This window comes from Amycolatopsis speibonae (assembly GCF_042647925.1).
Lineage (GTDB): Bacteria > Actinomycetota > Actinomycetes > Mycobacteriales > Pseudonocardiaceae > Amycolatopsis > Amycolatopsis speibonae.
This window is the reverse complement of record NZ_JBHRWK010000168.1, coordinates 57381-98924: the sequence shown is the minus strand read 5'-3', so window position 1 is coordinate 98924 and position 41544 is coordinate 57381. Positions and strand designations below refer to the sequence as shown.

Below are 41544 nucleotides of genomic sequence, written 5' to 3'. Positions count from 1 at the left end.
CACGAGGTTACATATACATAAGCTCTACTGGCTTAGTTCACTAGCACACTGTTGAGTTCTCAAGCAACACACCCCAGATCGCACCACAGTCACGCGGCCTTATCTGAAGCAGTTATTTCTTGGCTTTTGTTCGGAGCACACCCTAACACCTGCTCGAAACTGTCGTTTCAGCGGGGTAAAGTTACCTCTCCGGTTCGGGACCACCCACTCTACCACCATCCGGTGGGAGCTTGGTTCGTGTTCCCGGCGGCCGCTCGGTTTCCCTGGCGACGAAGAGAACATTACACGGCCCGAAACCGGCGTTTACAGGGGGGTCCCTTTTTTCGCGCCGACGCTCTGACCTGCGTCGATCTAGCTTTCAGCCGCCGCGTCACCCGAAGCGGCGCCTGGCGCCGGCTCGCCGTGGGTCGCGACCACCGTCAACACGACGAGGGCGGCGGCGAGCCCGGCGGTGAGGTGGATGGGCGCGGGCGTGAACGACGCGGCGAGCACGAGCACCGCGGTCACCGGGAAGCCGATCGCGATCGGACGGCATTCGTTGCTCGGCCCGATGTGCATCAGCCAGACGCTCAGCAGGTAGATCGCGACGGGCACGGTCGTCGCCATGGCGGCGGGCAGCGAGGCGACGTGCCCGGTGTGCGTGTCGTAGTCGACCGCGACTTCGAGGCCGGCGCCGAGCGCGGCCGCCGAGGCGAAGATCAGGTAGTGCCCGTAACCCCAGCTCGCGACGGTGAACAGGTTCTTCGCCTTCTCGAGCCGGATGTGGCCCGGCTGGTCGAAGTACAGCCACCACAGGGAGAAGAGCAGCACGAGCCCGGCGGCGGCGAGCGAGATCAGGCTGCCGGTGTGCTCGCCCTCGTCCAGCCCTTCCTTGACCGCGGTGGTCGCGCCGAGGATGGATTCACCCAGCACGATGATCGTGAACAGGCCGTAGCGCTCGGCGATGTGGTGCGGATGCCAGCCCGTCCAGCGCTTGCGTTCGGCGATCACCGGGACCGCGAGCTCGGCCACCAGGAGCACGAGGAACGACGGCAGCCCCAGCGATTCCGGCAGACCCAGGCGAACGATCCACAGGATCTGGACGATCGTGATGCCGACGGCGTACCGGAGCGCGGCCGGGCGGCACCGCGGATCGGTCCGCGCGGCGCGCAGCCACTGCACGACCATCGCCAGCCGCATCAGGACATAGCCGGCGACCATGATCCTGAAGTCGCCTTCGAAGGCCGACGAGACACCGGCGGCGACGGTCAGCCCGCCGGCGATCTGCACCAGCGTCACCAGCCGGTACAGCACGTCGTCGGTGTCGAACGACGACGCGAACCAGCTGAAGTTCAGCCAGCCCCACCAGATCGCGAAGAACACCATCCCGAAGCTGAGCACCCCGTGCCCGATGTGGTTCTCGGCGATCGCGTGGTGCAGACCGGCGGCGGCCTGCGCGACGGCGACCACGAAACACAGGTCGAACAACAGCTCCAACGGGGTCGCGACCCGGTGTCCCTCACCGGAGTCGCGCATCGTCATCGGCCGGTACCAGACCCGCAGCCGATTCCGCCGGACAGAACTCTCCGCCATCTCCGCTCCTCGCACTCTCGATCTGCGGAGATCTTCGCAGCCGGAGGCGGTTCACACACTCGGAGAAACGCGCGGCGGGTGGGTCCGGGCCGGGTGCACCTCCCCAGGCGACCCCGCGCGGACCCACCCGCGCGAATGCCTCACCGGGCCTCGGCTCGTCAGTGGTGGTGAGCCGGCTGCCGCCGAACGGTCCCCCGCGGACGCCGACGGCTGTCCACCGGCTCGTGACCGTAGGTGTCCATTCCTGAGAAACTCCGGACTCACCACGATCGCTTCGCCGATCGATCCATCCCCGATCGATCGACAGAAATACCACTGTCGGTAGCCAAGTCACAGCAGTGAAGGCTCCGTAAGGTCTACCTGGTTGCTCTGAGTAGCACCAGAGGATGACAGCCTCAGTCACTCGGATGGAGCATTGAGTCTTGCCGAACGTAGTCACCGGTACGCACGGATGACTCAGCCCCGTTGACTGTCGGCGGCAGCCCTGTCGGCTTCCTCCCGCTCAGTGAGCGAACGCCGGTTCCGGCGCGCGCGAAGCTCGATCACCGCGAGTAAGAGCGCCGAACTCGTCAAAACGGCGGCGCAGAGCATCGCCGCGGTCAGCGCCGACGGGTAGCCGCCGTTCGCGCCCAGTACCGCGTGGAAGACCGAGGCCAGCACGACCGTGCCGATCGCGGTGCCGATCCGCTGACCGGTCTGCAGCGCTCCCCCGGCCACGCCTGCCATCGACGTCGGCACGCATTCCAGGGTCAGCGTGGTGTTGGGCGAGATGACCATGCCGCCACCGACGCCGGCGACGAGCAACGGCACCGCGAACCACCAGCCCGCCGCGGCGCCGGGATCCTGACCGGCGAGGACGGCGACCGTGACCATCCCGGCGATCACCATGACCAGCCCGGTGACGGTGAGCTTTCGGCCCCATTTCGGCACCAGCCGTCCCGCGATCGCCGCCGACACGGCCGAGCCGAGGGCGAAGGAGGTGACGGCCAGTCCGGACTGCAGTGGCGTGTAACCGAGGCCTTCCTGGAAGAAGAGGGCGAAGACCAGCCACATGCCGGTGAACCCGCTGAAGTACAGCGTGCCGACGGCGGCACCCGTGGCGTAGCCGGGAGTGCCGGTGAACAGTCGCGTATCCAGCAGCGGCGGACGGCCGCGCCGCACCATCGAGCGCTCCCAGCGCACGAACGCGAAGCCGAAGACCACCGCGACGACGAACAGCCACCACAGGCTGCTCAGCCCGCCCTGCTCGGATTCGATCAACGGGAGCAGGACCCCGAGGACGGCCACACCCAGCAGCATGATGCCGACGAAGTCGATCTCGCCTCGCAAGCCTTTCGACGGTCTCTCCGCTTTCGGGAGCCATCTCAATGCCAGGGCGAACGCCAGGATGCCGATGGGCACGTTCACGTAGAAGACCCAGCGCCAGCCTTCCGGGTCGCCGAACACGGCGAGGATCACGCCGCCGAGCACCGGGCCGACGGCGGTCGAGATCCCGACGGTGGCACCGAACATCCCGAACGCGCGGCCACGTTCCGCGCCGCGGAACAGATCCTGGATCATGCCGCTGTTCTGCGGCGTCATCATGCCCGACGCGACGCCCTGCAGGAGCCGCGCGGCGATCAGCGTCGTCTCGTCGGGCGCGGCACCGGCGAACGCGCTGGTCAGCACGAACGCGGCGAGCGCGAACAGGAACATGCGGCGGCGGCCGAGCGCGTCACCGAGCCTGCCACCGGTCACCAGCACCAGCCCGAAGGCCAGCGCGTAACCCGAAACGACCCACTGGATCCCGCCGCTCGACGCGCCGAGATCCTGCTGGATCGAGGGCAGCGCCGTGTTGACGATGCTGACGTCGAGCAGGCCCATGAACCCGGCGGCGAGAGAGACGGCGAGCGCCTTCCAGCGCCGGGGGTCGGGTTCGTAGGTGCTCATCAGGTGCTGGCGGCGATCCCGGGGATGCCCTTGAGCTCACCGATCAGCATCGACGTCACTTTCACCGGATAGTCGTACAGCGCGAAGACCGTCTGGTTCTTGCCGACCAGTTTGAGGTGCACCGGGGTCTCGCCCTTGTGGGCCAGCAGTGTCTGCTTCAGTTCGCTGACCACCGACTGGTCGATCTTCTCCGCCGCGGCCAGCAGGACGAGAGGCAGATCCTCGTCACCGTTGCCGATCTCGGACAGGTCGAGCGGCACGAGCCCGCCGCCGAAGATGGACATCTTGTCCTCGCGCCAGTTCACCCGGCCCTTGACCAAGACCGCGTTGTCCTCGATGAGGTCGGCGGAGAACATCGCGTACGACTTCGGGAAGTACAGGACCTCCAGCGAGGCGTCCATGTCCTCGACGGTGCAGATCGCCCAGGGCTCGCCCTTCTTGTTGACCCGGCGCTCCAGCGAGGTGATCAGCCCGGAGATGATCAGCTCGCCTTCCTTGGGCGGGTCGGAGATGATCGCGGCGATCGGCCGCGGGGCGTGTTTGCGCAGGATGCGTTCGGCGCCGTCCAGCGGGTGCGCCGAGACGTAGAGGCCGAGCATCTCCCGTTCGTAGGCGAGGAGTTGCTTCCGCGGGTACTCCTCTTCACCGAACTTCAGGTGCGCGAGCGGCGAAGAGGACACGGCGGCTTCCGCGTCGTCGTCCCCGCCGAAACCGAAGAGGTCGAACTGGCCCATCGCCTCCTGGCGCTTGAGCGGGACCACGGCCTCGACCGCGTCCTCGTGCACCTGGATCATCGAAAGCCGGGAGTTGCCGAGCGAGTCGAACCCACCCGCCTTGATCAGCGATTCGATGACCCGCTTGTTGCAGGCCACCAGTTCGGACTTGTCGAGGAAGTCGGTGAAGGTGGAGTACTTCCCCTTCTCGCCGCGGGTCTTGATGATCGACTCGACGACGTTCGCGCCGACGTTGCGGACGGCACCCATGCCGAAGCGGATGTCGCCCCCGACGGCCGCGAACCTCAGCGCCGACTCGTTGACGTCCGGCGGGAGCACCTTGATCCCGAGACGGCGGCACTCCGAGAGGTAGACCGCGGACTTGTCCTTGTTGTCACCGACCGAGGTGAGCAGCGCGGCCATGTACTCCGGCGTGAAGTTCGCCTTGAGGTACGCGGTCCAGTAGGAGATCAGGCCGTACGCGGCCGCGTGGCTCTTGTTGAACGCGTAGCCGGCGAACGGGAGGATCGTGTCCCAGAGCGCCTTCACCGCTTCCGGCGAGAACCCGCCTTCGATCAGCGGGCTGGCCTTCATCCCGGCCTCGAAGCCCTCGTACTCGAGATCGAGGACTTCCTTCTTCTTCTTACCCATGGCCCGGCGGAGCACGTCCGCGCGGCCCATCGTGTACCCGGCCACCTTCTGGCCGATGTGCATGATCTGCTCCTGATAGACGATCAGGCCGTAGGTGTCGGCCAGGATCTCCTTCAGGGGCTCCTCGAGCTGCGGGTGGATCGGCTTGACCTTCTGCCGATTGTTCTTCCTGTCGGCGTAGTCGTTGTGCGCGTTCATGCCCATCGGGCCGGGGCGGTACAGCGCGCCCACCGCCACGATGTCGTCGAACACCGTCGGCTGCATCCGGCGCAGCAGATCCCGCATCGGCCCGCCGTCCAGCTGGAACACGCCGAGCGTGTCTCCCCTGGCGAGCAGCTTGTACGTCTCCGGGTCTTCGACGCCGAGGGTGTCGAGGTCGATGTCGACCCCGCGGTTGGTCTTGATGTTGTCGATCGCGTCACCGATGACGGTGAGGTTCCGCAGGCCCAGGAAGTCCATCTTGAGCAGGCCGATGTTCTCGCACGACGGGTAGTCCCAGCCGGTGATGATCGAGCCGTCGTCGCGCTGCCACAGCGGGATGGCGTCGGTCAGCGGGTCGCAGGACATGATGACCGCGCAGGCGTGGACGCCGGCGTTGCGGATCAGCCCTTCGAGGCCGCGGGCGGTCTCGAAGATCGTCTTGCACTCTTCGTCGGTCTCGACGAGCGCGCGGACCTCGGCGGCCTCGCCGTACCGCTCGTGCTTCGAGTCGACGATGCCCGAGAGCGGGATGTCCTTCGCCATGATCGGCGGCGGCAGTGCCTTCGAGATCCGGTCCGCGATCGCGTACCCCGGCTGGCCGAAGTGGACGCGGGCGGAGTCCTTGATGGCCGCCTTGGTCTTAATGGTGCCGAAGGTGATGACCTGCGCGACCTTGTCGACGCCGTACTTGTCGGTGGCGTAGCGGATCATCTCGCCGCGACGACGGTCGTCGAAGTCGATGTCGATATCGGGCATGGACACGCGCTCGGGGTTCAGGAACCGCTCGAACAGCAGCTTCTGCGGGATCGGGTCCAGGTTGGTGATACCGAGGACGTACGCGACCAGCGAACCGGCGGCGGAACCACGGCCGGGGCCGACGCGGATGCCGACCTTGCGGGCGTAGTTGATGAGGTCGGCGACGATGAGGAAGTAGGCGGGGAAGCCCTTCCCGATGATGACGTCGAGCTCGATCTCGATGCGCTCGTTGTAGTACTCGTCCGGGACGCCCTCGGGGTACCGCCACTTGAGGCCCCGCCCGACCTCTTCCCGCAGCCAGGTGCCCTGGTCGTAGCCGTCGGGCACCTCGAAGAACGGCAGCCTGTCCTTGTGCGTGTAGACGTCCTTGTAGGACTCGACGCGCTCGGCGATCAGCAGCGTCGAGTCGGCGGCGCCGGGGACTTCCTTGTCCCAGTACTCGCGCATGTCGGCGGCCGACTTCAGGTAGTAGCCGTCACCGTCGAACTTGAACCGGTTCGGGTCGTTCAGCGTCTTGCCCGCCTGCACGCACAGCAGCGCGGAGTGGGTGTCGGCCTGGTCCTTGGTGACGTAGTGCGAGTCGTTGGTGGCCAGCGGCCGGAGGTCGAGCAGCTTGCCGACCTCGAGCAGGCCCTCACGGACCGACCGCTCGATCGGCAGGCCGTGGTCCATCAGTTCGAGGAAGAAGTTGTCGGCGCCGAAGATGTCCTTGTAGTCGGACGCGGCCTGGATCGCTTCGGTGCGCTGCCCCAGCCGGAGCCTCGTCTGCACCTCGCCGGACGGGCAGCCGGTGGTCGCGATGATGCCTTGGTGGTTCTCCGCGATCAGCTCGCGGTCCATCCGGGGCTTGCGGTAGTAGCCCTGCATGCTCGCGAGCGAAGAGAGCTTGAACAGGTTCCGCAGGCCGGTGGAGTTCTCGGCGAGCATCGTCATGTGGGTGTACGAACCGCTACCGGAGACGTCACCGCCCTCACCGAACTCGTCCGAGCCACGCTGGTTGGCCTGCCCCCAGAAGACCGGCTTCTTGTGGAAGCGGCTCTCCGGCGCGACGTAGGCCTCGATGCCGATGATCGGCTTGAGCTCGTGCTTGACCGCCTGCTGGTAGAACTCGTCCGCGCCGTACATGTTGCCGTGGTCGGTCATGCCGACCGCGGGCATGCCCAGGCGCGCCGCCTCCTTGAACAAGGGGGCGATCTTCGCCGCACCATCGAGCATCGAGTACTCGGTGTGCACATGCAGGTGGACGAAGGAATCGTTCGACACCAGCGAAAACCTCCCCTAGGCAGACGGATCCCTGGCTGCTTGACGCGGGCCGGTCCTCCCACCTTATGCGCCGAGTCCAGACGGCACTTGGGCGGGATGGCGGGCCGCCGCGGCAAGCTTCCTCCCGTAATCGGCCAGTGCCAAATAGGCGCGCGGAGAGGCCTCGGTTACCCCCGAACGGGGTGCCGGGTCAGCCCAGCCGAGCCAGCCGCTCGTCGACCACCTCCTTGTCGAACCACTCCGGGTCGAACCCGTGGCCGCCGAGCTCTTCGAGCAGCCCCTCGTTCTCTTCGTCGTCCGGATCGCGCAGTGCCTCCAGCACCATCTCGTAGCTGCTCGGGCCTTCGCATTCCGACGGCGGCGCGGCGCGTTCGCCGTCGAGGCAACTCGGCGCTTCGGGGAGGGCGGCCAGCCGCTCGACGCGGATCCAGTGCCTCCAGCCTTCCGACTCGTAGACGAGCCTGTGGCCGGGCGAAGTGATGACCTGGCCGAGTGTCACCTCGTCGTCCAGTCGGTCGCCCTCGCCGCTCTGGGCATCGACGCTGAAGCCGCCGTACGCGGTCTCGAACCGGTGATACCGCCGCTCGTCGCTGTCGAACGCGGCCGCGAGGATCCGGTGCAGTCCGGCGAGGGTGCCGTCGGAGCGGACTTCGAGCCGTCGCCAGATCGCGTCGTCCGGCTCGGACAGGGCGACCGCCAACCGGAGTCCGGTGGCCGGCACGGGCGGGGGCAGGACGAGCGGCAGCTGATCGGCCGATGACACGCGGGGCAACGGTTCGTAGTCGGGAAGGCCGAGCCATCGGCGCAACTGGACGGCGCGCTCGGACAGATCGGGCCTCGGGTCGGTCCCCAGCTCCAGCAGCTCGGGGATCGTCTCCCGGATCCAGGCGTCCGAGTCCGCCCGGCCGATCAGGGCCGATTCGACCTGGCTCCGGAACTCCTCAGGGGTCAACGGTGCCTCGGTCACCCCGAAGCCGTCACGAAGAACCGCCAGGGAGTCCGAGGGATCGGGGTGGAGTTCGATCACGTCGACCTCGCGACCGTTGACCATCACCTCGACACCCACCGAACGTTTGCCGGCGGTCAGCGTGGCGGCCAGGACCACGAAGTCCTGATCCACCTGGCCTTGGACGACACAGTCCGACAGCTCGATCGGTCCGTGGAGCAACTTCGGCCAGCGCTCCACCCTGGTCACGTCCAAGGGCGGACGCGTCCGGTGGGAGCGCTGGTTCTTCGGTCTTTTGGCGGGCTTGCGGCCGCGGCTGACGGGGGACACTGGATCAGTATCGCCAGCGGCACCGACAGTTTCGCCAGCCGTGAGCAGCCATGATCCAAAAGTGCTTGCCGACCTGGGCGCGAGTGGGCAGACTGACCAGCCGCCAAGATCACCGAACCGCCCGGAGAGTTGATGATCGACCTGCAGGCCATGAACGAACGCGTGATCGCGGAGTTCCGCGCGAACGGCCGCCACGGCGACGGTCTCCCGACGCTGCTGCTCACCACCACCGGCGCCCGAACCGGACGGCGGCATGTGACGCCGATGCTGTTCCTGGCCGACGACGACCGCTACATCGTGTTCGCCGCGAACGGGGGTGCCCCCGGCCATCCGGACTGGTATCGCAACCTGGTCGCGGAGTCGTCTGTCGACGTCGAAGCGGACGGAGAGGCCTTCACCGCTCACGCGATCGAGGTCACCGGAGCGGCTCGGGACCGTCTGTTCGCGAAGCAGGCGAAGGCGTTCCCGCGGCTGGCGGAGCACCAGTCGAAGACCAGCCGCCTGTTCCCGGTGATCGCGCTCAAGCGCGTCTGACATCTGGACTCTGGCCGCGGGTTGATCGCCGGTTCGGTCCGTGAAGGCCTCCTTCCCTACCTTCAGCGTAGGGAAGGAGGCCTTCACGGACTTCCGGATCGCCACATGCGCCCCACGCGCACCGGCAGTCACAGCCGCCAAAGGGAACTCGACCTTCACGCCTTGCCGAAGCGGCGGCACCGACGTTGTGACCCTGACCACTTTCGCCCGGGAATCCGGTGCCACCACCGAACTCCGCGCCCGCGAAGGCGCCCAGCACGGCTTCCGTTTCTCGGGCAGGTACACCGCCGACGCGGACCTCGCAGCGTGGATCGGCGCCCTCGGCTGATCGCTTGACAAAGCGTTGGACCGACCGCACGATCTCGTCTCATGAACCTGTCTGACAGCCAGACAGCCGGACATGGTGGTCCAAGACGCATCAGCGCGATGGAAGCCGTTCTGGCCCATCTCCGCGGCGCCATCGAACGCGGCGAGTACCCCGTCGGCCACAAGCTGCCGTCGGAATCAGCGCTCGGCAAGGAGTTCGAGGTCAGCCGTTCGGTCGTCCGCGAAGCGTTGCGGGGACTGCAGGCACTCGGGCTCACCGTGTCCAAAACGGGCAAAGGGACCTTCGTGACCGCCACCGGGCCGGTCGAGAATCCCACTTTCGGGACCTACTCGGCCCGCGACCTGTTCGAGGTCCGGCGTCACGTCGAGATCCCCGTCGCCGGGTACGCGGCCGTGCGCCGCAGCACCGACGACCTAGACCTCCTCGGTCACCTCGTCGAGCGCATGGATCTCGAAACCGACAACACCGCGTGGGTGGCGCTGGACTCGCTGTTCCACATCACCATCGCCCAGGCCTCGGGCAATCCGGTGTTCGGCAAGGTCATCGAAGAGATCCGGGACGCGCTGGCCCGCCAATCCTCTTTTCTCAACCAATTGGGTGGCCGTCGGACCCGCTCGAACACCGAGCACCGTGAGATCGTCACCGCCATCGCCTCCGGTTCCGAAGCGGACGCCGTCGCGGCGATGACCTCCCATCTCGAGCACGTCGAGAACGCGCTGACCACCATCGTGCGGCCGGGCCACACGACGCACCAGAACAAGGACGACTGACACCGTGACCGAACAGACCCTCAGCGCGGACGGCAAAGCCGCGCCGGTGCCGGCCGACGCCGGTGACGCCGGCTACGACAAGGCGCTGAAGCCCCGCCACGTCAACATGATCGCGATCGGCGGCGCCATCGGCACCGGCCTGTTCCTCGGCGCGGGCGGACGGCTCGCGCAGGCGGGCCCGGCGCTCGCGATCGTTTACGCGGTCTGCGGGCTTTTCGCGTTCTTCGTGGTGCGCTCGCTCGGCGAACTCATCCTGTACCGCCCCTCCTCCGGCGCCTTCGTTTCCTACGCCCGGGAATTCATGGGCGAGAAAGGCGCTTTCGTCGCGGGCTGGATGCACTTCCTGAACTGGTCGACGACCGGGATCGCGGATATCACCGCGATCGCGCTGTACGCGCATTTCTGGTCCTTCTTCACACCGATCCCGCAGTGGGTGCTCGCGCTCATCGCGCTCGCCGTGGTGCTGGCGCTGAACATGGTGTCGGTCAAGCTGTTCGGCGAGATGGAGTTCTGGTTCGCCATCATCAAGGTCGCCGCGCTGGTGACCTTCATGGGGATCGGGATCTGGCTGCTGGTCACCCAGCAGCCGATCGACGGGCAGACGCCCGGCTTCTCGCTGCTCTCCGACAACGGCGGGATCTTCCCGGCGGGCCTGCTGCCGATGGTACTGATCGTCCAGGGCGTCGTGTTCGCCTACGCCTCGGTCGAACTGGTCGGCGTCGCCGCCGGTGAGACGGAGAACCCGCGCAAGATCATGCCGAAGGCGATCAACTCGATCATGTGGCGGATCGGGATCTTCTACGTCGGTTCGGTGGTCCTGCTGGCGATGCTGATGCCGTGGGACTCCTACTCGAAGAAGGAGAGCCCGTTCGTCACCGTGCTGTCGCATATCGGCGTGCCGCAGGCGGGCAACGTGATGAACCTGGTGGTGCTGACGGCGGCGCTGTCCAGCCTGAACTCGGGTCTCTACTCCACCGGCCGCATCCTGCGTTCGATGTCGCTCGCCGGATCCGCGCCGAAGTTCACCGGCGTGATGAACAAGAACCACGTGCCCTACGGCGGGATCCTGCTCACCGCCGCGGTCTGTGTGCTCGGTGTCGGCCTGAACGCCATCGTGCCGAGCGAGGCTTTCGAGATCGTGCTGAACTTCGCCGCCGTCGGCATCCTCGGCACCTGGGCGATCATCGTGCTGTCGCATCTGATGTTCGTCCGCAAGGCCAAGCGCGGCGAGGTGGAACGCCCGTCGTACCGGCTGCCGTTCTCGCCCTACACCGAGATCGCGACGCTGGTCTTCCTCGCCGCCGTCGTCGTGCTGATGGGCTTCGACGAGATCGGCCGGATCACCCTGTACTGCCTGCCGGTCATCGGGCTCGCGCTGGTGGCGGGCTGGTTCGGGGTCCGCAAGCGGATCAACATGGACGTCTTCGAAAAGACGAAGCTGTGATCCCCGAGATCCGCGTTCCCGCGCACGAACCGCTGGTGCACCTCCTCCGCGACGGCATGGTCGAGGGGGTGCACCACGGTTCGGCCGTGGTGCTCGCGCCCGACGGCCGTGTGCTGTTCTCCGCGGGCGACATCGAAGCGGCGTTCTATCCGCGTTCGGCGGCGAAACCCTTGCAGGCCACCGCGATGGCGCGGCTCGGGGTCGAGTTGAGCCCGGCGGGGTTCGCCGTCGGCGCGGCCAGCCACTCCGGCGAGGAGATCCACCTTTCGGAGGTCCTCCGGACACTGGACGGCGCCGCGCTCACCACCGAGGATCTGCGAACGCCGGTGGATTTCCCGTTCGACCCTGTCGAGCGCGACGCCTGGTTAGCTTCCGGACGGACCGCTTCACGGTTGGCGCACAACTGTTCCGGCAAGCACGCGGCGATGCTCGCGACCTGCCGTCTGCACGGCTGGTCCACAAAGGACTACCTGGATCCGGCACACCCGCTGCAGCGCGCGATCGCGGACTGCGTCGAGGACCTGACCGGGCAACGGATCCCGAAGGTCGCCGTCGACGGCTGCGGCGCTCCCCTGTTCGCGGTCTCGCTGCACGGGCTCGCCCGCGCGGTCGGCAGGATCGCCGCGGCTTCCCCCGGAACCCCGGAAGGCCTTGTCGCCGAAGGGATCCGGAAGCATCCGGAGCTGGTCGCCGGTACCCGCCGCGACGTCACCGCGCTCATGCGCGCGGTGCCCGGCCTGATCGCCAAGGACGGTTTCGAGGCCGTCCAGGTCGCCGCGCTGCCCGACGGCACGGCGATCGCGATCAAGATCGCCGACGGCGGAGATCGCGCCCGGCGGCCGGTGCTCGCCGCCGCGCTCGCCCTGTGCGGCGTCGAGCAAGACGTGCTGGAGCCGGCCCCCGGTCTGCGCGTGGCGGGCGCGCTCGCCGAACCTCATCTCGCCGCCTAGGAGCCTTCGATGTACCGCGTGGAACACGATCTGCTGGGCGACAAGGAAGTCCCGGCCGACGCCTACTGGGGTGTGCACACCGCGCGCGCCGGGGAGAACTTCCCCATCACCGGCACCGCGATCTCCGCGTATCCGCATCTGATCGAGGCGCTCGCGTCGGTCAAGGAGGCCGCCGCGAGCGCCAACGCCGACCTGGGGCTACTGGAGCCGGACGTCGCCGGCGCGATCCGCCGGGCCTGCCGCGAGATCCGGGAAGGCGCGCTGCACGATCAGTTCGTCGTCGACGTCATCCAGGGCGGCGCGGGCACCTCGACGAACATGAACGCCAACGAGGTGATCGCGAACCGCGCGCTCGAACTGCTCGGGCACGAGAAGGGCGACTACGCCCGCGTGCACCCGAACGAACACGTGAACCTCGGGCAGTCGACGAACGACGCGTATCCGACCGCGGTCAACGTCGCCACGATCATCGCCGTCCGCGAGCTGGCCGAGGCGATGGTCGTGTTGGAGCAGGCTTTCGCGGCCAAGGCCGTCGAGTTCCACGACCTGCTGAAAATGGGCCGGACCCAGCTGCAGGACGCGGTCCCGATGACGCTGGGACAGGAGTTCGGGACCTACGCGGTCATGCTCGGGGAAGACCGGCTTCGGCTCACCGAGGCGGTGGCGCTGCTGCACGAGATCAACCTCGGCGCGACCGCGATCGGCACCGGTCTCAACGCCGCGCCCGGGTACGCCGAGGCCGCCGTCGCGCACCTTCGCGAGATCACCGGGCTCCCGGTCGAGAGCGCCGCGGATCTCGTCGAGGCGACGCAGGACTGCGGCGCGTTCGTACACCTCTCCGGCGTGCTCAAGCGGATCGCGGTGAAACTTTCGAAGAGCTGCAACGATCTGCGGCTGCTCTCGTCCGGGCCCCGGGCGGGGCTCAACGAGATCAACCTGCCGCCGGTGCAGGCGGGGTCGTCGATCATGCCCGGCAAGATCAACCCGGTGATCCCCGAGGTGGTCAACCAGGTCGCGTTCGAGGTCATCGGCAACGACGTCGCCGTCACGATGGCGGCCGAGGCGGGCCAGCTGCAGCTCAACGCGTTCGAACCGTTGATCCTGCACTCGCTTTCGGAGAGCATCACGCATCTGCGGTCGGCCTGCGTGGTGCTGGCGGAGCGGTGCGTCTCCGGGATCACCGCGAACGCCGACGTGATGCGGGGCTACGTCGAGAACTCGATCGGGCTGGTGACCGCACTGAACCCGCGCATCGGGTACGCGGCGGCGACCGAGATCGCCAAGGAGGCGCTCGAGACCGGGCGTGGCGTGGCGGAACTCGTCGTCGAGAAGGGCCTTTTGCCCGCTGAGGAGTTGGCGAAGCTGCTGAAGCCGGAGACGCTCGCGCGGCTTTCCTGAGACCAGCGGGGCGGTACCGGGCGGTCCGCCCCGCGTCATGAGGGGTCCCCATAGGACATTTTTCGTCCTATGGGGACCCCTCATGACATCCCCGACGCGGGTACCTTCGAAAGCGGAAGGTGATCATCCGCACGAAAGGTGGCCCAGGCGTGCTCGAAAGGCTCCTCGACCGATACCTCGGCCTCCCACCGGCCGAAGGCCCCTCTCCCACGGCGACCAAGGGGATCCCCGTCCCGATGCCCGACGGCGTCCGGCTGCTGGCCGACCGCTACGCCGTACCGGGTGAAGAGCCGCGGCCGGTGGTGCTGATCCGCACGCCGTACGGCCGCAAGGGCGTGATGGGCAAGATCTTCGGTGAGACGTTCGCGCGGCACGGGCTGCAGGTGGTCCTCCAGAGCACTCGCGGGACCTTCGGCTCCGGCGGCGAGTTCCGGCCGTTCCACCTGGAGAAGGAGGACGGCCTCGCCACCGTCGCCTGGCTGCGCGAGCAGCCGTGGTGCGACGGCCGGGTCGCGATGGCGGGCGCGAGCTACCTCGGCCACACCCAATGGGCCGTCGCGCCGTACCTCGACGAGCCGCTCGAAGCGCTCTGTCTCGGGGTCACCGCGTCGGAATTCGTCTCGACCTTCTATCCCGGCGGGATCCTCGCGGTCGACAACATGGTCTCGTGGTCGGCGTTGATCGGGCGCCAGGAAGGCCGGTTCGCCGGCCTGCCGAACCCTTGGCAGACGAAGAAGACCCGCCAAGCCATGGCTCACCTGCCGGTTTCCGGCGCGGACGTCGCGGCCATCGGCGAGCAGGTGCGGTTCCTGCAGGACGTCGCCGGGCACGCCGAACCCGGCGACGACTTCTGGGCACCGTCGGACCACAGCGCCGAGGTCGCCGCGCTGAGGACCCCGGTGAGCATGGTGACCGGCTGGTACGACCTGTTCATCTCCGCGCAGCTGCGCGACTTCAAGGAACTCGCCGCCGCCGGACGCGAACCGCGGATCACCATCGGCCCCTGGGCCCACGGCGAGCCCGCCAGCCTGAAAACCCTGATCACCGACCAGATCGGTTTTCTCTCCGCCCACCTGCTCGGCGATCGCGCGCCGCTGCGGCAGGCACCCGTCCGCCTGTACCTCCAGGGCACCGGGCGGTGGCTGGACTTCGAAAGCTGGCCGCCGAAGTCCGACCCCACCCCGTATTTCCTGCGGCCGGGTGGGCTGTCCCCCGCCGAGCCTGTCGAGTCGAAGCCGGGCACGTTCACCTTCGACCCGGCGGATCCGACGCCGAGCGTGGGCGGTCCCCTGCTGTCGGGTGTGCAGAAACAGCAGGACAACAAGGACGTCGAAGTGCGGCGGGACGTGCTGCTCTTCACCGGTGACAAGCTGAAGCGCGACCTCGACGTCATCGGCGAGGTCGCCGCACTGGTGTACGTCCGGACCGACCTCGGGCACGGCGACGTCTTCGTCCGACTGTGCGATGTGGACGGTCGCGGGGTCTCCCGCAACGTCACCGACGGCATCCTCCGGCTGCGCCCCGACAGTCCCGGGTCCGATGTGGACGGTGTGGTCGCGGCCGAGGTCCGGCTCGACCCGACGGCCTACCGGTTCCGGCGCGGGCACCGGCTGCGGCTGCAGGTCGCGGGCGGCGCGTTCCCGCGCTTCGCCCGCAACCACGGCACCGGCGAACCGGTTTTCAGCGCGGTGGACGGGAAACCCGCGCGGTTCGAGATCTTCCACGACCCCGCGCGTCCGTCCCGGATCACGCTGCCGGTTTTCGAAGGTTAGGCCGGGACAACCCGCTGATGCGTGGTCAGCCTGCCGTCGTCGTGCAGCACGTGGAACAGCAGCGACGGCGGCAGGTCGTAGTCGATGGGCCCGCCTTCTCCCCACGGCCGGAGGCCGTTCTCCTCCCACGGGAGCAGGATGCTCGACCCGACAGAGGGCGCGGACAGCAGCGGTAACCCCGCGAACCTCGTCGACGCCGAAGCGTGGACGTGCCCGCAGAGCAGGGCCACCACTCGCGGGTGACGGGCGAGCACTTCGGCCAGTTCGTTCTCGCCGTGCTGGCGCATCGCGTCCACCAAAGGCAGGCCCAGCGGGACCGGCGGGTGGTGGAAGGCGACGAAGGCGGGGCCGTCGCCGTCGGCGAGAACGCCGTCCAGCCAGGCCAGGGTCTCGTCGTCGAACCGCCCGTCCGGCTTGCCGGGGATACTCGAGTCGGCCATGACGAACGTGACGTCGCCGACGGTGTACGCCCTGTTGACCGGTGCGTCGTCCGGCGCCTGGCCGAGCAGCCCTTCGCGGAACGGGCCGCGCTTGTCGTGGTTGCCGGGGCAGGTGAAGAGCGGTGTGCCGGTCTTGAAGAGCTCGGCCGCGCGCCGGTACTCCTCGAGCGTGCCGTGGTCGGCGATGTCACCGGTCACCAGGATCGCGTCGACCGGCGTCACCAGGCTCTCCAGGTAGCGCATGACCCGCTCGGTGCGCTCGTCGGCGCGTTCTCCGCCGTCGAGATGGTTGTCACTCAGATGTGCCGTCACGAACATCGCGTCACCCCATGTCGTCCAGATATGCCAACGTTTTCACCCAGTTCCGCACGAGCAGCTCCAGTGCCGTCGCGAGGTCGGGGACGCGGATCGCCTCGGCGATCCGGAGATGCTCGTCGATACTCTCCCGAGAGCGTTCGACGCCACCGAAATACCGCGCGTCGTAGCGCTTCAGCAGCGGCTTCGTCTGCTCGATCAGGCGCAGCAGATGTGGATTCGTGCAACGCGAGACCAGCAGCGCGTGCCAGCGATCGTCCAAAGTGGTCAGATCGCCCTGCCGATCGAGTTCCGCGGCCATCTCGGCCGCGATCCGGTCCAGACCGCCGGTGAGGCCGGCGAGGTCCTGCGGCGAACTCCAGCGCAACGCGAGCGATTCCAGCTCCGCGACGAGCGGGTACAGCTGCCGGGCCTCTTCGGGGTCGAACGGCGGCACGAGGAAACCGCGACCGGGCGCCGAGACGAGCAGGCCTCGATCGGCCAGCCCGATCAGCGCCTCGCGCAGCGGTGTCCGGCTGACGCCCAGTTCGCGGGCGAGGTGCACCTCGTTGATCCGGCTGTCCGCGGCGATCCGGCCGTCGAGCACGCGGGCGGTGATCTCCTCCGCGAGGTCGCGCCGGAGCAGGTTCCTCGTCATCCGCACAGTATTGCATGCAGTTCAGCCGTACTGTATTCAGTTAGGCATGACGGACTTCGATGTGAACCGCGCCCGCGCCGAGACGCCGGGCTGCGCGGAAGTGGTCCACCTCAACAACGCCGGATCGTCGCTGCCGCCCGCGAGGGTGACCGACACCGTCGTCGACTACCTGCGCGAAGAAGCCCTGATCGGCGGATACGAGCAGGCCGCGGCGACCACGGAACGACTGACCGGCGTCTACGCCTCGGCCGCGCGCCTGGTCGGCGCCGAACCCGGCGACATCGCGCTGACCGACAACGCGACCCGGTCCTGGCAGGCGATCTTCTACGCGCTGCCCTTCGCCGCGGGAGACCGGATCCTGACGGCGAAGTCCGAGTACGCGAGCAACGTCATCTCCTTTCTGCAGATCGCGAAGCGCACCGGCGCCGTCGTCGAGGTGATCGAGAACGACGAGTCCGGGCAGCTGGACGTCGAGGACCTCAAGCGCCGCGTCGACGGCGACGTCAAGCTGATCGCCGTCTCCCATGTGCCGACCCAGGGCGGGCTGGTGAACCCCGCCGAGGAGATCGGCGCGGTCGCGCGGGAGGCCGGGATCCCGTTCCTGCTGGACGCGTGTCAGAGCGCCGGCCAGATCGACCTTGACGTCGCGCGACTGAACTGCGACGCGCTCAGCGTGACCGGCCGCAAGTACCTGCGCGGACCGCGGGGCACCGGGTTCCTTTACGCGCACCCGCGCCTGCGTGAACGCCTGGAGCCCGCGATGCTCGACCTTCATTCTGCGGCGTGGACAGCGCCCGAAAGCTACGAAGTCGATTCGACGGCGAAGATGTTCGAGGTCTGGGAACGCGATCACGCCGCCGTGCACGGCCTCGGCGCGGCGATCGACTACGCCCTCGAATGGGGCATGCCCGCCATCGAAGCCCGCGTCGCCGCACTCGCGGCGAAACTGCGTGACGCGCTCCGCGAGGTCCCCGGCGTCCAGGTGCACGACCAGGGCGCGCGGCAGTGCGGAATCGTCACGTTCAGCGTGGCGAAAACGCCCTCACAGGAGGTGAAACGACGTCTGGCGGCGGCGAAGATCAACGTCAGCGTCGTGGAGGCGACATCGGCCCAGTTCGACTTCACCGCGCGCGGACTGCCGTCGATGGTCCGGTCCTCGGTGCACTACTTCAACACCGAAGACGACATCGCGCTCCTCATCGGCGAGGTCGAAAAACTGGTCTAACGGCGGGAAAGCAGCGATTCGGACGGCGGGGCGAACGGCAGCCCCGTCGTTTTCGCGCGCTTGCCGATCACCAGTGCCTCCCCCAGCAGGCTGACGCCGATCGACAACGTCACCGGCCGCGCGTCGGGATGCGCGCCGGCCCCGGTGGCCAGGAACCCGATCCCGAAGTTCACCAGCATCGACAGCATCCAGACGCCGAACGTCCAGCCGGTGTAGCGCAGCCAGAGCACGCCGTCGCGCTCGAACAGCTTCGTGGTGGTGGCGCGCACCGCGCCGAGGCCGCAGCCGGCCGCGGAGCCCAGCACGAGCCAGAGCCCGTCCGCGAAGGTGAAGATTTCGAGCTTGGCCAGGCCGTAGACCCCGATCGCGAGCAGGATCACCGGCGCCCCGAACACCTCGCGGGCGACCAGCGGTTCCCCGCGCAGCCTGCGCACGATCAGCACGATCACCGCGGCGACCACCAGCGCGATCAGCAACCAGGTCCTCATGAACTCCCCCTTTGTAGCATGGCTGTGCCAAATAAAATAGCAAGCGCGTGCTATAAAGGCAACATGCCCAAGATCGTCGACCCCGAGGCCAGGCGCCTGGAAATAGCCGAAGCCGTCTTCCGCGTGATCCAGCGGGACGGTCTGGCGCAGGCGTCGCTCAGGAGCGTGGCCGAAGAGGCCGGTCTCGCGATCGGTTCGGTGCGGCACTACTTCCGCGGCCACGACGAGTTGATCGTGTTCGCCATGCGAGCGCTCGGCGACAGGCTCGAAGCGAGACTGCTGGGCCACCTCCCCGATCTGCTCGACCCCAAGACCCCGCGCTCACGGCGGCAGGAAATCACCGAAGCGCTGCTCAGCGAACTGCTCCCGGTCACCGAGCAGACCCGGGCCGAAACCGACGTCTGGCTGGCGTTCTCGGCCGCCGCGAAGAACCGCCCGGACCTCGCCGACGAGGCCGCCCGCCTGTACGAGGGGGTCCGGGCGCTTGTCCGGCGGGTGCTCGACAGCGCGAACGAAGCGGGTGGCCTGCTCGACGACCTCGACCTGGCCGTCGAGACCGAACGGCTGGCCGCGCTGCTGGACGGCCTCGCGTGGGCGACGGGCCGGACCTCGCCGGAGCTGATGCGAACGGTGCTCCGGCGACATCTGGAGAGCCTGCGGCGCCCGGAGCCGGCTGGCACGGTGAAGGGATGAGCACGTTCTACGAAGTCGCGGCCCAGGACCCCGGCCGTGTCGCGGTGATCGACGTCGACGGGCGGGAGACCACCTTCGGCGAACTGTCCGCGCGCGCGAACCAGCTGACCCACGCCCTGCGGGCGCTCGGCCTCGGCGAAGGTGATGGCATCGTCGCGATCATCCACAATGGACTCACCTACTACGAGCTGCTGCTGGCGACCCTGCAGGCCGGGATCTACTTCACCCCGGTCAATCACCGGTCCTCGCCGGGCGAGATCGCCTACATCGCGGCCAACAGCGGCGCCAAGGTGGCCGTCGCGGACGCGGACATCGCGGCCACCTGCACCAGGGAACTCAAGAGCCTGCACCGGTTTTCGCGCGGCGGGACACCGGGTTGGGCGGACTACGCGTCCTGGGGTGAGGACCAGCCCACCACCACGCCGGAGCACCGGACCTCCGGCCAGACGATGCTCTACACCTCCGGGACCACGGGGCGTCCCAAAGGCGTCCGGCGCGCCTTGTCCGGGCTGCCGCCCGCGCTGCACCCGATCCACGCGCACACCCTCGAACGCCTGGACGTCCTGCCGGGGCACGGCGTGCACCTCGTCGCCTGCCCGCTCTACCACGCGGCGCCGGGCACGTTCTCGACCGCGATCCTGCATCTCGGGCACACGCTCGTGCTGATGGACCGGTTCGACGCCGAGGAGACGTTGCGGCTCACCGAAAAGCATCGGGTGACGAGCACCCATCTGGTGCCGACGATGTTCCACCGCATGCTGCGGCTGCCCGAGGACGTCCGCGCGCGCTACGACCTGTCGAGCCTGGTCTCGGTGATCCATGGCGCCGCGCCGTGCCCGCGGGAGGTCAAGGAGCGGATGCTCGCCTGGCTCGGGCCGGTGGTCCACGAGTACTACGGCGCGTCCGAAGGCCTGATCACGGCGGTGCACGCGCGCGAATGGCTCGCCGAGCCGGGCACCGTCGGCAAGCCGCTGGACGGGGTGCGGGTCGAGGTTCTCGACGACGACGGCCGGGAACTCCCCGCCGGCGAGACCGGGACGCTCTACTTCAGTTCCGCGCACACGAAGTTCGACTATCACGATGATCCGGACAAGACGGCCGCCGCGCGCTCCGGGAAGTTCGTCACCGTCGGGGACGTCGGCTATCTCGACGCCGCGGGCCGGGTGTTCCTGTGCGACCGGCGGACGGATCTCATCCTTTCCGGCGGGGTGAACATCTATCCGGCCGAGATCGAGGCGCGGCTGCTGAGCCACCCCGACGTCGCCGACGCCGCGGTGATCGGGGAACCGGATCCCGAATGGGGACAACGGGTCGTCGCCGTCGTCCAACCGGTCGAAGGCGTCGCCGGGGACTCCGGGCTGGCGAAGCGGCTCGAAGAGCACTGCCGGGCGGAGCTCGCCGGGTTCAAGACGCCGCGCCGGTTCGATTTCCGGGAACGGCTGCCGCGGACGGAGAGCGGCAAGATGCTGCGACGGACGCTTCGGGCACCCTGATTCGCGGTACGGTTTTCCCATGCGCCTGCGGTCCGTGACCACGCTGCTCGCCACGCTCGTTCTCGCGCTCGCCGTCCCCGCGGTGGCCGAGGCGACCCCCGGGTCCGGGGTGACCGGGACGATCTTCGAGCAGAAGACGGTCGGGGACACCGACTACGTGCTGCGTGAGGTCGTCATCCAGCCCGGCGGGTACACCGGCTGGCACTACCACGGCGGGAAGTGCTGGAGGTGCTTTACGTGTTGCCGCACGGGAGCCCGCTTTCGGAGGACGCGCCGAACCCGGGTTGTCCTTTCTAGGCACCGAACCAGCCGGCGACGTCGAGACGGAAGCCCTCGGCGGGCGCCATGACGCGCAGATCGGTTTCGAGCGCGTGGACCCTGTCGGCACCCAGCGCGTCGACCCAGTCCTTGCGCAGCTCGTCGAAGATCGCCGCGGACCGGCCGAGTGAGTCGATGCCGCGGCCGGTGAGCCGCACGACCTTGCGCCGCGCGTCGGCCGGGTCGTCGGCGCGCTCGACGTAGCCGAGCTGCTCCAGCTTGTCGACGGTCTTGCCCGCCGCCTGTTTGCTGACCCCGAGCCGCCGCCCGATCTCGCTCGCCGTCGCGCCGTCGCGGCCGATCGCCTGCATGGCGAAGCCGTACGCCGGGCGGACGTCGGGATGCCCCTGCTCGGCCAGTTCGGCGTGCAGCCGGTCGATGATCGAGCGGAAGCCCGCGAACAGCAGGAGCGGCAGCTCGAACCCGGGCGCGTCGGAAACGCGCTTGCCTTGTTCGACAACTTGGTTTACCTTTTCGTCAACCACATTGACCATCTTAAAGGGGCTGCCTTGTTCACCGATCACACCCTCGAAACCGCGCCCGAAGCCTCGCGTCGCTTGATGGAAGCGACCATCCGGAAGTTCGGGCACCTCCCCACCGCCGTCGCCCGGCAGGCGTCGTCACCCGAACTGCTCGACGGGTTCCTGAGGCTCAGCGCGAGCTTCGAGAAGACCACGCTCGAACCGCTCGCCCGGGAGACTGTCGTGATGACCGTGGCGACGCGCAACGGCTGCGAAGTCTGTGTCGAGATGCACACCGCCAAGCTGAAGGGTCTTCACGCGGGCGACGACGTCATCGCGGCGCTTCGCTCGCAGGAGCCCGTGCCCGACGAGCGCCTGGAAGCCGTCCGGCAGTTCACGCTGGCGGTACTCGAAACCGCCGGCGGGGTGGACGACGAGACGCTGCAGGTCTTCTTCGGGCACGGATTCACCGAGCGGAACGCGCTCGAAGTCGTCATGGGCATCGGGACCTACACGATGTCGACCCTGGCGAACAGGCTCATCCGCGCGTAGTCGCCGGATCCCAGTCGCCTTACGTGATCGCCCCTCGCGGCCCTGTGTCACTCCAATGGCCGCCGATCTTGATGTATCTGGGCAGTCCCGGCCGTCTCCTGTCTTGTGCAGCCGAAAGTTCGCCACCCGCGGCGCGGCGCACCGGCGGTCTGGCCTGCCGAGGGGGCAGACCAGACCGCCGAAAAAGAAGACGTTCCACAGGTGTGGGGGTACGCGAAGTCCTCCTTCCCTCGGTTGAGCCGAGTGAAGGGGGCCTTCACGTGTCTTCTCCGCAATTAGTCACCTACTTGCGAAAGCAAGTAGGTGACTAATTGCAGGAGGGGTCAGGCCTCGAGCGCCCAGCGCACGTAGCGCATCTTCGGCGCGAAGCCGGCCTTCTCGAAGACTCCGAACGCCCCGGACGGGTCCGCCGAGTCCACGTTGAGGCTGGCGCGGTCGTAACCCTGGTCGACGGCCGCACGCAGCGCGTGCCCCATCAGCGCGCCGGCGACACCCCGCCGCCGGTGCTCCCGGAGCGTCCCGATGAGCATGAAGTGCGCGTCGCGAACGCCGGTGGCCTCCGTGTCGGCCACCCAGTACATGGTCACGAGCATCCCCACCGGAGCGCCCGTCGCCGTCTCCCGGAGCAGGAAACTGGTCTCGGGCCGGAAAGTCTGGTTGGTGATCTTGTTCCGCCACAGATCGACGGGCATCGGCACCGCGCCCCAGTAGTCCCGGTACGCCTCGTTCCGGACCGTCCGGAAGTCGTCGTCGTTCCGCTCCGACCACGGCTCGACCCGGAACCCGCCGGGGATCTCCGGATCGCCGAGAACGCCGAGCGGGTGTTCCATCCGCTGGAAGTAGCGCACCGGCGTGAACCCCCGGGACCGGACGAGTTCGGCCAAGCCCGCGATGCGCTCGGGCCGGTTGACGTCCACCACGAGCTTCGAAGCCGGGTGATGCAGCGCGTGCACGACCTTCGCCGCCGCCACCCCCGCGTCGACGAGCGCCGTCCCGATCCCGCGGCGGCGATACCCGGGATGGACTCCGCCGTCGAGGAAGACGCGATGGACTTCTTCCGCGGACGGCTTGAAGCGGATCTTCATGTAACCGGCCATCACGTCGCCGTCGAACGCGGCGAGGCTCGCCCGCTCCAGGTCCGCGTACGGGTCGACCAGCTCCTGAAGGGTGTCTTCCGCCGTGTAGTTCTCACCGATCCTGTCGGCGGTCTCCATGGCGTTGAGGAGATCCGCGGACGCCTCGGCGTCCTCGCGGGTGAGCGGCCGCCACGTCAGGTCGTGCATGCGGCTCAAGGTAGCCCCGCGCGGGCGGGGTGTCGCCGGGTTTTCGGTGGGCGCAGTAGGGATCGAACCTACGACCGCTCGGGTGTAAACCGAGTGCTCTCCCGCTGAGCTATGCGCCCGGGAGGTGACACCCGCGCACGGGTGCCACCGTGAAGACTCAGGCCAGGGAGGCCACGGCCTTCTTCCACGCCTGCTGGTCGCGCGCCTCGCCAGGCTGGTTGATCTCGGCGAACCGCACGACGCCGTCCTTGTCGATCAGGAAGGTGCCGCGGGTGGCCAGACCGGCCGTCTCGTTGAAGACGCCGTAGGCCTTCGCGACCTCACCGTGCGGCCAGAAGTCCGAAAGCAGCGGGAACTGGTAGCCCTCCTGCTCGGCCCACGCCTTGAGCGAGAACGGCGTGTCCACGGACACACCGATGACCTGGACGCCGTTGCCGTCGTAGTCCGCGAACTCGTCACGGAGCTGGCACAGCTCGCCGGTGCAGATACCGCTGAACGCGAACGGGTAGAACACCAGCAAGACCGGCTTCTCGCCCTGGAAGGACGACAGCTTCACGGCCTGCTTGTTGTAGTCGTTGAGCGTGAAGTCCGGGGCTTGCGTTCCGACCTCGACGGCCATACCGGCGGTTTCCTCTCAAGAGCGAACAGGGGCCTGCGACGACAACCCTATCGTGTCGATCGCGCGGCTCCCCGGGTCACCGCTTGGTCTTCGACTTCGGCGACACCAGCCGCGTGCCCGCCCACTTGGGACCGGCACTGATATTGGCTGTCTGCGCCAATCCGACCTGCGGTACCGCCTCGGCGATCTCGCTCGGCTCGACGTGCCCTGGCTGCCCCGTCTTCGGGGTCAGCACCCAGATCACGCCGTTCTCGTTCAAGGGGGTCCGGACCTCGATCAGCGTGTCACCGAGATCACCGTCGTCCTCGCGCCACCACAGCAGCACCACGTCGATGACCTCGTCGGCGTCCTCGTCGAGGATGTCGCCGCCGATCTGTTCCTCGATCGCCGCACGAAGATCGTCGTCGACGTCCTCGTCCCAGCCGATCTCCTGGACCACCATGTCCGGCTTGATCCCGAGCCTTTCGGCGACGCTGCTCTGATCAGCGTCTCCCGCGGCGACCACTGCTGTCACTCCTCCAACTACGACGGAGCGTGGTGTCGCTCGGCCGGATCGACCGGGCAAGCACCACACTCGGGTACATGATGCCCGTTAGCGAACACTGGTGAAGCGATCCGCGCAACCGTCCACACCGGATCTTGAACAACTCGTGTCGCGGCGTACGGACATTCAGCCCACTCTCGGGGGCCAATTCGGGCGCGCTTGGGCACCCCCGAACGGCCTGCTTTAGGGTGGGAGAGAAAACGCGCGCGCGAGTACAGGCGCGTGCGAGGCGTGTCGCGTTCGGGTCCGCGAACGTTACCGATCAGTAGCGGTGACGCGAACGGAACCGGAGGACGACGATGGAAGGCGACACGCCCGCGTACGAGCAGAACCAGCTACCACCTTTCGCAAGGAGACCCCTTGGCCCCGCAGAACGACGGCGCCTCCGGCAAGGAGACCCCGGCACGCGTCCGCGTCATCCGTGACGGATTGGCGGCGCACCTGCCCGACATCGACCCGGAGGAGACTGCCGAATGGCTGGACTCCTTCGACGAGGCGCTGGCCAGGGGTGGTCAGCAGCGCGCCCGGTACCTGATGCTGCGCATCCTCGAGCGGGCCAGGGAACGCCACGTCGGCGTTCCGGCGCTGACGTCGACCGACTACGTCAACACCATCCCCACCGAGAACGAACCCTGGTTCCCCGGTGACGAGGAGATCGAGCGCCGCTACCGCGCCTACATCCGGTGGAACGCCGCGATCATGGTGCACCGCGCGCAGCGTCCCGGCGTGGGCGTCGGTGGGCACATCTCGACCTACGGCTCGTCCGCGGCGCTGTACGAAGTGGGCTTCAACCACTTCTTCCGCGGCAAGGACCACTCCGGCGGCGGCGACCAGATCTTCATCCAGGGTCACGCCTCCCCCGGCATCTACGCTCGCGCCTTCCTCGAGGGCAGGCTGAGCGAGCACCAGATGGACGGGTTCCGCCAGGAGTTCTCGCACGCGGGCGAGGGCGGCGGCCTTCCGTCGTACCCGCACCCGCGGCTGATGCCGGAGTTCTGGGAGAACCCGACCGTGTCCATGGGCCTCGGCCCGATGAACGCGATCTACCAGGCCCGCTTCAACCGTTACATGCGCGATCGTGGCATCAAGGACACCAGCGATCAGCATGTCTGGGCGTTCCTCGGCGACGGCGAGATGGACGAGCCGGAATCGCGCGGCCTCATCCACGTGGCCGCGAGCGAGGGCCTCGACAACCTGACCTTCGTGATCAACTGCAACCTGCAGCGGCTCGACGGCCCGGTGCGCGGCAACGGCAAGATCATCCAGGAGCTGGAGTCGTACTTCCGCGGCGCCGGCTGGAACGTCATCAAGGTCATCTGGGGCCGCGAGTGGGACTCGCTGCTGCACGCGGACCGTGACGGCGCCCTGGTCAACCTCATGAACACCACGCCGGACGGCGACTTCCAGACCTACAAGGCCAACGACGGCGCCTTCGTCCGCGAGCACTTCTTCGGCCGCGACCCGCGGACCAAGGAACTGGTCAAGGACCTCACCGACGCCGACGTCTGGAACCTCAAGCGCGGCGGGCACGACTACCGCAAGGTCTACGCGGCCTACAAGTCGTCGCTGGAGCACCACGGCCAGCCGACGGTGATCCTGGCCCACACCATCAAGGGCTACGGCCTCGGCCCGTCCTTCGAGGGCCGCAACGCCACGCACCAGATGAAGAAGCTCACCCTCGACGACCTCAAGCTGTTCCGGGACGCCCAGCGCATCCCGATCAGCGACGAGGAACTCGAGCGCGACCCGAAGCTGCCGCCGTACTACCACCCGGGCAAGAACTCGGCGGAGATCGAGTACATGCTCGGCCGCCGCAAGGCGCTGGGCGGTTTCCTGCCGGAGCGTCGTCCGAAGGCCTCGAAGGCCCTCGTGCTGCCGGGCGACAAGGTCTACGAAAGCATCCGCAAGGGCTCGGGCAAGCAGGAGGTCGCCACCACGATGGCGTTCGTCCGGCTCGTCCGCGAGCTGGCGAAGGACTCCGAGATCGGCAAGCGGATCGTCCCGATCATCCCGGACGAGGCGCGCACCTTCGGCCTCGACTCGATGTTCCCGACGGCCAAGATCTACAACCCGCACGGCCAGACGTACACGTCGGTCGACGCGAGCCTGATGCTGGCCTATAAGGAGTCCGAAAAGGGCGTCATCCTGCACGAGGGCATCAACGAGGCGGGGTCCACCGCGTCGTTCACCGCCGTCGGCACCTCGTACGCCACGCACGGCGAGCCGATGATCCCGATCTACATCTTCTACTCGATGTTCGGGTTCCAGCGGACCGGTGACGGCCTCTACGCCGCGGCGGACCAGATGGCCCGCGGGTTCGTGCTCGGCGCCACCGCCGGCCGTACCACCCTGACGGGTGAGGGCCTGCAGCACGCTGACGGGCACTCGCTGCTGCTGGCGGCGACCAACCCGGCCGTCGTGGCCTACGACGCGGCATGGTCGTTCGAGATCGCCCACATCGTGCGGGACGGTCTGCGCCGGATGTACGGCGAGACCGGGCCGGACGGCAACGGCGAGAACATCTTCTACTACATGACGATCTACAACGAGCCCTACCAGCACCCCGCCGAGCCGGAGAACCTCGACGTCGACGGCCTGCTCAAGGGGCTGTACCGGTACGCGGACGCCCCGTCGGGCGACGGTCCGGAGGCGCAGATCCTGGTGTCAGGCGTCACCATGCCGGACGCGCTGCGGGCTCAGAAGATGCTCGCCGAAGAGTGGGGGGTACGCGCGGCCGTGTGGTCGGCGACGTCGTGGACCGAGCTGCGGCGCGAGGCCGTCGAGGTCGACCACGACAACCTCCTCCACCCGGGTGACTCCCCGCGTGTGCCGTACATCACGCAGAAGCTGTCCGGCGCGAACGGGCCGGTCGTCGCGGTTTCGGACTGGATGCGTGCCGTGCCGGACCTCATCCGCCCGTGGGTGCCGACGGACATGCTGACGCTGGGCACCGACGGGTTCGGGTTCTCCGACACCCGCCCCGCCGCCCGGCGGAAGTTCCTGGTCGACGCGCAGTCGATCGTGGTCGGCACGCTGAGCGCGCTGGCCAAGCGTGGCGAGGTCGACCGGTCGAAGGCGGCGGAGGCGGCGCGGAAGTACCGCCTCGACGACGTCGCCGCCGCGGGTCCGCAGTTGTCGGACTCCGGTAGCGCCTAGCCGTGAGATGGAGGGGCCTTTCATCGCAAATTTTGCGATGAAAGGCCCCTTCATTGCGCTCGACGCAAGTCAGACTAGGGTGAGACATCGGATGTTTCCGGGATGAGCGGGAAGGGTGAGCGAGTGTGACCAAGCGTCGACTGCCGAAGCCGAGTGAGCTGAAGCAGATCCTGCGGCCGAAGCCGATCGTGCTCAACCCGACCGAACGGCGGCTGGCGGGCGCGCACACGATCGCCGACCTGCGGATGATCGCCCGCAAGCGGACGCCCCGGGCGGCGTTCGACTACACCGACGGCGCCGCGGAGCTGGAAGACAGCCTCCGCCGCGCCCGGCAGGCCTTCCGCAGCGTGGAATTCCACCCGAACGTCCTGCGCGGCGTGTCCGATGTGGACACGAGCAAGGAGATCCTCGGCCGGCGTTCGGCGCTGCCGTTCGCGTTCGCGCCGACCGGGTTCACCCGGATGATGAACCACGAGGGCGAGTCCGCGGTGGCCCGCGTCGCGCAGCGCAACGGCATCCCGATGGGGCTGTCGACGATGGCGACGACGTCGATCGAAGACCTCGCGGCGGCCGCCCCGGAGGCCCGCAAGTGGTTCCAGCTCTACGTCTGGCGTGACCACAAAGCGGGCGAAGATCTGATGAATCGCGCGTGGGCCGCCGGCTTCGACACGCTCATGCTGACCGTGGACACCCCGGTCGCGGGCGCGCGGCTGCGCGACGTCCGCAACGGGCTGACCATCCCGCCCGCGCTCACCCTCAAGACCTTCGCCGACGGCGCGATGCATCCGTCGTGGTGGTTCAACCTGCTGACCACCGAGCCGCTGACGTTCGCGTCGCTGAGCCAGTTCGACGGCACGGTCGCCGAACTGCTCAACCAGCTCTTCGACCCGACCCTGAACTTCGACGACCTCGACTGGGTCCGCCAGACCTGGCCGGGCAAGCTCGTGGTCAAGGGGATCCAGAACGTCGACGACGCGCGTGACGTGGTCAAGCACGGCGCCGACGCGGTCCTGCTGTCCAACCACGGCGGGCGCCAGCTCGACCGCGCGCCGACACCGATCGAACTGCTGCCCGCGGTGCTCGACGAGATCCAGGGCGACGCGGAGGTGTGGGTCGACACCGGCATCCTCTCCGGCGGCGACATCGTGGCCGCGATCGCGCGCGGCGCCGACGCGGTGCTCATCGGGCGTGCGTTCCTCTACGGCCTGATGGCCGGGGGCGAGCGCGGCGTCCAGCGGTGCGTGGACATCCTGCGCGCCGAGATGACCCGGACCATGCAGCTGCTGGGCGTCCGCACCCTCGCGGACCTCAAGCCCTCGCACGCCACCATGCGTTAGGCCGCGGCGGAGACCCCGGACGGCGCGGTGCGGACCTGCTTCGCGGTGCGGTTCCAGCTCCACCAGCCGTGCACGACCAGTCCGGCGAACACGATGTAGACCGCGGCCGAGAAGTAGAGGCCCGACGAGAGCTGGAGCGGCACGCCGATCGCGTCGACGACCAGCCACACCAGCCAGAACTCGACGAGACCCGCACCCTGCGCGGCGAAGGCGACCAGCGTGCCGACGAAGATCGCGGCGTCCGGCCATGGCGCCCACGAGGCGTTCAGCGCGTCGAGGACCAGCGCCATCGCGGTGGTGCCGATCGCGAAAGCGCCGAGCATCGCCAGGCGCTCGCCGAGACGGCCCTTGCGGACGACGACGCCGTAGACCGGGTCGCTGCGGCGGGACCAGGCCCACCAGCCGTAGATCGAGATGACGAGGATCGCGATCTGCCTGGTCGCGAGCCCGCCGAGGTGTGCGGAGAGGTAGACCGAGAACAGCAGCACGGTGGCGCCGACCTGGACCGGCCAGGTCCACAGCGTGCGGCGTTGCGCCAGGAAGACCACGGCCAGCGCGAAGACCTGCCCCGCCAGCTCGGCGAAGGAGATCCACTGTCCGAGCACCGTGACACCGTTGTGCAGCAGGAAGTCCACGTCCGCACCCCTCTCCGTCTACCGCTCCAACATGCTCCCGTCCGGCGCCATTCCCTAGGGAGTGTGAGGTGCGGAACAGCCAGGTGGAGTAGCCGAAAGGGACTTTGCCCGCGTAAGACGCGACGAAGGGGCCCTTCACCGCGTGTTATGCGGCGATGGACCCCTTCAGCTCCACGCGGGCCCGGTGCCTTCCTCGATCACCGGGCCCGCGGGATGCTCAGGAATCTACGCGACCGATGCCCACGGGCGAAGTAGGCGGCTCCGAACGGACCTCCTGCTTTTCGGGAGCGGCGTCGAGCTGGCCCTGCAGGGTGGCCAGCCAGCCCTGCCACCGGTCCTGTGCCGGCTTGATCAGGCCGCCGCCGAAGCCGACGACGATCACGCCGCCGATGGTGGCGAGCACGGTGATCAGGACCGGCCCCGTCACCGCTGTCGCGATGTTCACCTGGCCGAGCGCGGCGATGATGCCGAACGCCATGATCAGCCAGTAGGCGATGGTGCCGAGCAGCCGTCCGGCCGGCCGGGTGGACAGCGCTCCGGTCACCAGGTCGCGGACGACCTTCGCGACGGCTGCCGCGACGATCACCAGGACCAGCGCCACCAGGATCCGCGGCAGGAACGCGATGATGTCGTTGAGCAGGGCGCTGACCGGATTGCTCTCACCGAATACGCCGAACGCGAGCTGCAGCGCGATCAGGAGAATGAAGTAGTACACGAGTTTGACGAGGATCCCGCCCGCGTCGACATTCGCTTGTTTGAGCGTTCCGGTGAGTCCGGTCTTCTCGATGAGCTTGCCGAAACCGATCTTCGACAGAACAAGTCCCAATGCCTTTGACACCGCCTTCGCGATCAACCAGCCGATCAGCAGGATGATCAGGAATCCGGCCAGTTTCGGCACGAAGGTGGCGACAAGGTTCCATGCTTGTCCCAGACCGTCTTTCAGCTGCTCGCCCACGGCGAACTCCCTCCTCGGCGCGTCCGCGCCCTACCCGGTGTTGCTTGCGAGGGATCGTTGATCACGGGCACCGCACCGGCAACTCGGCGACCCACGATCGAGTGAGTGAACTAGCGGGAAAAGATCGACAAGTCCCATACTTGTTCTACCGGTGGGGACCGGGGAGACGAGGCCGTCCGGCGCAGCGAAAAACGCGAGCGCCGGGCGGCCTCGAGTATTATCCGAACACTTTTCATAATTCATCGAAGCATCCGCTTGTCGACTGTCCACTTCGGACACCGACGGCGAAGGGCCGCAGGATGACGGCCACCTTTGCCCACCGGACTAGGATCGGCTGACCATGGCTGATGCGACTTCCGGGCGGCATGTGCCCAAGCACCACGGGCTGTCCGCCAAGACCCTCAAGCGGCTTGAGCACGCCTCCGGCCGGCTCGCGAGCGCGAGCGTCGCGGTGATGGAGGAGCGGCTGAGCTGGTTCGCCCGCCTCCCCGCCGACCAGCGCGCGAGCGTTCTGTTGATCACCCAGGCGGGTGCCGCCGGTTTCGTCGACTGGCTCCGCGACGCGAAGGAGGCGCTCTCCCTCACCACCGAGGCGTTCCGCGAGGCGCCCGCCGAACTTTCCCGCTGGGTGAGCCTGCGGCAGGCGGTCGGCATGGTGCGGCTGGCGATCGAGGTGTTCGAGGAGCAGCTGCCCGAATTCGCCGCGAACGAGGCGGAACGCGCCGCCCTGATCGAAGGGATCCTGCGCTACGGCAGGGAGATCGCGTTCGCCGCCGCCAACTCCTACGCGGCCGCCGCCGAGGCACGCGGCGCCTGGGACGCGCGCCTGGAAGCGCTGGTCGTCGACGGCATCGTCCGCGGTGACGCCGAGGAGGCGGTGCTCTCCCGCGCCGCCGCGCTCGGCTGGGATCCGGCCGCGCCCGCCACCGCGCTGGTCGGCACCCCGACGTCGGACGACCCGCCCGCCGTCGTGTTCGAGGTGCGCAGCCGCGCCGCCCGGGTCGGGCGCCCCGTGCTGCTTTCGGTGCAGGGGTCCCGGCTGGTCGTGGTCGTCGCCGGTCCCACCGACGGCAGTATCAAGGACCGCGAGATCCTCACCAAGCTCTCCGTCGCCTTCGCCGAGGGCCCGGTCGTCGCCGGACCGACGGTGCCCACCCTCGCCGAAGCGCACCACAGCGCGACAGAGGCGCTCTCCGGTCTGCGTGCCGTCGTCGGCTGGCCCGGCGCGCCGCGGCCCGCGAGATCGATCGACCTGCTGCCGGAACGCGCGTTGTCCGGCGACCCCGAGGCCGAACGCCTGCTCGTGGAGCAGATCGCCCGGCCGCTGGAGGAGGCGGGCCCGGCGTTGCTGCGGACGGTGGAGACCTATCTCGACAGCGGCGGCGTCCTGGAAACCTGCGCGCGGACGCTGTTCGTGCACCCGAACACCGTCCGGTACCGGCTGCGGAAGGCGGCCGAACTCACCGGACGCCATGCCGCCGAATCGCGTGACGCCTGGGTGCTGAAGGTGGCGCTGACCGTCGGGCGCCTGGCCAGGGCCCGCGGCCTCTGGTGACTGGCCGCTCACCGCCGCTTTGGCCTACGGAGTCCGTGAAGGCCTCCTTCCCTACCCTGAAGGTAGTGAAGGAGGCCTTCACGGACCGGACCTGCGATCGACCGCAGCCAGAAATGCGCGGTAGATACCGAAGACACCCTTGCCCCTGAAAAGCGGCCCGAACGTCGATCACCCCGCACGAGACATAGGGCGATCGGACCACCGAATCGGGCAAACCACCCACCCCGGCACCCGTCGGACCCGACCCGCGCCCGAGGCCTCTGGTAAACCCGTTGGTAACTCTGCGCAGTGACAGACTTCATAGGGAAAGCTGGTTGAACCCGACAAGGCTTTTGGGTTAAGCGCAGAGATCAGGAAGGCACTTTTGGAGGGTTTCGACAATTACGTCGGCCGGACTTGGTGAGCGTCGGCATCACGACCATGGTGGCCGAGAGTGTTCTCTAGTGGGGTGACAGTTGCAGTCCTCGCCCCCGGTCAGGGTTCCCAAGCCCCAGGCATGCTCTCCCCTTGGCTCGAGCTCGACGGTGCCCGCGCACGCGTCGAAGCCTGGTCCGGGCGAGCCGGTCTCGACCTCGTCCGCCTCGGCACCGAGGCGGACGCCGAAGAGATCCAGGACACCGCGATCACGCAGCCGCTGATCGTGGCGCTGTCACTGCTGGCTTTCGAGCACCTCCAGCGCGAAGCCCCGGTCGCCGCGGACTCGCCGGTCGCCGGTCACTCCGTCGGCGAACTGGCCGCCGCCGCGATCGCCGGGGTGCTGAGCCCCGAGGACGCCATCGCGCTGGCCGCCATCCGCGGCGCGGAGATGGCGAAGGCATGCGCGCTGGAGCCCACGAGTATGGCCGCGGTCATGCTCGGCGACCCGGATCAGGTCGTCGCCTGGCTCGACGGCCACGGTCTCGCCGCGGCGAACCGCAACGGCGCGGGCCAGATCGTCGCTTCCGGTGCCGCCGCCGCGATCGAGAAGATCGTCGCCGAGCCGCTGGAGGGCACCAAGGTCCGCGCGCTCAAGGTCGCGGGCGCGTTCCACACCTCGTACATGGCACCCGCGCGGGAAGCGCTGGCCGCCCAGGCTGCGAAGATCACCCCGGCGGACCCGACGCGTCCGCTGCTGTCGAACGCCGACGGCCAGGTCGTCACCAGCGGGGCCGAGTACCTCGACCGGCTGGTCAAGCAGGTCACGAGCCCGGTGCGCTGGGACCTGACCATGGACGGTCTGGTCTCCGCGGGCGTCACCTCGACGCTCGAACTGCCGCCGGCGGGCACGCTGACCGGGCTGGTCAAGCGGCAGCTCAAGGGAACCGTGACCACGACCATCGCGCTGAAGACGCCGGCCGAGCTGGCGAAGCTTCAGGGGCAGGAGGACGCTTCGTGACCGACCGATCCACCTTGCGGCAGGCGCCGGGCGCCGCCGGGACCCGCATCCTCGGTGTCGGGAGCTTCCAGCCCGAGAAGATCGTGACCAACGACGATCTCTCGAAGATCATGGACACCAACGACCAGTGGATCCGCGAGCGGGTCGGCATCGTCGAGCGCCGGTTCGCCGAGAAGGACGAGTCACTGGTCGACATGGCGGTCAAGGCGGGCGCCGCCGCGCTGGCCGACGCACGCGTGGATCCGTCCGAAGTGGACACGGTCATCCTGCCGAACTGCACGATGCCCACGCAGATCCCGAACGCCGCCGCCCAGGTCGCCGACCGGATCGGCATCACGCATCCGGCCGCGTTCGACCTCAACGCCGCCTGTGCCGGGTTCTGTTACGGCATCGGCGTCGCGTCGGACCTCATCCGGGCGGGCAGCGCGAAGAAGGCGCTCGTCATCGGTGCCGAGAAGCTCACCGACCACGTCGACCCGGTCGACCGCTCGAACGCGATCATCTTCGCCGACGGCGCGGGCGCGGCGGTCATCGGCGCGGCCGACACGGCGCAGATCGGCCCGGTCGCCTGGGGCAGCGCCGGCGAGCACGTCGACCTCATCTACATGCGCGACGACAAGTGGATCTACCAGGAGGGCCAGTCGGTCTTCCGGTGGGCGACCACGCAGATCGCGCCGATCGCCTTGCGGGCACTGGAACTGTCCGGGCTCGAACCGTCCGATGTGGACGTCCTGATCCCGCACCAGGCCAACCTGCGCATCGTCGAAGCCATCGCCAAGAAGCTGCGGGCCAAGGGCGCCCGCGAGGACATGATCGTGGCCGACGACATCAGGTACTCGGGCAACACCTCGTCCGCGTCCATCCCCCTCGCGCTGGACCACATGCGCAAGGCGGGCACCGCGAAGCCGGGCGACGTCGTGCTCGCCATCGGCTTCGGGGCCGGACTCTCCTACGCGGGCCAGGCCTTCATCTGCCCGTGATGAATACTTCCCCCGCGGGCACCGTGTCCGCGGGGCAGCCCAAAGCATCACCGAGAAGGGAACAACCAGTGGCAGACAACGCAGAGATCCTCGCCGGCCTCGCCGAGATCGTCGAAGAGGTCGCCGGTGTGGCGCAGGACGACGTGACCGCCGAGAAGTCCTTCGTGGACGACCTCGACATCGACTCCCTGTCCATGGTGGAGATCGCTGTTCAGGCCGAGGACAAGTTCGGCGTCAAGATCCCGGACGACGAGCTGGCGAACCTGAAGACCGTTGGCGACGCGGTGAACTACGTGTCGGCCAACTCCAAGTAAGTCCGACTTCTTGATTGGCGCCGACCTTGGGGAGACTCCAATGAGCAACATCGACGTCGTGATCACCGGGATGGGCGCGACCACGCCGCTCGGCGGGGACGTCGCGTCCACGTGGGACGGCCTGCTCGCCGGGGCGAGCGGGATCCGCCGCATCGAAGCCGACTGGGTCGACGAACTCGAGCTGCCGGTGAAGATCGGCGCCATGCTCGCCGTCGACCCGTCCGAAGTCCTGCCGCGGGTCCAGGCCCGGCGGCTGGACCGCTGTGAGCAGGTGGCGATCATCGCCGCCCGCCAGGCTTGGGCGGACGCGGGTTTCGAGCAGCCGACCGATGAGCATCAGGATGTGGAACCCGAGCGCCTCGGGGTGACCATCGGTACCGGTGTCGGCGGTCCGGTCACCCTGATCTCCCAGAACGACCTTCTGCACAAGCAGGGACTCCGCAAGGTCTCCCCGCTGACCGTGCCGATGCTGATGCCGAACGGCCCCGCCGCACACGTCGGGATCGACCTGAAGGCGCGTGCCGGTGTGCACTCGCCCGCGTCGGCCTGCGCGTCGGGCGCCGAAGGCATCGCCGCCGGCTTCGAGATGATCCGGTCCGGCCGGGCCGACGTCGTGGTCGCCGGTGGCGCCGAGGCGTGCATCCACCCGATCACCCTCGCCGGCTTCGCGCAGGCGCGGACGGTCTCGACCCGCAACGACGACCCGGCGAAGGCGTCCAGGCCGTTCGACGTGAACCGTGACGGTTTCGTCCTCGGCGAGGGTTCCGGTGTCGTGATCCTGGAGCGGGCGGACCGCGCCAGGGCCCGCAACGCGCGGATCTACGCGCGGCTGAGCGGGTACGGGATCACCTCGGACGCCTACCACATCACGGGCAACCACCCGGAGGGCGTCGGCCAGATCGCCGCCATGCGGCAGGCGATGACGATGGCCGGGGTCTCCCCTGCCGACGTCGGCCACGTCAACGCGCACGCGACGTCGACGGTCGTCGGCGACGTGGGCGAGGCGGCGGCGATCCGTAACGCCGTCGGCGAGCACGCCGTGGTGACCGCTCCCAAGGGCGCGCTCGGCCACCTGGTCGGCGGTGCGGGCGCGGTCGAGGGCATCGCCACGATCCTGGCGATCTACCACGGCCTCGTCCCGGCGACGCTGAACCTCGAGGACCTGGACCCGAAGGTGCAGCTCGACGTCGTCTCCGGTGAGGCGCGCAAGGTCGAGCTGGGCGCGGCGATCAGCAACTCGTTCGGTTTCGGCGGGCACAACACGGCTCTGCTGTTCACCCCGGCGGCCTGAGGCTGGTTGTAACTACGTGAAGGCCCCCTTCACTGCGTCTAGCGCAGTGAAGGGGGCCTTCACGTAGTTCGAGGCGCGCGCCTCAGGCTTCCGAGCGCTTCACCAGATGCCGCCCGATCCACCAGGCGGCCTCCACCAGCACGATCCCCACCCCGGCACACGCGAACGCCGAAAGCGTGTACGCGCTCACGCTCGGGTCCAGCGCGAAGAACTTCTGCGTGAACGGGATCAGGAACAGCGCGAGCGTCAGCACGACCATCCCGCCGATCAGCAGGATCTTCCACCACCGGTACGGCCGCGCGACGATCCCGAGCACCCACAGCGCGATCGTGATGAGCGTGATCAGCGCGGTCGTCCCCGCCTGGATCTTGTCCAGTTCGGACTGTCCGGATCCCTTGTACACCAGCAGGTAGCTCACGAACGTCGCCGCGGCGATGACCAGCCCGGCCGGGACGGCCATCCGCATCACCCGGCCGACGAAGCCGCTGCGGGCGCGTTCGTTGTTCGGCGCCAGCGAAAGCACGAAGGCGGGCAGGCCGATGGTGAACCACGCGGTGATCGTGATGTGCCGCGGCAGGAACGGGAACGGCACCTGCGCGATGCCGACCATCAGCGCCAGCAGTACCGAGTAGACCGTCTTGGTGAGGAACAGGTTCGAGACGCGCTCGATGTTGCCGATCACCCGCCGCCCCTCGGCGACGACGTGCGGCAGGGTGGCGAACTTGTCGTCCAGCAGCACGATCTGCGCGACCGCGCGGGTGGCCGGGCTGCCGGCGCCCATGGCGACACCGATGTCCGCGTCCTTCAGCGCGAGGACGTCGTTCACGCCGTCCCCGGTCATCGCGACGGTGTGGCCCTTCGACTGCAGCGCACCGACCATCGCGCGTTTCTGCAGCGGGGTCACGCGGCCGAAGACGGCGCGATTCTCCACGGTTTCGGCGAGCTTTTCGGCGTCGTCCGGCAGCTTCCGCGCGTCGACGGGCTTGTCCGCGCCCGGCAGGTCCAGGGTGCCCGCGACGGCACCGACCGAGATGGCGTTGTCGCCGGAGATGACCTTGACCGCGACGTCCTGGTGCGCGAAGAAGTCCAGAGTGTCCTTCGCGTCGGGGCGGACCTTCTGCTCCAGCACCACGAGCGCGACCGGTTCGATGTCGCCGGGGCCCTCGGCCGCGTCGACGGCCCGCTCGGCCCGGCCCAGCAGCAGGACGCGCAGACCGCGCGAGCCGATCTTCTCGGCCTCCGCGCGGTGCTCGCCCTCGGGCAGCAGGACGTCGGCCGCGCCGAGCACCCAGTCTCCGTCGGCACCGAACGACGCACCGCTCCACTTGCGCGCGGAGGAGAACGGCATGGTCGTGGAGACCCGCCAGCCCGGATCGATCCGGTGCGCCTCCGCGATCGCCTGCAGGCTCGCGTTCGGTCGGGGGTCGGCGGCGGCGAGCGCGGCCAGGACGTCGTCCACCGGGTGGCCCGGCGTGATCTCCCGGACCTCGGACAGCCGCATCGCGTTCTCGGTGAGCGTGCCGGTCTTGTCCGCGCACACCACGTCGACCCGGGCGAGTCCCTCGATCGCCGGGAGCTCCTGCACCAGGCACTGGCGCTTGCCCAGCCGGATGACGCCGACCGCGAGCGCGACGCTGGTCATCAGCACCAGGCCCTCGGGCACCATCGGCACGAGCGCCGCGACCATGCCGCGCAGCGCGTCCGGCCACGCCTGGTCGCCCGCGAGCTGGTTGTAGATGGTCAGCGCGCCCGCCGGGACGAGCAGGTAGGTGATGAACTTGAGGATCTTGTCGATGCCCTGCCGCAGCTCCGACTTCACCAGGGTGAACTTGCTGGCCTCCGCGGCCAGTTTCGCCGCGTAGGACTCGTCACCGATGACGTCCGCGCGGTAGGTGCCGCTGCCCGCGACGACGAAGCTGCCGGACAGCACCTTGTCGCCGGGCTGCTTGACCACCGGATCGGATTCGCCGGTCAGCAGCGACTCGTCGACCTCGAGCGCCTCGGCCGTCAGCGTCGGGCCGTCGACGACGATCTTGTCGCCGGGCCCCAGTTCGACGAGGTCACCGAGCACGACGTCTTCCGGGGCGATCTCGGCGCTCTTCCCGTCACGGCGGACTGTCGGCTTCGCCTGCCCGACGATGGCGAGCCGTTCCAGGGTCCGTTTCGCCCGGAGTTCCTGGATGATGCCGACCGCGCTGTTGACGATGATCAATCCGCCGAACAACCCGTCGATGAAGTACCCGGTCGACAGGATCAGTACGAACAGCACCCCGTAGATCGCATTGATCCGGGTGAAGACGTTCGCGCGGACGATTTCGCCGGTGGTCCGGCTGGTCTTCGTCGAGACCGTGTTGGTCTGGCCCGCGGCCACCCGCTGGGCGACCTCATCGCTGGTGAGCCCTCTCGAGGCGTCGGTCAGCACGGCCGGCTGGTCAATTGCCATGCCGGCGACTCTATTCGGCCCGGCCTTGCGCTCGCGTCAGCCTGGGGGACCATGTCGTCCCTTACTTCAGCATCTTTCGTGTTCGGGGTTCGTGCCGCCGTCGGTGGTGTCGACGCGCCATGACCCGTTCTCCAGCCGCAGTGGCAGCACCAGTCGCCAGCGGATGCATCCCTCCGGCAAGTACACCGGCGCGTCGTCGACTTCCTGTGTACTGGTGAAGGCGACGAGTACCCGGAGCGTGCTCGGCGCGCCCGGCTCGATGCGGTAGACGAGGATGGTGCCGTCCCGAGTGGACTGATAGTCCTTCTTCCACTCCGACGAGGTCTTGGTCTTGGCCCGTTCGCGGCTGACCACCGAAGTCCACTTCGGATAGTCGCGATCGTTGATGGAGTCGAAATACCCCTGCAGCACCTGCCGGACGCTCTGGTACTGCGGATGCGCGAAGACGTCGGGAGTCACCTCGACGGCACGCGAGCCGGGCTGCGCCTCCGGGGCGACCGACGTCGGCGACTCGCTGACGAGCGGTTCGGTGGGGGCGGCCTCCGGGCGGAGGTAGAGATCGCGTGCCAGCAGCCCGACGCCGACGGTCAGGGAGATCACGACCACGATGACGGGGATCAGCCACCGCTGACGGGAGAGGGGGCGAGGCTGGGCGGTCACCCTGAAAGGTTAGCCGCCCGCCTCTTCCGTCTTCACCCCGTCTACCCGACCTGGTGCAGCCAGGTGACCGGGGCGCCGTCGCCGGCGTGCCGGTACGGCTCGAGCGCTTCGTCCCAATTGGCGGCGAGGAGCTCGTCGAGCTTGTGCGCCAAGGATTCGCCGGCGCGAACCTTGCTCACGAGTGCTCGCAACTGGTCCTCGCCCACGACGATGTCGCCGTTGGCACTGGTCCTGCCGTGCCACAGGCCGAGGCCCGGCGCGAAGCAGAACCTCTCGCCGTCGACCCCCGCACTGGGCTCTTCGGTGACTTCGAACCTGATCATCGGCCACGCCTTGAGCGCGGACGCCAGCTTTCCGCCGGTGCCCGAAGGCGCACGCCAACCACATTCGGCGCGGAGCTGTCCTGGACTGGCGGGCTGCGCCGTCCACTTCAACTCGACTCGGGCACCAAGGGTGCCCGAAATAGCCCACTCGACGTGCGGACACACCGCAGACGGCGACGAGTGGACGTACACCACGCCACGGGTGTTGCCACGGGTGCTCACTGCTGACCTCCGCTACTCGACGAGGGGCGTCTTCCCCTACGACCTCGCGAGCTGCGCTGGTCAGGTGGCTCGTGCCGCCTCCCGGTACGCGTGAGCACATTGTGCACCCCAACTGTGCTGTTTGGCCACATGAACACCACAAGTCGCACCTGATTGGGACGCGGAACTCCTGCGAAGGCCCCCTTCTTTCGGCAGGGCAGGGAAAAAGATCCCGTTACGCGGGTTAACCCGGGGACGGCAATTGTGCCGCCCAGTCCGTGAAGGCCTCCTTGCCTACCTTGAGGGTAGGCAAGGAGGCCTTCACGGACTTGCGAAGCGGCTTGGCTCAGCCCTGGGCGCCGAGGGACTTGGCGGCGGCGAAGGTGTCCACCAGACCGGTGCCCTTGTCGAAGCTCGACGTGTACGGCCCTGCCGCCACGTACGGCGAGCCGTTCGTGAACTTGTACGCCGTTCCCTTGATCGCGGCCTCGATGTCACCCGGGCTCGCGTTCGGCGCCACCTGGAACAGCTGCGCGACGATCCCGGTGATCTGCGGAGCCGCCATCGAGGTCCCGCTGATCACGTTGTAGGTGGCCAGGTCCAGCAGTCCCGGACCGTTCTTGGGCTGCAGGCCCTGCGTGCAGATCGGCTGGGTGGGACGGCAGGACGAGAGGATGTTCTCCCCCGGCGCGGAAACGTCGGGCCAGGTCGCCTGGTCGGTCTTGAGGCCGCGCGAGGAGAAGTCGGAGACCGTGCCCTCGCGGGTGCCGGTCCCCAGGTCGTTGGACGACGCCACCGAGAGCACACCCGGCGTCTGGTCCTGCCCCGGCGGGTTGGAGAGGTTCGCCGAGCCGTCGCCGCCGTCGTTCCCGTTCGCCCACACCGTGACGACGCCTTCCGCGGCGAGCGCGCGCTGCAGCTTCACCGTCGCCGAATTCGGGTCGAAGCCGCCGCCTCCGCTGGGGCCGTAGGAGTTGTTGGTCACCTTGATCGGCGGGCACACCGACGCCGCGACACCCGCGCCGCAGGGCGCCTTGTGGTTCTCCAGCACCCAGTTCAGCGCCGCGTCGGTGCCGAGCACGAGCAGCGCCGCCCCGGTCGAGACGGAGACGATCTTCGAGCCCGGCGCCGAGCCGCCGACCTTGGTGCCGTCGGTCAGCGTCACCTGGTTCCCGGCGGCGATACCGGTGACGTGCGTGCCGTGGCCGCCGAGGGAGAGAGTGTCGGTGTCGACGACGGTCGGGAGGTCGACGATGCAGTCGGTAGCCGTGCCGTCGAGGCAGAGACTCTTGAGACTGCGCACCACCCGTGTCTTGCCGTCGGCGCCCTTGAACGCCGGATGCGTCGGGTCGACGCCGGTGTCGATGATCGCGACGGAGACGCCCCTGCCGTCCACCGGAGTGCCACCGGCGTCCTTGAGCTGAGTCTGTGTCTGCAGGCTCCGGGTCGCCGTGGTACCGGCGCTGCCGTGTGCCTTGAGCTTCTCGTTGCCTTCGACGTAGGTGACTCCGTCGGCCTCGCGGACCGCGCGCACCTGATCGGCGGTCCCGCGGACGGCGACGACGCCGATCTTGCCGAACGAGGTGATCTTCGTGAGCCCGGCTCCGCGGGCGGCGCGTTCGGCGGTGGCGACGTCGTCGGCGTGCACGAGCGCGGTCACCCCCGCGGCGCCGGTGACGGCCGAGAGCAGACGG

The 41544-nt window shown here is 68.4% G+C and carries 35 protein-coding genes, 1 tRNA gene and 1 pseudogene (1 of these 37 cut by a window edge); 19 read left to right on the top strand and 18 right to left on the bottom strand.

Features of this window, described 5'->3' with window-relative positions; genetic code table 11:
• Positions 1 to 351: 351 nt before the first annotated feature.
• The 4 genes from ACFOSH_RS45070 to ACFOSH_RS45055 all read right to left on the bottom strand — a co-directional run bounded on the left by ACFOSH_RS45070 (position 352) and on the right by ACFOSH_RS45055 (position 8361).
• Complete coding sequence (locus ACFOSH_RS45070; RefSeq protein ID WP_378248159.1) at positions 352 to 1572, bottom strand: low temperature requirement protein A; 1221 nt, start codon at positions 1570 to 1572, stop codon at positions 352 to 354.
• Positions 1573 to 2028: 456 nt separating this feature from the next.
• The gene (locus ACFOSH_RS45065; RefSeq protein WP_378248157.1) at positions 2029 to 3501 is read right to left on the bottom strand and encodes an MFS transporter; all 1473 of its coding nucleotides are present in this window, start codon (positions 3499 to 3501) and stop codon (positions 2029 to 2031) included.
• The gene (gene dnaE, locus ACFOSH_RS45060) at positions 3501 to 7085 is read right to left on the bottom strand and encodes a DNA polymerase III subunit alpha (protein WP_378248155.1); all 3585 of its coding nucleotides are present in this window, start codon (positions 7083 to 7085) and stop codon (positions 3501 to 3503) included. Before dnaE ends, ACFOSH_RS45065 begins: the two co-directional genes overlap by 1 nt.
• A gap of 190 nt (positions 7086 to 7275) precedes the next feature.
• Positions 7276 to 8361: a plasmid pRiA4b ORF-3 family protein gene (locus ACFOSH_RS45055; RefSeq protein WP_378248153.1), complete on the bottom strand. Its 1086-nt coding sequence runs from the start codon at positions 8359 to 8361 to the stop codon at positions 7276 to 7278.
• A gap of 132 nt (positions 8362 to 8493) precedes the next feature.
• Here ACFOSH_RS45055 and ACFOSH_RS45050 point away from each other — a divergent pair, with 132 nt between their 5' ends.
• From ACFOSH_RS45050 to ACFOSH_RS45020, 7 genes are all read left to right on the top strand, one after another.
• Positions 8494 to 8895, top strand: coding sequence for a nitroreductase/quinone reductase family protein (locus ACFOSH_RS45050; protein ID WP_378248151.1), 402 nt, complete (start codon positions 8494 to 8496; stop codon positions 8893 to 8895).
• Positions 8896 to 9082: 187 nt separating this feature from the next.
• Positions 9083 to 9223, top strand: a complete 141-nt coding sequence (locus tag ACFOSH_RS45045; RefSeq protein ID WP_378248149.1) for a hypothetical protein — start codon at positions 9083 to 9085, stop codon at positions 9221 to 9223.
• A 98-nt stretch (positions 9224 to 9321) separates the two neighbouring features.
• Positions 9322 to 9993: a FadR/GntR family transcriptional regulator gene (locus ACFOSH_RS45040; RefSeq protein WP_378248147.1), complete on the top strand. Its 672-nt coding sequence runs from the start codon at positions 9322 to 9324 to the stop codon at positions 9991 to 9993.
• Positions 9994 to 9997: 4 nt separating this feature from the next.
• Complete coding sequence (locus tag ACFOSH_RS45035; RefSeq protein ID WP_378248145.1) at positions 9998 to 11437, top strand: amino acid permease; 1440 nt, start codon at positions 9998 to 10000, stop codon at positions 11435 to 11437.
• The gene (locus tag ACFOSH_RS45030; protein WP_378248143.1) at positions 11434 to 12387 is read left to right on the top strand and encodes an asparaginase; all 954 of its coding nucleotides are present in this window, start codon (positions 11434 to 11436) and stop codon (positions 12385 to 12387) included. Before ACFOSH_RS45035 ends, ACFOSH_RS45030 begins: the two co-directional genes overlap by 4 nt.
• A gap of 9 nt (positions 12388 to 12396) precedes the next feature.
• Complete coding sequence (gene aspA / locus ACFOSH_RS45025; protein WP_378248141.1) at positions 12397 to 13785, top strand: aspartate ammonia-lyase; 1389 nt, start codon at positions 12397 to 12399, stop codon at positions 13783 to 13785.
• 149 nt (positions 13786 to 13934) lie between these two features.
• Positions 13935 to 15557 carry a CocE/NonD family hydrolase gene (locus ACFOSH_RS45020; RefSeq protein ID WP_378248139.1) on the top strand — a complete coding sequence of 541 codons (1623 nt, stop codon included), beginning with the start codon at positions 13935 to 13937 and terminating at the stop codon, positions 15555 to 15557.
• On the opposite strand, the gene ACFOSH_RS45015 is transcribed toward ACFOSH_RS45020, so the two are convergent.
• Both ACFOSH_RS45015 and ACFOSH_RS45010 read right to left on the bottom strand, forming a co-directional pair.
• Complete coding sequence (locus ACFOSH_RS45015; RefSeq protein WP_378248137.1) at positions 15554 to 16315, bottom strand: phosphodiesterase; 762 nt, start codon at positions 16313 to 16315, stop codon at positions 15554 to 15556. The two genes, ACFOSH_RS45020 and ACFOSH_RS45015, sit on opposite strands and share 4 nt — an antisense overlap.
• 4 nt (positions 16316 to 16319) lie before the next feature.
• Complete coding sequence (locus ACFOSH_RS45010) at positions 16320 to 16949, bottom strand: GntR family transcriptional regulator (protein ID WP_378248135.1); 630 nt, start codon at positions 16947 to 16949, stop codon at positions 16320 to 16322.
• A gap of 46 nt (positions 16950 to 16995) precedes the next feature.
• Here ACFOSH_RS45010 and ACFOSH_RS45005 point away from each other — a divergent pair, with 46 nt between their 5' ends.
• Entirely contained in the window at positions 16996 to 18174 is a 1179-nt protein-coding gene (locus tag ACFOSH_RS45005) for an aminotransferase class V-fold PLP-dependent enzyme (protein ID WP_378248133.1), read from the top strand.
• On the opposite strand, the gene ACFOSH_RS45000 is transcribed toward ACFOSH_RS45005, so the two are convergent.
• Complete coding sequence (locus ACFOSH_RS45000; protein WP_378248131.1) at positions 18171 to 18662, bottom strand: DUF1453 domain-containing protein; 492 nt, start codon at positions 18660 to 18662, stop codon at positions 18171 to 18173. The genes ACFOSH_RS45005 and ACFOSH_RS45000 overlap by 4 nt on opposite strands.
• 63 nt (positions 18663 to 18725) lie before the next feature.
• Here ACFOSH_RS45000 and ACFOSH_RS44995 point away from each other — a divergent pair, with 63 nt between their 5' ends.
• From ACFOSH_RS44995 to ACFOSH_RS44985, 3 genes and pseudogenes are all read left to right on the top strand, one after another.
• Positions 18726 to 19355 (top strand): TetR/AcrR family transcriptional regulator, encoded by a 630-nt coding sequence (locus tag ACFOSH_RS44995; RefSeq protein WP_378248129.1) that lies wholly within the window; start codon positions 18726 to 18728, stop codon positions 19353 to 19355.
• On the top strand, positions 19352 to 20848 hold the full coding sequence (locus tag ACFOSH_RS44990; RefSeq protein ID WP_378248127.1) for an AMP-binding protein: 1497 nt from the start codon (positions 19352 to 19354) through the stop codon (positions 20846 to 20848). The genes ACFOSH_RS44995 and ACFOSH_RS44990 overlap by 4 nt, the downstream gene beginning before the upstream one ends.
• A 19-nt stretch (positions 20849 to 20867) precedes the next feature.
• Positions 20868 to 21145 (top strand): annotated as a pseudogene (locus ACFOSH_RS44985) (hypothetical protein).
• On the opposite strand, the gene ACFOSH_RS44980 reads toward ACFOSH_RS44985, so the two are convergent.
• A complete protein-coding gene (locus tag ACFOSH_RS44980) occupies positions 21142 to 21660 on the bottom strand; it encodes a MarR family winged helix-turn-helix transcriptional regulator (protein WP_378248125.1) in 519 nt (172 codons plus the stop codon). The pseudogene ACFOSH_RS44985 and the gene ACFOSH_RS44980 sit on opposite strands and share 4 nt — an antisense overlap.
• A 15-nt stretch (positions 21661 to 21675) precedes the next feature.
• Between ACFOSH_RS44980 and ACFOSH_RS44975 the strand changes: the two genes are divergently transcribed.
• Positions 21676 to 22179 carry a carboxymuconolactone decarboxylase family protein gene (locus ACFOSH_RS44975; protein WP_378248123.1) on the top strand — a complete coding sequence of 168 codons (504 nt, stop codon included), beginning with the start codon at positions 21676 to 21678 and terminating at the stop codon, positions 22177 to 22179.
• Positions 22180 to 22502: 323 nt separating this feature from the next.
• On the opposite strand, the gene ACFOSH_RS44970 is transcribed toward ACFOSH_RS44975, so the two are convergent.
• The 4 genes from ACFOSH_RS44970 to ACFOSH_RS44955 all read right to left on the bottom strand — a co-directional run bounded on the left by ACFOSH_RS44970 (position 22503) and on the right by ACFOSH_RS44955 (position 24586).
• Positions 22503 to 23462 carry a GNAT family N-acetyltransferase gene (locus ACFOSH_RS44970; RefSeq protein WP_378248121.1) on the bottom strand — a complete coding sequence of 320 codons (960 nt, stop codon included), beginning with the start codon at positions 23460 to 23462 and terminating at the stop codon, positions 22503 to 22505.
• A 47-nt stretch (positions 23463 to 23509) separates the two neighbouring features.
• A tRNA-Val gene (locus ACFOSH_RS44965) sits at positions 23510 to 23581 on the bottom strand.
• A 38-nt stretch (positions 23582 to 23619) separates the two neighbouring features.
• Positions 23620 to 24081, bottom strand: a complete 462-nt coding sequence (locus ACFOSH_RS44960) for a peroxiredoxin (protein ID WP_005164956.1) — start codon at positions 24079 to 24081, stop codon at positions 23620 to 23622.
• 76 nt (positions 24082 to 24157) lie between these two features.
• Complete coding sequence (locus ACFOSH_RS44955) at positions 24158 to 24586, bottom strand: DUF3052 domain-containing protein (protein ID WP_005164955.1); 429 nt, start codon at positions 24584 to 24586, stop codon at positions 24158 to 24160.
• 399 nt (positions 24587 to 24985) lie between these two features.
• On the opposite strand from ACFOSH_RS44955, the gene aceE reads away from it, so the two are divergent.
• Complete coding sequence (gene aceE / locus ACFOSH_RS44950; RefSeq protein ID WP_378248119.1) at positions 24986 to 27781, top strand: pyruvate dehydrogenase (acetyl-transferring), homodimeric type; 2796 nt, start codon at positions 24986 to 24988, stop codon at positions 27779 to 27781.
• Between the two features lie 125 nt (positions 27782 to 27906).
• The gene (locus ACFOSH_RS44945) at positions 27907 to 29118 is read left to right on the top strand and encodes an alpha-hydroxy acid oxidase (RefSeq protein ID WP_378248117.1); all 1212 of its coding nucleotides are present in this window, start codon (positions 27907 to 27909) and stop codon (positions 29116 to 29118) included.
• Here ACFOSH_RS44945 and ACFOSH_RS44940 read toward each other — a convergent pair.
• Positions 29115 to 29753, bottom strand: a complete 639-nt coding sequence (locus ACFOSH_RS44940) for a nicotinamide mononucleotide transporter family protein (protein ID WP_378248115.1) — start codon at positions 29751 to 29753, stop codon at positions 29115 to 29117. The genes ACFOSH_RS44945 and ACFOSH_RS44940 overlap by 4 nt on opposite strands.
• Before the next feature lie 217 nt (positions 29754 to 29970).
• Positions 29971 to 30708 (bottom strand): mechanosensitive ion channel family protein, encoded by a 738-nt coding sequence (locus ACFOSH_RS44935; RefSeq protein ID WP_378248113.1) that lies wholly within the window; start codon positions 30706 to 30708, stop codon positions 29971 to 29973.
• A gap of 340 nt (positions 30709 to 31048) precedes the next feature.
• On the opposite strand from ACFOSH_RS44935, the gene ACFOSH_RS44930 reads away from it, so the two are divergent.
• The 5 genes from ACFOSH_RS44930 to ACFOSH_RS44910 all read left to right on the top strand — a co-directional run bounded on the left by ACFOSH_RS44930 (position 31049) and on the right by ACFOSH_RS44910 (position 36223).
• Positions 31049 to 32263 (top strand): PucR family transcriptional regulator, encoded by a 1215-nt coding sequence (locus ACFOSH_RS44930; protein WP_378248111.1) that lies wholly within the window; start codon positions 31049 to 31051, stop codon positions 32261 to 32263.
• Positions 32264 to 32711: 448 nt separating this feature from the next.
• Entirely contained in the window at positions 32712 to 33638 is a 927-nt protein-coding gene (locus ACFOSH_RS44925; protein WP_378248109.1) for an ACP S-malonyltransferase, read from the top strand.
• Positions 33635 to 34618, top strand: a complete 984-nt coding sequence (locus ACFOSH_RS44920; protein ID WP_378248107.1) for a beta-ketoacyl-ACP synthase 3 — start codon at positions 33635 to 33637, stop codon at positions 34616 to 34618. Before ACFOSH_RS44925 ends, ACFOSH_RS44920 begins: the two co-directional genes overlap by 4 nt.
• A gap of 68 nt (positions 34619 to 34686) precedes the next feature.
• Positions 34687 to 34932 carry an acyl carrier protein gene (locus ACFOSH_RS44915; RefSeq protein ID WP_004559006.1) on the top strand — a complete coding sequence of 82 codons (246 nt, stop codon included), beginning with the start codon at positions 34687 to 34689 and terminating at the stop codon, positions 34930 to 34932.
• 40 nt (positions 34933 to 34972) lie between these two features.
• The gene (locus ACFOSH_RS44910) at positions 34973 to 36223 is read left to right on the top strand and encodes a beta-ketoacyl-[acyl-carrier-protein] synthase family protein (protein WP_378248105.1); all 1251 of its coding nucleotides are present in this window, start codon (positions 34973 to 34975) and stop codon (positions 36221 to 36223) included.
• Positions 36224 to 36305: 82 nt separating this feature from the next.
• On the opposite strand, the gene ACFOSH_RS44905 is transcribed toward ACFOSH_RS44910, so the two are convergent.
• The 4 genes from ACFOSH_RS44905 to ACFOSH_RS44890 form a co-directional block, all read right to left on the bottom strand.
• A complete protein-coding gene (locus ACFOSH_RS44905) occupies positions 36306 to 38666 on the bottom strand; it encodes a cation-translocating P-type ATPase (RefSeq protein WP_378248103.1) in 2361 nt (786 codons plus the stop codon).
• 66 nt (positions 38667 to 38732) lie between these two features.
• Positions 38733 to 39326, bottom strand: coding sequence for a hypothetical protein (locus ACFOSH_RS44900; protein WP_378248101.1), 594 nt, complete (start codon positions 39324 to 39326; stop codon positions 38733 to 38735).
• Positions 39327 to 39367: 41 nt separating this feature from the next.
• Entirely contained in the window at positions 39368 to 39871 is a 504-nt protein-coding gene (locus ACFOSH_RS44895) for a DUF3145 domain-containing protein (RefSeq protein WP_005154552.1), read from the bottom strand.
• 325 nt (positions 39872 to 40196) lie between these two features.
• Positions 40197 to 41544: the 3' portion of a S8 family peptidase gene (locus ACFOSH_RS44890; RefSeq protein ID WP_378248099.1), read on the bottom strand. Its footprint extends 125 nt past the window's final position; only the last 1348 of its 1473 coding nucleotides appear in the window; its start codon lies off the right edge, out of view; it ends in the stop codon at positions 40197 to 40199.

Bases quoted from the DNA above. Each gene is read 5' to 3' on its own strand.
- ACFOSH_RS45065 (WP_378248157.1), bottom strand. From the start codon at position 3,501: ATGAGCACCTACGAACCCGACCCCCGGCGCTGGAAGGCGCTCGCCGTC.
- ACFOSH_RS44960 (WP_005164956.1), bottom strand. From the start codon at position 24,081: ATGGCCGTCGAGGTCGGAACGCAAGCCCCGGACTTCACGCTCAACGAC.
- ACFOSH_RS44995 (WP_378248129.1), top strand. From the start codon at position 18,726: ATGCCCAAGATCGTCGACCCCGAGGCCAGGCGCCTGGAAATAGCCGAA.
- ACFOSH_RS45040 (WP_378248147.1), top strand. From the start codon at position 9,322: ATGGAAGCCGTTCTGGCCCATCTCCGCGGCGCCATCGAACGCGGCGAG.
- ACFOSH_RS45010 (WP_378248135.1), bottom strand. From the start codon at position 16,949: ATGACGAGGAACCTGCTCCGGCGCGACCTCGCGGAGGAGATCACCGCC.
- ACFOSH_RS44980 (WP_378248125.1), bottom strand. From the start codon at position 21,660: ATGGTCAATGTGGTTGACGAAAAGGTAAACCAAGTTGTCGAACAAGGC.
- ACFOSH_RS45005 (WP_378248133.1), top strand. From the start codon at position 16,996: ATGACGGACTTCGATGTGAACCGCGCCCGCGCCGAGACGCCGGGCTGC.
- ACFOSH_RS44990 (WP_378248127.1), top strand. From the start codon at position 19,352: ATGAGCACGTTCTACGAAGTCGCGGCCCAGGACCCCGGCCGTGTCGCG.
- ACFOSH_RS44970 (WP_378248121.1), bottom strand. From the start codon at position 23,462: ATGCACGACCTGACGTGGCGGCCGCTCACCCGCGAGGACGCCGAGGCG.
- ACFOSH_RS45050 (WP_378248151.1), top strand. From the start codon at position 8,494: ATGATCGACCTGCAGGCCATGAACGAACGCGTGATCGCGGAGTTCCGC.
- ACFOSH_RS44930 (WP_378248111.1), top strand. From the start codon at position 31,049: ATGGCTGATGCGACTTCCGGGCGGCATGTGCCCAAGCACCACGGGCTG.
- ACFOSH_RS45015 (WP_378248137.1), bottom strand. From the start codon at position 16,315: ATGTTCGTGACGGCACATCTGAGTGACAACCATCTCGACGGCGGAGAA.
- ACFOSH_RS44910 (WP_378248105.1), top strand. From the start codon at position 34,973: ATGAGCAACATCGACGTCGTGATCACCGGGATGGGCGCGACCACGCCG.
- aspA (WP_378248141.1), top strand. From the start codon at position 12,397: ATGTACCGCGTGGAACACGATCTGCTGGGCGACAAGGAAGTCCCGGCC.
- ACFOSH_RS44905 (WP_378248103.1), bottom strand. From the start codon at position 38,666: ATGGCAATTGACCAGCCGGCCGTGCTGACCGACGCCTCGAGAGGGCTC.
- ACFOSH_RS45070 (WP_378248159.1), bottom strand. From the start codon at position 1,572: ATGGCGGAGAGTTCTGTCCGGCGGAATCGGCTGCGGGTCTGGTACCGG.
- ACFOSH_RS45000 (WP_378248131.1), bottom strand. From the start codon at position 18,662: ATGAGGACCTGGTTGCTGATCGCGCTGGTGGTCGCCGCGGTGATCGTG.